Annotated in this window: 46 protein-coding genes and 1 pseudogene (1 of these 47 only partly in view); 26 read left to right on the top strand and 21 right to left on the bottom strand. The window is 66.5% G+C overall.

What is annotated here, in order from left to right:
* Positions 1–341: 341 nt before the first annotated feature.
* Both CR918_RS14190 and gshB read right to left on the bottom strand, forming a co-directional pair.
* Complete coding sequence (locus CR918_RS14190; protein WP_025877745.1) at positions 342–1,226, bottom strand: energy transducer TonB family protein; 885 nt, start codon at positions 1,224–1,226, stop codon at positions 342–344.
* Entirely contained in the window at positions 1,226–2,173 is a 948-nt protein-coding gene (gene gshB / locus CR918_RS14185; protein ID WP_049466293.1) for a glutathione synthase, read from the bottom strand. Before gshB ends, CR918_RS14190 begins: the two co-directional genes overlap by 1 nt.
* Before the next feature lie 240 nt (positions 2,174–2,413).
* Here gshB and pilG point away from each other — a divergent pair, with 240 nt between their 5' ends.
* The 7 genes from pilG to CR918_RS14150 all read left to right on the top strand — a co-directional run bounded on the left by pilG (position 2,414) and on the right by CR918_RS14150 (position 14,367).
* Complete coding sequence (gene pilG, locus CR918_RS14180) at positions 2,414–2,815, top strand: twitching motility response regulator PilG (RefSeq protein WP_005418455.1); 402 nt, start codon at positions 2,414–2,416, stop codon at positions 2,813–2,815.
* Positions 2,816–2,833: 18 nt separating this feature from the next.
* On the top strand, positions 2,834–3,196 hold the full coding sequence (locus CR918_RS14175; protein ID WP_025877749.1) for a response regulator: 363 nt from the start codon (positions 2,834–2,836) through the stop codon (positions 3,194–3,196).
* Positions 3,196–3,726, top strand: a complete 531-nt coding sequence (locus CR918_RS14170) for a chemotaxis protein CheW (RefSeq protein WP_025877750.1) — start codon at positions 3,196–3,198, stop codon at positions 3,724–3,726. Before CR918_RS14175 ends, CR918_RS14170 begins: the two co-directional genes overlap by 1 nt.
* 41 nt (positions 3,727–3,767) lie before the next feature.
* Positions 3,768–5,804, top strand: coding sequence for a methyl-accepting chemotaxis protein (locus CR918_RS14165; protein ID WP_059064855.1), 2,037 nt, complete (start codon positions 3,768–3,770; stop codon positions 5,802–5,804).
* A 100-nt stretch (positions 5,805–5,904) separates the two neighbouring features.
* Complete coding sequence (locus tag CR918_RS14160; protein ID WP_099843369.1) at positions 5,905–12,588, top strand: Hpt domain-containing protein; 6,684 nt, start codon at positions 5,905–5,907, stop codon at positions 12,586–12,588.
* The gene (locus CR918_RS14155; RefSeq protein WP_099844382.1) at positions 12,575–13,906 is read left to right on the top strand and encodes a chemotaxis protein CheB; all 1,332 of its coding nucleotides are present in this window, start codon (positions 12,575–12,577) and stop codon (positions 13,904–13,906) included. Before CR918_RS14160 ends, CR918_RS14155 begins: the two co-directional genes overlap by 14 nt.
* On the top strand, positions 13,903–14,367 hold the full coding sequence (locus tag CR918_RS14150; protein WP_025877758.1) for a chemotaxis protein CheW: 465 nt from the start codon (positions 13,903–13,905) through the stop codon (positions 14,365–14,367). Before CR918_RS14155 ends, CR918_RS14150 begins: the two co-directional genes overlap by 4 nt.
* Positions 14,368–14,732: 365 nt before the next feature.
* Here CR918_RS14150 and CR918_RS14145 read toward each other — a convergent pair whose 3' ends face one another.
* Complete coding sequence (locus CR918_RS14145) at positions 14,733–15,470, bottom strand: 16S rRNA (uracil(1498)-N(3))-methyltransferase (RefSeq protein ID WP_032974971.1); 738 nt, start codon at positions 15,468–15,470, stop codon at positions 14,733–14,735.
* Positions 15,461–16,852, bottom strand: coding sequence for an adenosylmethionine--8-amino-7-oxononanoate transaminase (gene bioA, locus CR918_RS14140; protein WP_032952037.1), 1,392 nt, complete (start codon positions 16,850–16,852; stop codon positions 15,461–15,463). The genes CR918_RS14145 and bioA overlap by 10 nt, the downstream gene beginning before the upstream one ends.
* 77 nt (positions 16,853–16,929) lie before the next feature.
* On the opposite strand from bioA, the gene nudE reads away from it, so the two are divergent.
* The 5 genes from nudE to CR918_RS14115 all read left to right on the top strand — a co-directional run bounded on the left by nudE (position 16,930) and on the right by CR918_RS14115 (position 19,863).
* Positions 16,930–17,493 (top strand): ADP compounds hydrolase NudE, encoded by a 564-nt coding sequence (gene nudE / locus CR918_RS14135; protein ID WP_025877762.1) that lies wholly within the window; start codon positions 16,930–16,932, stop codon positions 17,491–17,493.
* Positions 17,490–18,293: a 3'(2'),5'-bisphosphate nucleotidase CysQ gene (cysQ, locus tag CR918_RS14130; protein ID WP_025877764.1), complete on the top strand. Its 804-nt coding sequence runs from the start codon at positions 17,490–17,492 to the stop codon at positions 18,291–18,293. The genes nudE and cysQ overlap by 4 nt, the downstream gene beginning before the upstream one ends.
* Before the next feature lie 14 nt (positions 18,294–18,307).
* Positions 18,308–19,144, top strand: coding sequence for a nucleoside triphosphate pyrophosphohydrolase (mazG, locus tag CR918_RS14125; RefSeq protein WP_099843368.1), 837 nt, complete (start codon positions 18,308–18,310; stop codon positions 19,142–19,144).
* Positions 19,141–19,467 (top strand): YnfA family protein, encoded by a 327-nt coding sequence (locus tag CR918_RS14120; RefSeq protein WP_032974968.1) that lies wholly within the window; start codon positions 19,141–19,143, stop codon positions 19,465–19,467. The genes mazG and CR918_RS14120 overlap by 4 nt, the downstream gene beginning before the upstream one ends.
* A 93-nt stretch (positions 19,468–19,560) precedes the next feature.
* Positions 19,561–19,863, top strand: coding sequence for an Mpo1-like protein (locus CR918_RS14115; RefSeq protein WP_032974966.1), 303 nt, complete (start codon positions 19,561–19,563; stop codon positions 19,861–19,863).
* Between the two features lie 14 nt (positions 19,864–19,877).
* Here the strand turns inward: CR918_RS14115 and CR918_RS14110 are convergent, their stop codons facing one another.
* Genes CR918_RS14110 through CR918_RS14090 form a run of 5 tightly spaced genes read right to left on the bottom strand, consistent with a single transcriptional unit; the run spans position 19,878 to position 26,861 of the window.
* Positions 19,878–21,062: a GDSL-type esterase/lipase family protein gene (locus CR918_RS14110; protein ID WP_099843366.1), complete on the bottom strand. Its 1,185-nt coding sequence runs from the start codon at positions 21,060–21,062 to the stop codon at positions 19,878–19,880.
* A 14-nt stretch (positions 21,063–21,076) separates the two neighbouring features.
* Positions 21,077–21,829: an SDR family NAD(P)-dependent oxidoreductase gene (locus CR918_RS14105; RefSeq protein ID WP_025877770.1), complete on the bottom strand. Its 753-nt coding sequence runs from the start codon at positions 21,827–21,829 to the stop codon at positions 21,077–21,079.
* Between the two features lie 45 nt (positions 21,830–21,874).
* Positions 21,875–23,179: an MFS transporter gene (locus tag CR918_RS14100; protein WP_033831792.1), complete on the bottom strand. Its 1,305-nt coding sequence runs from the start codon at positions 23,177–23,179 to the stop codon at positions 21,875–21,877.
* Complete coding sequence (locus CR918_RS14095; RefSeq protein WP_080150480.1) at positions 23,176–25,425, bottom strand: oligoalginate lyase; 2,250 nt, start codon at positions 25,423–25,425, stop codon at positions 23,176–23,178. The genes CR918_RS14100 and CR918_RS14095 overlap by 4 nt, the downstream gene beginning before the upstream one ends.
* Positions 25,422–26,861 carry a polysaccharide lyase 6 family protein gene (locus CR918_RS14090; protein WP_099843364.1) on the bottom strand — a complete coding sequence of 480 codons (1,440 nt, stop codon included), beginning with the start codon at positions 26,859–26,861 and terminating at the stop codon, positions 25,422–25,424. The genes CR918_RS14095 and CR918_RS14090 overlap by 4 nt, the downstream gene beginning before the upstream one ends.
* A gap of 243 nt (positions 26,862–27,104) precedes the next feature.
* Here CR918_RS14090 and CR918_RS14085 point away from each other — a divergent pair, with 243 nt between their 5' ends.
* The 6 genes and pseudogenes from CR918_RS14085 to gcvH all read left to right on the top strand — a co-directional run bounded on the left by CR918_RS14085 (position 27,105) and on the right by gcvH (position 34,596).
* A complete protein-coding gene (locus CR918_RS14085; protein ID WP_099843361.1) occupies positions 27,105–29,996 on the top strand; it encodes a TonB-dependent receptor in 2,892 nt (963 codons plus the stop codon).
* A 102-nt stretch (positions 29,997–30,098) separates the two neighbouring features.
* Entirely contained in the window at positions 30,099–30,842 is a 744-nt protein-coding gene (locus CR918_RS14080) for a FadR/GntR family transcriptional regulator (RefSeq protein WP_025877780.1), read from the top strand.
* Between the two features lie 121 nt (positions 30,843–30,963).
* Complete coding sequence (locus CR918_RS14075; RefSeq protein ID WP_025877782.1) at positions 30,964–31,923, top strand: SPFH domain-containing protein; 960 nt, start codon at positions 30,964–30,966, stop codon at positions 31,921–31,923.
* A 1-nt stretch (position 31,924) separates the two neighbouring features.
* A pseudogene (locus CR918_RS14070) lies at positions 31,925–32,329 on the top strand (NfeD family protein); the annotation flags it as partial.
* A gap of 664 nt (positions 32,330–32,993) precedes the next feature.
* Positions 32,994–34,106 carry a glycine cleavage system aminomethyltransferase GcvT gene (gene gcvT, locus CR918_RS14060; RefSeq protein ID WP_099843359.1) on the top strand — a complete coding sequence of 371 codons (1,113 nt, stop codon included), beginning with the start codon at positions 32,994–32,996 and terminating at the stop codon, positions 34,104–34,106.
* Between the two features lie 94 nt (positions 34,107–34,200).
* Positions 34,201–34,596 carry a glycine cleavage system protein GcvH gene (gene gcvH, locus CR918_RS14055; protein WP_059064838.1) on the top strand — a complete coding sequence of 132 codons (396 nt, stop codon included), beginning with the start codon at positions 34,201–34,203 and terminating at the stop codon, positions 34,594–34,596.
* A 283-nt stretch (positions 34,597–34,879) separates the two neighbouring features.
* Here the strand turns inward: gcvH and CR918_RS21065 are convergent, their stop codons facing one another.
* Positions 34,880–35,260 (bottom strand): hypothetical protein, encoded by a 381-nt coding sequence (locus CR918_RS21065; protein ID WP_133119689.1) that lies wholly within the window; start codon positions 35,258–35,260, stop codon positions 34,880–34,882.
* A gap of 112 nt (positions 35,261–35,372) precedes the next feature.
* On the opposite strand from CR918_RS21065, the gene CR918_RS14050 reads away from it, so the two are divergent.
* Positions 35,373–35,900, top strand: coding sequence for a hypothetical protein (locus tag CR918_RS14050; RefSeq protein ID WP_025877789.1), 528 nt, complete (start codon positions 35,373–35,375; stop codon positions 35,898–35,900).
* 63 nt (positions 35,901–35,963) lie between these two features.
* Here CR918_RS14050 and CR918_RS14045 read toward each other — a convergent pair whose 3' ends face one another.
* The gene (locus CR918_RS14045) at positions 35,964–36,884 is read right to left on the bottom strand and encodes a LysR family transcriptional regulator (RefSeq protein WP_099843357.1); all 921 of its coding nucleotides are present in this window, start codon (positions 36,882–36,884) and stop codon (positions 35,964–35,966) included.
* A gap of 112 nt (positions 36,885–36,996) precedes the next feature.
* On the opposite strand from CR918_RS14045, the gene CR918_RS14040 reads away from it, so the two are divergent.
* Positions 36,997–37,755 (top strand): SDR family NAD(P)-dependent oxidoreductase, encoded by a 759-nt coding sequence (locus CR918_RS14040; RefSeq protein WP_099843355.1) that lies wholly within the window; start codon positions 36,997–36,999, stop codon positions 37,753–37,755.
* Positions 37,756–37,863: 108 nt separating this feature from the next.
* Here CR918_RS14040 and CR918_RS14035 read toward each other — a convergent pair whose 3' ends face one another.
* A complete protein-coding gene (locus tag CR918_RS14035; RefSeq protein WP_099843353.1) occupies positions 37,864–39,264 on the bottom strand; it encodes a serine hydrolase domain-containing protein in 1,401 nt (466 codons plus the stop codon).
* A 287-nt stretch (positions 39,265–39,551) separates the two neighbouring features.
* Here CR918_RS14035 and CR918_RS14030 point away from each other — a divergent pair, with 287 nt between their 5' ends.
* Positions 39,552–40,880: an NTP/NDP exchange transporter gene (locus CR918_RS14030; RefSeq protein ID WP_099843351.1), complete on the top strand. Its 1,329-nt coding sequence runs from the start codon at positions 39,552–39,554 to the stop codon at positions 40,878–40,880.
* A 76-nt stretch (positions 40,881–40,956) separates the two neighbouring features.
* Entirely contained in the window at positions 40,957–41,307 is a 351-nt protein-coding gene (locus CR918_RS14025; protein WP_099843349.1) for a DUF1304 domain-containing protein, read from the top strand.
* A gap of 578 nt (positions 41,308–41,885) precedes the next feature.
* On the opposite strand, the gene CR918_RS14020 is transcribed toward CR918_RS14025, so the two are convergent.
* The 3 genes from CR918_RS14020 to CR918_RS14010 form a co-directional block, all read right to left on the bottom strand.
* Entirely contained in the window at positions 41,886–42,353 is a 468-nt protein-coding gene (locus CR918_RS14020) for a hotdog fold domain-containing protein (RefSeq protein ID WP_025877801.1), read from the bottom strand.
* A gap of 72 nt (positions 42,354–42,425) precedes the next feature.
* Positions 42,426–44,903, bottom strand: coding sequence for an acyl-CoA dehydrogenase (locus CR918_RS14015; RefSeq protein WP_025877803.1), 2,478 nt, complete (start codon positions 44,901–44,903; stop codon positions 42,426–42,428).
* The gene (locus tag CR918_RS14010) at positions 44,900–45,817 is read right to left on the bottom strand and encodes an alpha/beta fold hydrolase (protein ID WP_099843347.1); all 918 of its coding nucleotides are present in this window, start codon (positions 45,815–45,817) and stop codon (positions 44,900–44,902) included. Before CR918_RS14010 ends, CR918_RS14015 begins: the two co-directional genes overlap by 4 nt.
* A 142-nt stretch (positions 45,818–45,959) precedes the next feature.
* On the opposite strand from CR918_RS14010, the gene CR918_RS14005 reads away from it, so the two are divergent.
* Positions 45,960–46,562 (top strand): TetR/AcrR family transcriptional regulator, encoded by a 603-nt coding sequence (locus tag CR918_RS14005; RefSeq protein ID WP_025877807.1) that lies wholly within the window; start codon positions 45,960–45,962, stop codon positions 46,560–46,562.
* Positions 46,563–46,699: 137 nt separating this feature from the next.
* Here the strand turns inward: CR918_RS14005 and CR918_RS14000 are convergent, their stop codons facing one another.
* The 3 genes from CR918_RS14000 to hslO all read right to left on the bottom strand — a co-directional run bounded on the left by CR918_RS14000 (position 46,700) and on the right by hslO (position 51,706).
* Positions 46,700–49,462 (bottom strand): TonB-dependent receptor, encoded by a 2,763-nt coding sequence (locus CR918_RS14000; RefSeq protein WP_025877809.1) that lies wholly within the window; start codon positions 49,460–49,462, stop codon positions 46,700–46,702.
* 375 nt (positions 49,463–49,837) lie between these two features.
* Positions 49,838–50,692, bottom strand: coding sequence for an XOO1806 family protein (locus CR918_RS13995; RefSeq protein WP_099785096.1), 855 nt, complete (start codon positions 50,690–50,692; stop codon positions 49,838–49,840).
* A 120-nt stretch (positions 50,693–50,812) separates the two neighbouring features.
* Positions 50,813–51,706: an Hsp33 family molecular chaperone HslO gene (gene hslO, locus CR918_RS13990; protein ID WP_099843345.1), complete on the bottom strand. Its 894-nt coding sequence runs from the start codon at positions 51,704–51,706 to the stop codon at positions 50,813–50,815.
* 77 nt (positions 51,707–51,783) lie between these two features.
* Here hslO and mtgA point away from each other — a divergent pair, with 77 nt between their 5' ends.
* The 3 genes from mtgA to CR918_RS13975 all read left to right on the top strand — a co-directional run bounded on the left by mtgA (position 51,784) and on the right by CR918_RS13975 (position 54,049).
* A complete protein-coding gene (gene mtgA / locus CR918_RS13985; protein ID WP_099843343.1) occupies positions 51,784–52,533 on the top strand; it encodes a monofunctional biosynthetic peptidoglycan transglycosylase in 750 nt (249 codons plus the stop codon).
* Between the two features lie 105 nt (positions 52,534–52,638).
* Positions 52,639–53,658, top strand: a complete 1,020-nt coding sequence (locus tag CR918_RS13980) for a glycosyltransferase family 2 protein (protein ID WP_025877815.1) — start codon at positions 52,639–52,641, stop codon at positions 53,656–53,658.
* A complete protein-coding gene (locus CR918_RS13975; protein ID WP_025877817.1) occupies positions 53,618–54,049 on the top strand; it encodes a CBS domain-containing protein in 432 nt (143 codons plus the stop codon). The genes CR918_RS13980 and CR918_RS13975 overlap by 41 nt, the downstream gene beginning before the upstream one ends.
* 493 nt (positions 54,050–54,542) lie before the next feature.
* On the opposite strand, the gene CR918_RS13970 is transcribed toward CR918_RS13975, so the two are convergent.
* The 3 genes from CR918_RS13970 to CR918_RS13960 form a co-directional block, all read right to left on the bottom strand.
* Positions 54,543–56,516: an AsmA family protein gene (locus CR918_RS13970; protein WP_099843341.1), complete on the bottom strand. Its 1,974-nt coding sequence runs from the start codon at positions 56,514–56,516 to the stop codon at positions 54,543–54,545.
* Positions 56,517–56,629: 113 nt separating this feature from the next.
* Positions 56,630–57,268, bottom strand: a complete 639-nt coding sequence (gene trhA / locus CR918_RS13965; protein WP_025877819.1) for a PAQR family membrane homeostasis protein TrhA — start codon at positions 57,266–57,268, stop codon at positions 56,630–56,632.
* A 96-nt stretch (positions 57,269–57,364) separates the two neighbouring features.
* Positions 57,365–57,671 carry the 3' portion of a peptide chain release factor 3 gene (locus CR918_RS13960; protein ID WP_025877820.1) on the bottom strand. The gene runs 1,298 nt beyond the window's last position, so only the last 307 of its 1,605 coding nucleotides appear in the window; the start codon falls outside the window, past its right edge; the stop codon is at positions 57,365–57,367.

The raw sequence follows: 57,671 nt of genomic DNA, 5'->3' as shown, positions 1-57,671 counted from the left end.
AGAAAATCAAATTCAAAAGCCGGTCGCTTCGCTCGCATCCACGCATGGCGTGGATCTACCGTGCAGGCATGGCGTGGATGCATCGTGTCGACCAAGGTCGACAGCTACCAACAGCAAAGATGCGCCGCGATCGGTCAGGGGTGGGGCGGTGTGGGCTTGCAGGACCGTTGGCGCCATGGATGGCGCCATCGAGCCCCCATGGATGGGTTTACGGCGTGTCCTGCAAGCCCACACCGCCCCGCCAAACCGAACAGCCCAACCGCCGCTCTTGATCTTGACGTTGCAGTTGCCGTTGCTGTTGCTTGCAGCGGGTCCCGGGCCGCAGGCCCGGGCAGAAAACCTCACCGGTCGTCGCGCAGTTCGCCACCGGGCAGGAACACCCACGTGCGGGTGACCTGCAGGATGTCGATCTGGTCTTCGCTGTCGGGCAACGGCGGGAACGGTTGCGCCAGCTGGATCACCCGCAGCGCGGCCTCGTCCAGCAGCGGCGTGCCGCTGGACTTCAACACCCGGCTGCTTTCCACGCTGCCGTCGCGGCGTACCCCCACGCTGATCACCACCTGGCCACCCAGCCGGCGCTGCCGCGCTTCGTCGGGGTAGTTCAGGTTGCCGACCTGCTCGGCGCGGTCCACCCACGCACGCAGGTAATTGGCGTAGGCGTATTCACGCGTGCTGGCCGAAACGAATTTCCGGTTCGGGCGCTTGGCGTACTGCGCCGAACGCAGGTGCACTTCCGCCGCCAGCCGCGCCATTTCAGCATCGCGCTGTTCGCGCGCGGTCATCGGTGCATCCGGTGTTGGTTGCAGCGGGGTAGGGCGCGACTGCGCCACGGCCACGGTGTCCTGGCCATTGCGGCTGCTGACCACCCGCGCCTGCGGCGGCGGCACCGGTGCTGCCGACTGCTGCTGCTGGGGTACCGGACTGATGCCGGCCTGGGCCTGCGGCACGATGCCGGCCTGGTTGTCGCGGGGGCGCTGCGCACGATCGTGCTCGCCACCGCCTTCCTGGCTGGCGGCGGCCAGGAAATCGGCCTGCTTCGGGGTCAGCGCGGTGCGGGTCTGGCTGAAGATCACTTCCAGGGTCGGCACCAGGGGCGCGTCGCCTTTCACGGCAAAGCCGACCCCGAGGATCAGCAGGGCGTGCACCAGCACCGACAGGGCGATGGTGGCGCCCAGCCGCTGCGCTTCACGCGGCGGCGGGGCGAGGACGGCAGGTGCGGCATCCATCAGCGCAGATCGGCCTCGATCGCGTCGAACAGGGTGCCGGCGATGTTCAGGCCGTACTGCGCGTCCAGCTCGCGCACGCAGGTCGGGCTGGTCACGTTGACCTCGGTCAGGTAGTCGCCGATGACGTCCAAGCCGACGAAACGCATGCCACGACGCTTCATTTCCGGGCCGACCTGGGCGGCGATCCAGCGATCGCGTTCGCTCAGCGGACGGCCTTCGCCACGGCCACCGGCGGCCAGGTTGCCGCGGAACTCATCGCCCTGCGGAATGCGCGCCAGGCAGTAATCGACCGGCTCGCCATCGACCAGCAGGATGCGCTTGTCGCCGGCAGTGATGTCGGGAATGAACTTCTGGGCCAGGGCGAGCTTGCGGCCGCCGTCGGTCAGCGTTTCCAGGATCACGTTCAGGTTGGGGTCGCCCTGTCCGCTGCGGAAGATCGAGCGCCCGCCCATGCCATCCAGCGGCTTCAGTACCGCCTGGCCGTGTTCCAGCGCGAAGGCCTTCAGTGCCTTGGCGTCGCGGCTGACCAGGGTCGGCGGGCAGCACTGCGGGAACAGCAGCGCGGCCAGCTTCTCGTTGTAGTCGCGCAGGCCCTGCGGGTTGTTGACCACGCACGCACCGGCGGCGGCAGCGACATCCAGCACCTGGGTGTCGTAGACATACTCGGCGTCGACCGGCGGGTCCTTGCGCATCAGCACGATCTGGCCGGGACCGAATTCGGTCCGGCTGAATGCGCCCAGCTCGTACCAGCCGGCCGGGTCGTCGCGCACCTGCAGGGGGGCGGTCCAGGCCACCGCCACCCCGCCTTCCAGCGCCAGCCCGCCCGGGCGCACGTAGTGCAGGGCATGGCCGCGGCGCTGGGCTTCCAGCAGCATGGCGAAGGTGGTGTCCTTGGCGATCTTGATGTGGGCGATGGGGTCCATCACCACGATGACGTTCAACGGCATGGGTGCACCTGTCAGGCAAGGCGTTGATGGTAGCGGCAACGCCGGCCGTGCGCCTCCCCGGCGATGTGCAACGCAGCGTCCCTTGCCGGGCTGCGCAGTGATTGCCAATCCGGTCACGTTCAGCCCGGCGCCACGCCCCGCGCCACGGACCGCCCTTGAAGCGGGCGCGGGAAGTGCGATATAGATACGCTTTCGCAGCGGCTCCCGCCAAAGATTGGGCCGTGCGCTTGGGGAATGGCAATGACTGAAAACACGACTGCGGGCGGGGAGCTCGCAGGACTCCGGGTGATGGTCATCGATGACTCGAAGACCATCCGCAGGACTGCGGAAACACTGCTGAAGCGCGAAGGCTGCGAAGTAGTGACCGCGACGGACGGTTTCGAGGCCCTGGCCAAGATTGCCGACCAGCAGCCGCAGATCATCTTCGTCGACATCATGATGCCGCGCCTGGATGGCTACCAGACCTGCGCACTGATCAAGGGTAACCAGCTGTTCAAGGCGACCCCGGTGATCATGCTGTCGTCCAAGGATGGTCTGTTCGACAAGGCGCGGGGGCGCATCGTCGGCTCGGAGCAATACCTGACTAAGCCATTCACGCGCGAAGAACTGCTGGGTGCCATCCGCACGTACGTCAACGCCTGACCAGGGGGGAAAGGCACAATGGCTCGTATCGTCCTGATCGAGGATTCACCGACCGACCGCGCGGTGTTCACCCAATGGCTGCGCCGTGCCGGCCATGAGGTGCTGGAAGCGGACAATGCCGAAGATGGCCTGCAGCTGGTCCGCGACCAGGTGCCGCAGCTGGTCCTGATGGACGTGGTGCTGCCGGGCATGAGCGGTTTCCAGGCGACCCGGGCGATGGCCCGCGACGCAGCGATCAAGCACATCCCGGTCATCATCGTCAGCACCAAGGCGATGGAAACCGACAAGGCCTGGGGGCTGCGCCAAGGCGCCGCCGATTACATCGTCAAGCCGCCGCGCGAGGAAGAACTCATCGCCCGGATCAACGAGCTGGTGGCCTGATGCGCTCGCCCTTCGACATTCTTGAAGCCTACGAACGGCGCAGCCTTGCCCACGCGGTGCAGCTGCCCGGGCGGCAGTTCGCCCAGGACCTGTGGCGTGGCGTCGGTTTCCGTGTTGGCCAGCGTCGGCTGGTGTCCGATTTCCGCGAAGTGGTGGAGATCGTGCCGATGCCGCCGGTGACCCCGGTGCCATGCGCGCAGCCGTGGCTGCTGGGCGTGGGCAACCTGCGCGGCAACCTGTTCCCGGTGGTCGACCTGAAGTACTTCCTGGAAGGAGCGCGCACCGTCCAGCAGGAAGGCCAGCGCGTTCTGATCATGCGCCAGGCCGGTGGCGACGTCGCCCTGACCATCGATGAACTGTTCGGCCAGCGCAGCTTCGAGCTGACCCAGCAGATCGAGGCCGGTTCACTGGCCGAGGGACGCTACGGCCACTTCGTCGATCGCGCTTTCCATGCCGATGGCAACGATTGGGGCGTGTTCTCGCTCTCGCTGCTGTCGCGTACCCCTGAATTCCGGCAAGCCGCGGCCTGAGGCCGGGCATCGCCCCCTGCATTGAAAATCGAGGTTGAACGATGAGTACTGCTTCGGATGCCACCAAGTCCGGCAAGCTGCGGCTGGGCGGCAGCAACCTCTGGCTGGCGCTGCTGGCCCTGTCGATGATCCTGTTCGGTGTGAACACCGGCGTGTCCACCTGGCAGGGCAGCCGCCTGGCCGATGCCGGTTCCAAGGCCGCGGACCTGCAGGTGCTGTCGCAGCAGCTGGCCAACCAGGGCCGTGACGCGGTCGGCGGCAACGCGCAGGCCTTCACCGCCTTCAAGGCCACCCGCAACGCGATCGAACAGAACGTGTCGACCCTGCAGGGCCGCTACGGCAACGAGCCGGGCGTGTCCGGGGCGATCTCGACCCTGGCCGACACCTGGGCGCCGCTGGGCAAGCAGGCAGGCCAGCTGGTGGCCAGTGAACCGGCAGTGCTGGCCTTGGCCGGCAACGCCAACAACTTCTCCGGTGCGGTGCCGGGCCTGCAGGCCCAGTTGAACGAACTGGTGCGTGCGATGTCCGCCTCCGGCGCCCCGGCGTCGCAGGTCTACAGCGCCCTGCAGCAGGTGGTGGTCGCCGGTTCGATGGCGCGTCGCGTGACTGAAATCCGCGCCGGCGGCACGGCTGCGGCCGCTGCCGGTGACGCGCTGGCCCGCGACATCACCGTGTTCTCGCAGGTGCTCGACGCGCTGCGCAATGGCAACGAGGACCTGGGCATCACCGCCGTGCGCGGCGCTGCCGCCGTCGCTGCGCTGGAGCAGTCGCAGCAGAAGTGGCAGGCGATGAAGCAGGACGCCGACGCGATCCTGGCCAGCTCGCGCCAGCTGTTCGCCGCGCAGTCCGCTGCCTCCGCACTGGGCCAGGGTTCGGCGAAGATGCTGACCGACAGCCGCAAGCTGTTCGAAGCCTTCTCCTCGTTCGGTTCGGTGTCCGACACCCGCCTGTTCCCGAATTTCTGGATCGGCGTGGTGTCCGGTGCGCTGTCGCTGATCGCGATCATCGGTTTCGTCTCCACCAACGTGCGCAGCCGCTCGCGCGAGCAGGAACTGCGCTACCAGACCCAGGTGGAGTTCAACAGCCGCAACCAGCAGGCGATCATGCGGCTGCTGGACGAAATCTCCTCGCTCGGTGAGGGCGATCTGACCGTGAAAGCCTCGGTGACCGAGGACATGACCGGCGCGATCGCGGACGCCATCAACTACGCGGTGGATGAACTGCGCCACCTGGTGACCACCATCAACGACACCTCGGCCAAGGTCGCGCTGTCGACCCAGGAAACGCAGGCCACCGCGATGCAGCTGGCCGAAGCGGCCGGCCACCAGGCCAACCAGATCACCTCGGCGTCGGACCGGATCGGCGAAATCGCCGCCAGCATCGAACAGGTATCGCGCAACTCGGCCGAGTCGGCCGACGTGGCACAGCGTTCGGTGGTGATCGCCGCCGAAGGTGCCGGCGTGGTCCGCGAGACCATCCAGGGCATGGACCAGATCCGCGACCAGATCCAGGAGACCTCCAAGCGCATCAAGCGCCTGGGCGAATCTTCGCAGGAGATCGGCTCGATCGTGGAACTGATCAACGACATTTCCGAGCAGACCAACATCCTGGCATTGAACGCGGCCGTGCAGGCGGCTTCGGCCGGTGAAGCCGGTCGTGGTTTCGCGGTCGTGGCCGACGAAGTGCAGCGCCTGGCAGAGCGCACCTCCGGTGCGACCCGACGTATCGAGAACCTGGTGCAGGCCATCCAGGCCGACACCAACGAAGCGGTCACCTCGATGGAACAGACCACCGCCGAAGTGGTGTCCGGTGCACGCCTGGCCGAGGACGCCGGCACCGCGCTGACCGAAATCGAGCGCGTGTCCAACGCACTCAATACCCTCATCAAGAACATCTCCATCGCCGCCCAGCAGCAGTCGTCGGCGGCGTCGGACATCACCCGCACGATGGGCGTGATCCGCCAGATCACCGGCCAGACCTCGCAGGGTGCCGGGCAGACCGCCGAGTCGATCGGTCACCTGGCGCAGCTGGCGGCCGACCTGCGTCGTTCGGTCGCCGACTTCAAGCTGCCGGCGTGACACGGGCAGGGCGGCGAGCAAGGAACCAGTCGATGAAGCATTTCCATTCCCCACGCCAGGATCCGCGCGACCGTCGCGCGGCGGCGACCGGAGCGCATCCATGAGCAGCCTGCGCGATGCGATGAGCCACGCAGCCCTGGGCTGGGTCAAGCCCGAGCTGGACGAGACCCTGCGCCTGGTGCGCAACGAGGTCGAGTACTTCGCCGAAGATCCGGCCGACAGCAGCCGCATGCGCATCTGCGCCGGCTACCTGCACCAGGTGCAGGGCACGCTGCGCATGGTCGAACTGTATGCACCGGCGATGGTGGCCGAGGAACTGGAACAGCTCGCCATCGCCGTCGGCAAGGGCGAGGTCGCCGAGCGCGACGAGGCCTGTGCCACCCTGATGCGCGGCAGCGTGCTGCTGCCCGATTACCTGGAGCGCCTGCAGAACGGACACCGTGACATCCCGATCGTGCTGCAGCCGCTGCTCAACGAGATCCGCGCCGCCCGTGGCGAAGCGCTGATCAACGACAGCGTGCTGTTCGCGTTCGCGCCCGATTCGGTGACCGCCACCGAAGCGGAACTGGACCATGCACGCGGCAGCCTCAGCGGCCGCAACCGCGAGCTGCTGGACACCGTTGGCAACGCGGTCAAGGAAGAACTGCTGCAGGTCAAGGACGCGCTGGACCTGCACCTGCGTACCGACGGTTCGCCGCAGCAGCTGCAGGAGCAGGTGACCAAGCTGGGTTCGGTGGCCGATACGCTGGGCATGCTCGGCCTGGGCGCTGCGCGGGGCGTGGTCGTGCAGCAGCGCGACGCGCTGCGCGGGGTTGTCGAGGGCCGCCAGCAGATCGACGAAGACATGCTGCTGGATATCGCCGGTGCGCTGCTCTATGTCGATGCATCGCTGGATGACCAGGTCGCACACCTCGGTGCCAGTGGCAGTGGCCAGGATGATCCGAGCGCGGTGGAGAACCGGCGCACGGTGGAGGTGCTGGCGCACGAGGCGATCGCCAATTTCGCCGCCGCCCGCGAACATTTCGTCGCTTTCATCGAAACCAGCTGGAACCACGCCGAACTGCAGGACGTGCCACGCCTGCTCGGCGATGTCTCCGGCGCATTGCGCATGCTCGACCTGGGCACCGCGGCAGACTATCTGCGTGGCGTGCAGCAGTACATCGAAGCCGAACTGATCGGTCGTCAGCGGGTGCCCAGTGGTCGCCAGCTGGACACCCTGGCCGACGCCATGGCCAGCCTGGAGTACTACCTGGAAGCCCTGCGTGACCGCCGTCCGGGTCGCGAGGACATCCTCGACATCACCCGCAGCAGCCTGGAAGCGCTGCGCTACTGGCCGCTGCCCGAGCGCGGCGTGGTCGCTGCCGAAGACGTGCAGCCGGTCATGCGCGAAGCTGTGGTCGTGCCAGCCGAGCCGCTGCAGATCGAACCGCTGGATATCGACGTGCAGGCCTCCGCGCCGGCACCGGGTGACGTGCCGGCGCCGCTGCCCGATTTCACCTTCGACCCGCTGCCGGAGGCTACGCCCGCCGACAACGGCCTGATGTTCGGATCGCTGGGTACGCCAGCGTTGTCGGCCGAACCGCACGGCACCCCGCCGCCCCTGTTGTTCGCTGCCTCCAGCGCCCCCGCGCCGGAAGTGCCGCAGTGGGAACTGGGTGGATTCGACGCGCCGGCAGGGAGTGCTGCCGAACGCAGCGACGAGCGTGCGCCGACGTTCGACAGCTTCGATCCGGTCAGTTTCGATCCCGTCTCCGCCGAACAATCCGACGCTGTTGCCTGGACGTTGTCCGAAGCGCCGGTGCCGGAAGAGGGCGACACGCAGGCAAGCGCCGTAGACGGCAATGATGACGCCTTCCTGGCGACGTCGTTGGACGAGGCGTCGTCTGCCGCGTCGCTGGACGTGGTCATTTCGCCGGCCTTCGATCCGGTTGCCGCCGAGCAGGACGGCCACACGTCGCTGAGCGACGATGTGGTGTTCCGTTTCGACAGCAGCCTGCTGCACAACGCCGATGACGTGTTGTCGCTGGAGGCAATGGAAACGTTGTCGTTGGACGACGAGCAGGCCTCGCCTGCGACGCTGGAGTTCATTGACGCAGGTGCGGTGGCGCAGGCCGACGATGGCCTGGCCATCACCGAACGGCTCGACTCCACCGTTGACGGCGACGCCGCGATCGATGCCGCAGTCTACGTCGCACCGGCCGTTGATCTGCCCGCATCCGAAGACCTGCCGGCAGTGCCTGCTGCGCCGACCGTGGCACTGGTCGATGTGGATACCATCGCGCCGATCGACTTCAGCGAAGCCGATGCGCAGTTCTTCGCAGAGCTGAATGCCGCTGCCGCCGGCTTCAATCCCCAGGCCATGCCGGCCGCCGTCGTGCCGACCGAAACCGTGCCGCCGGTCGTGGCCGAGGGCGGGTTCGATGCGGGTTTCGACGACGATGCCGAGAACATCGACCAGGACATCCGCGAGGTGTTCCTGGAAGAATTCGACGACGAGCTGGGCAATCTCGGCACGCTGCTGCCGGCATGGCGCATGCAACCGGACAACATGGACCGGCTGCGGCCGATCCGCCGCATTTTCCACACACTGAAGGGCAGTGGCCGCCTGGTCGGCGCACGTACCCTGGGTGAGTTCGCGTGGAAGATCGAGGGCATGCTCAACCGCGTGCTCGATGGCACCCGTGCCCCCACGCCGGCGGTACTGGCGATGGTCGATCACGCATACACGGCACTGCCGCAGTTGAACGCGGCACTGCGCGATGGCCAGCGGGTCAGCGTCGACCTGCAGGCGATGCAGGCCATCGCCGATCGCGTGGGTGCAGGCGAAGAAACGTTCTACGTTGCGCTGCCGGGCGCCACCGCGCCGACGGCCGAGGCGCCAACCGATGCTGCCGCGCCGCTGGACAGCGCCGTGCAGGATGGCGATGCCCCCGCACAGAGCGCTGTTGAAGCGCCGGGTACCCCGGCCAACATCGACAGCGTGCTGCGTGAGATCCTGGAGGCCGAGGTGGAACTCCACCAGGCCACGCTGCAGGGCTGGTTGCGCTCGGCGCAGCAGGCGCCACAGCCGGTCAGCGATGCGTTGCTGCGCGCGGTGCACACCATGAACGGCGCCTTCGCGATGACCGAGGTGCCGGAAATCACCGCCGTCACTGGCGGTGCCGAGTCGTACATCAAGCGTGCACTGGCTGCAGAAGTGGTGCCGGGTGATGACGCCGTGGCGGCCCTGGACGAAACCGCGCAGGCGATCAACGCGACCATGGACGCGCTGCAGGCCGAGCAGCCGCGGATTGCGCCGCAGGCCGAACTGGCGCAGCGCCTGCAGGCGCTGGCCGGCGAGCTGCCGGAAGCACGCTGGCCGATGGCCGGGCTGGACGTCGAGGATGAAGACGAAGACCAACTGCTTCCGCTGGTCGCAGAAGCGGATGCCGCCGACGCCGACATGGTCGAGCCGGTGCATGCGGTGGAGAGCGAGCCGGAGGTCGAACGCGACACCGGTGCCGAGGTGCCGGAGGCGTTGCAGGTCAGCGAGGACGCGTTGAGCGATGCGGGCCTGGAGTCCGCCGAATTGACCGGCAGCGATGATCTGTCGCGCTACTTCGATGCAGGGTGGCCGTCGATGCCGGACGGCCCGGCGCCGGAGTCGACGCTGGAAGTGGCTGCTTCCACGCTCGTTGCCGCGGAAATTGAAGCCGGACAGGCAGTGGCGACATCGGAAGACACCGTATTGGAAGACACCGCGCTGACTGCGGCGGATGATCTGTCGCCGTATCTGGATGCCAGTGCGCTGCCGGTTGACGACCGCGATCCGGATGTCCTGGATGTCGCAAACGACCTGAATACGCCGCTGCCATCCACACCTGAAACGGCGGTGGATGAAGATGCTGCTGCGCTGCCGCTCGACAGCGAGCTGTCCAGCCTGCAGGATGAAATGGCTGTGCCGGGCTTCGCAGACCCGGTCACGCTGGAAGCCGCGCTCGAGGCCGGCCTGCACGTGATCGACGAGGAGCAGGGCCAGGACGAAGACGGGCAATGGCCCGTGCTCGGCCTGCAGGCCAGCGAACTCGCGCCTGGCGAGGCGGAAGCCTTTGCCGAGGATGCGGACGTCGGCGGGGAGGCGGCGGTCGGTGAAGGAGAGAGCACCGACCAGCCGTCCCCGGCGACGGTGGAAGACGTAGGGGCCGCGGAGACGGCGCAGGACGCCATTTCGCCCTCGCGTTTCTTCGAGCTGGAAGATGCTCCGGGCCAGGCTGCCGCGGCAGACAGCGGCATGATCGTGGTGCCGGTTGCGGCAGAGGCTGCGGCGGTCGAGGTCGAACCTGTCGCCTTCGACAGCGTCGATGCGGCGGTGCCGGCGGATGCGCCCCTGCCCGAAGCCCAGACCGAAGAAGCCCAGACCGACTCCGAAGCCGAAGACAGCGCCGACCTGCTCGACTTCAGCATCTATGATCGCGAGCTGGTCGACATCTTCGTCGAGGAAGGCAAGGACCTGCTGGATCATTGCGATGGGCTGATCAGCGAGCTGCGCGAAGCGCCGCAGGACCGCGAAGCCCTGGCCGGTCTGCAGCGCGATCTGCATACGCTCAAGGGCGGTGCGCGCATGGCGGGCATCAATGCCATCGGTGATCTCGGCCACAGCATCGAATCGCTGCTGGAGGCAGTCGCTGGCGGGCGCACCGAGATCGAACGTCGTGATGTGCAGTTGCTGGAACGCGGTTTCGACCGTCTGCACCAGCTGCTGACCCGTACCGGTGAACATCGCATCGTCGAGCCGGCACAGGATCTGCTCGACGCCTTTGAAGCACGCACCACCACCGACATCACCGCCGCTGCCAGCGCAGCTGCAGCCAGTGCTGTCGTCGTGGCGGAGCAGGCCCCGCAGGCGGCTCCGGCCGTGGCCGTGGTCGATGCCCCGTTGTCGGCACCGTTGCCGGTGGAAGGTTCCAGCGAGGAAGACCCGCTGGCCCGTCCGCAGCAGGAACAGGTGCGTGTGCGCGCCGACCTGCTCGACCGCCTGGTCAACCACGCCGGTGAAGTGGCGATCTATCGTTCGCGCCTGGAACAGCAGCTCGGCGCCTTCCGTGGCGCGATGGGCGAACTGGAACGCACCAATGCGCGTCTGCGCGACCAGCTGCGTCGCCTGGACCTGGAAACCGAAGCGCAGATCGTGGCCCGCTACCAGCGCGAGCAGGACCAGGCCGACCAGAAGTTCGATCCACTGGAACTGGACCGTTTCTCCACCCTGCAGCAGCTCAGCCGCGCGCTGAACGAGTCGGCCGCCGATCTGGGTGGCCTGCAGGGCGTGCTGGATGATCTGTCGCGCCAGTACGATTCGCTCCTGCAGCAGCAGTCGCGTGTCAGTTCGGAACTGCAGGATGGCCTGATGCGCGCGCGCATGGTGCCGTTCGACGGCCTGGTGCCGCGCCTGCGCCGTGTGGTCCGCCAGGCCGGCATGGATACCGGCAAGCAGGTTCACCTGACCCTGGAAGGCACCCACGGCGAGCTCGACCGCAACGTGCTCGATCGCATGGTCGCGCCGCTGGAGCACATGCTGCGCAACTCGGTTGCCCATGGCCTGGAAGCGCCGGAACAACGTCGTGCCGCCGGCAAGCCGGAAGAAGGCGAAATCGCCATCCGCCTGCACCGCGAGGGCTCGGAAATCGTACTGGACGTGGCCGATGATGGCGCTGGCCTGGATCGTGAAGCGATCCGCCGTCGCGCCATCGACCGCGGCCTGCTGCCTGCCGATGCACAGCCGAGCGAACAGGAACTGGACAACCTGATCTTCGCGTCGGGCTTCTCCACCGCCGACCAGGTCAGCCAGCTGGCGGGCCGTGGCGTCGGCATGGACGTGGTCGGCAACGAAGTGCGCCAGCTCGGCGGCTCGGTCGACATCCAGTCGGTGCGTGGCCAAGGCGTGCGTTTCACCCTGCGCCTGCCGCAGACGCTGGCGGTCACCCAGGCGGTGTTCGTGCAGATCGGCGAAACCACCTTCGCGGTGCCGGTCGCCTCGGTCAGTGGTATTGGCCGGCTGTCGCACGAGCGCTTCGAAGCAGCCGACAGCAGCTACCGGTACGGTGGCGAAGACTATCCGCTGTACGACCTCGGCAGTCTGGTCGGCCAGGCCCCGGCACGCGCCGACGGCCAGGCCCAGGTGCCGCTGCTGCTGGTCCGCGCCGGCGACCTGCGCGCCGCCGTTGCGATCGATCAGGTGCTGGGCAACCGCGAAGTCGTGGTCAAGCCGGTGGGCCTGCAGATCGCCTCGGTGCCGGGCATCTACGGCGCCACCATCACCGGCGATGGCCGCGTGGTGGTGATCCTGGACGTGGCCCCGCTGGTGCGTCGTTTCCTGGCCAACCCGACCGCGCCGGTGCTGGTCAACGCACCCCGCCAGGAACGCCAGGTGCCGTTGGTGATGGTGGTGGACGATTCGCTGACCATGCGCAAGGTCACCGGCCGCATCCTGGAGCGTCACAACTTCGAGGTGAGCGTCGCCCGCGATGGCGTCGAAGCCCTGGAACAGCTGGAAGAGCGCGTGCCGGACCTGATGCTGCTGGACATCGAAATGCCGCGGATGGACGGTTACGAGCTGGCCACCGCGATGCGTGCCGACCCGCGCTACAAGGACGTGCCGATCGTGATGATCACCTCGCGCAGCGGCGACAAGCACCGCCAGCGCGCCTTCGAAATCGGTGTGCAGCGCTACCTGGGCAAGCCGTACCAGGAGCTGGACCTGATGCGTAACGTGTACGACTTGCTGGGGATTGCCCGTGTCCGTGAGTGACCTCGATCCGGTTCCGGCCGTAGCCCTGCTGGCCCGCCCGGGTGCGGCGCGTGAGCGCCTGCGCGAGGCGTTGGCCCATGCCGACGTGCAGATCGTGCTGGAAGACGATCCCATGACGCTGGAACCGCAGGCGCTGCATGATGCGCGCCCGCAGTTCGTGGTGATCGCGCTGGAAGCGGCCATTGAAGACGCGCTGGAGCGCCTGGAACCGGCGCTGTCAGCACCCGGCTTGACCCTGGTGTTCGACGAGGCTGAACTGGCCGCGCGTCGCGATGGTTGGGAAGCGCAGCGCTGGGGCCGTCATCTTGCCGCCAAGCTGCACGGCCACCAGCAGGTGCTGCCGCCCGGCGCCGAGGACGAACCGGCACTGCAGCTGGAGCCGGGCCTGCCGTCGACGCCGCCGGTGCCGAAGGAAACCGCGCTGCAGCCGCACCTGGAACAGGCCCGTTCGTGGGCCGACGACGTGCCGGCTGATGGTCTCTATTCGCCGCCGGCACATCTGCACGAGCCGATCGCGCTGGAGCAGGCGCTGGCTGCGCTGCAGCCGGTGCTGCCGGAAACGGCAGCGCCCGTGCAAGCCGCACCGGAACCACCGCCGGTACCGGCAGCTGCGCCGTCGGTATTCACCGACCACACGGCCTGGTCGCTGGTTGACGAGGCCAGCGACGCGCCGGCAGTTGCATCGGCTGCCACCTCGACCGGATCGGCGGAACCTGCATTCGATACCGGACATCTTTCACTGGTCGACCTGGACGCTGCCGCGCCTGCAGGCAGTCGCTCCGGCGCACTGCTGGTACTGGCCGGTATCGGCGGTCCCGATGCGTTGCGTCGCCTGCTCGCTGCACTGCCCAGCGGGCTGGCCGTGCCGGTGCTGGTGCACATGCGCCTGGACGGCGGCCGCTACGGCAACCTGGTCAAGCAGATGGCGCGCGTATCGCCGCTGCCGGTGCAGCTGGCCGAAGCCGGCCAGCGCGCCACCGCTGGCGAAGTGCACGTGCTGGCCGATGACATCGGCGTGCACGCTGCTGCCGATGGCCTGTATTTCCAGAGCGAAGCGCAGGGCATCTCGATTGCCGCGTTGTCGGCCGAGCACAGCGCGCTGGTGCTGCTCAGCGGTGCCGATCTGGCCCATGTGGGCCCGGCGTTGGACCTCGCCGCCGCCGGTGCCTGGGTGGCCGGGCAGGTGGGCGAAGGCTGCTACGACCCGGCTGCGGCGACGGCGGTGGTCGCCGCCGGCATGGTGGCCGGTGAACCGCAGGAACTGGCGCAGGTGATCGCCGCGCGCTGGGGCCTGGATGACGACGGAGATGCCGCATGAGCTACGCCAGCAATGATGAGATCCGTGGCGTCCTGATCTCGGCCGGTGCCGAACGGGTTCTGCTGCCCAATGCCACCGTGGCCGAGATGATGTCGCGGGTGCCGGTGCAGGCGGTAGCCGACGCGCCGCGCTGGCTGGTGGGTGAGATCGGCTGGCACGGCTGGCAGGTGCCCCTGGTGTCGTTCGCACGGCTCTCCGGGTTGGGCGAAGAGACAGTGGCCGGCCACAACAAGGTGGTGGTGCTCAAGACCCTCAACGGCAACCCGCAGCGCCCCTACTACGCGCTGTTGACGCAGAGCTTCCCGCAGCTGATTTCGGTACCGCGCGATGGCCTGCTGGCCGACGCGTCCGAGGAAAACCTGCCTGACATCGTGCACATGCGCGTGCTGCTGGGCGAACAGAGCGCGTTGTTGCCGAATCTCGACGCGCTGGAAGCTGCGCTGGATTCGCTGACGGCCTGACCGGAATCCGCCGGGCATGGCCCGGCGCTACCGCAGGCGTTCCGGATATCGGGTGGCGCCGGGCCATGCCCGGCGAGCGCAGCGGCCACCGGACCGGTAACGCCGAGCCATGCCCAGCGAGCGCAGCGGCCACCGGACCGGTAGCGCCGGGCCATGCCCGGCGAGCACAGCGGCCATCGGACCGGTAGCGCCGGTCCATGCCCGGCGAGCGCAGCGGCCATCGGACCGGTAGCGCCGGTCCATGCCCGGCGAGCGCAGCGGCCACCGGACCGGTAGCGCCGGTCCATGCCCGGCGAGCGCAGCGGCCACCGGACCGGTAGCGCCGGGCCATGCCCGGCGGGCGCAGCGGCCTCCGGACCGGAGCCTTACCCCAGATCGCCCAGCCGTGCCTGCAACGCTGCGATCGCGGCCAGGCCTGCGGTTTCCGTGCGCAGGATGCGAGGGCCCAACTGCAGGCCCTGGAAGCCTGCGGCGGCGAGCTGCTCACGGTCACGCGGCGACCAGCCACCTTCCGGGCCGATGGCGATCACCACGCCGCCGGCCGGCGCTGCCTGCAGTGTCGACAGCCGGTGCGCTCCCAGCGGGTCCAGGGTCAACCGCAACGTATCGGCGGGCAATGCCGCGCTGGCCTGTGCCAGCGACTGCGGCGGTCCTACCTGCGGAATGCGCGCACGACCGGACTGCCCGCAGGCCGACTGCACGACGTTGTTCCAGTGCGCCACGCGTTTTTCCGCGCGAGCTGCATCCAGCTTCACTTCGGTGCGCTCGGCATTCACCGGCACGATGGCGCTCACCCCCAGTTCGGTGGCCTTCTGCAGGATCAGGTCCATCTTCTCGCCGCGTGCAATGCCCTGCAGCAGGGTGATGGTCAGCGGCGACTCGTTGGCGATCACCTGCACCGCGTCGATGCGTACCTGTACCTCGCGTTTGCCGGCCATGGTCAGCGTCGCGGTGTAGTCATGGCCATCGCCGTTGAACAGCACGCAGGTGTCACCCTCGCGCAGGCGCATCACCCGTACCAGGTGGTTGGCCGTCTCTTCCGGCAGGGTCACGGTCTGGCCGCTGTGCAGCGCCAGGTCGATGGGGCAGCGGGTCACGCGCATGCAATCGCCTCGTCGATGGCGGCCAGCGTGGTATGCGCCAGCAGCTCCAGTTGTTCGTCGTCCACGCAGTACGGTGGCATCCAGTACAGCACGTTGCCCAGCGGGCGCAGCACCACGCCGCGCTTCAGCGCCGCCTTGTAGGCGTGCAGCCCCAGCCGCAGCGCCGGATCGAAGGGCGTGCGCTTGTCACCGTTGCGGGTCAGTTCGAAGGCCACCACCATTCCGGCCTGGCGCACATCGGCCACATGCGGATGGTCGGCAAACGGCGCAGCCAAGGTGCCCATCACCGAGGCGATGCCGCGATTGCGCGCGATCACATCGTCCTCGCCGAAGATGTCCAGCGTGGCCAGCGCCGCCGCACAGGCCAGCGGGTTGCCGGTATAGCTGTGGGAATGCAGGAAGGCACGTTCGCGCGAATCATCAAGGAAGGCGTCGTACAGCGCCTGCGTGGCCAGCACCGCAGCCAAGGGCAGGAAACCACCGGTCAGGCCCTTGGACAGGCACAGCAGGTCCGGCATCACCCCGGCCTGCTCGCAGGCGAACATCGTGCCGGTGCGGCCGAAGCCGGTGGCGATTTCGTCGGCGATCAGGAACGCTCCATGGGCATCACACAGTTCACGCACGCGCTGCAGATAGGCCGGATCGTGCATGCGCATGCCACCGGCACACTGCAGCCGTGGCTCCAGGATCACCGCGCAGATCTCGCCCGGATGCTGGTCGAACAGCGTGGCCAGGCCATCGGCGGCCTGGCGTGCGCGGTCGGCCGCACTCTGCCCGGGTTCGGCAAGGTAGGCGTCGGGCGAGGGCGCAAACAGGCCCTCGGCCAGCAGCGGCGCATAGACCCGGCGGTACAGCGGAATGTCGGCCAGTGCGAGGGCGCCCAGCGTCTCGCCGTGGTAGCCGTTTTCCAGCGAGACGAAGCGCGTGCGCCGGGTCTCACCGCGGTTCTGGAAATACTGGAAGGCCATCTTCAGCGCCACTTCGACGCCGGCCGAACCGTTGTCGGCGTAGAACACCTTGGCCAGTGGCGCGCGGCCGGGCTGGCGCGGCGCGAGGGCCAGCAGGCGCTCAGCCAGGGTGATCGCGGGCTCGTGGCCGAACCCGGCCAGCATCACCTGTTCCAGCTGTCCAGCCTGGGCGGCGATGGCAGCGCCGATGCGCGGCTCGGCATGGCCGAACAGGTTGGTCCACCAGCTGCTGACCGCATCCAGGTAGCGGTTGCCGTCGTGATCGATCAGCCAGGCGCCTTCGCCGCGGGCGATCGGCACCAGCGGCAACGTGTCCGGATGCTCGCGCATCTGCGTGCACGGGTGCCACAGGACCTTGAGGTCGCGTTGCCGCCAGTGCTGGACCAGCGGAGAGGGGGTTGGGTCTGCTAGCATTTCGGGCTCATGAACATGTTGCTGCCTGCACATTCTATCGGCCTCGGCGCACGCGCCGTCTGCCCCGGAGATTCCGCGTGAACGATGACCGCGCAAGGCGTCCTCTGCCGATCATCCATCGGATCACCGACGAGGAGAACGGGCCCTTCCAGCGCCAGCACCTGGACCTGGAGTTCTCCAACGGCGAACGCCGCCGCTTCGAACGCCTGGTCAGCCGTGGCCATGGCGCGGTGGTGGTGGTGCCGATGCTGGATGAAGAAACGGTGCTGCTGGTACGTGAATACGCGGCCGGCATGCACCGCTACGAGCTTGGCCTGGTGAAGGGCCGGATCGATGCCGGCGAAACGCCGGAGCAGGCCGCCGACCGTGAGCTGAAGGAAGAGGCCGGCTATGGCGCTCGGCGGGTTGACGTGCTGCGCGCGATGACCCTGGCGCCGACCTACATGAGCCATCAGTCCTGGCTGGTGGTCGCGCGCGACCTGTATCCGGAGAAGCTGGCCGGCGACGAGCCGGAGGAACTGGAAGTGGTGCCGTGGAAGCTGGCCGATCTGGACCAGTTGATGCTGCGCGAGGACTTTTCCGAAGGGCGTTCGCTGGCGGCGCTGTTCATTGCCCGCCAGTGGCTGCAGGGAGCACGATGATCAAGCTGACCACGGAACTGCGCGAAACCGCGATCGCCATCGCCCAGGAAGCCGGGCAGGCGATCATGCAGGTCTACAGCAACGGTTTCGATGTGACACTCAAGGACGACGACAGCCCGGTCACCGCTGCCGACCTTGCCGCCGACCGGGTGATCCAGCAGGGGCTGCGCCAGCTGACACCGGACCTGCCGATCCTGTCGGAGGAGTCGCCGCTGGTGCCCTGGGAGCAGCGTCAGCACTGGGGCGCGTACTGGCTGGTCGACCCGCTTGATGGCACCCGCGATTTCGTCAAGCGCAATGGCGAGTTCAGCGTCAACATCGCGCTGATCTACCAGGGCGCGCCGGCCTTCGGCGTGGTCCAGTCGCCGGTCACCGGCATTGTCTGGCACGCGATGCGAGGCGAGCTGGCGTATCGCCGGCAGGGTGTGCATGACACCGTGCTGCGTACCCGTACACCCGCGACTGCGCCCCTTCGCGTCGCCGCCAGCCGCTCGCATCGTTCAGCGGAGACGAATGCCTTGCTGGCCCGCATGGGCGACATCGAGACCGTGGTGCAGGGCTCTTCGCTGAAATTCTGCCGGATCGCCGAAGGCGGACTGGATGTCTATCCGCGGCTGGGCCCGACCTCCGAATGGGATACCGCTGCTGGCCAGTGCGTGCTGCACGCGGCCGGTGGCGCGGTGCTCTCGGTCGGGACCGGCAAGCCGTTCCGCTACAACCGCCGGCCGACGCTGTTGAACGGTGATTTCATGGCGCTGGGCGATACCAGCCTGCCGTGGCGGGACTGGTTGTCCGATTGATCCAGGAGAAACGCATGAGCACGCACGAAACCCCTGCCACCGGCAACGCCAGCGCGGAGCTGGAGCGCCTGCTGGCCATCATGGCGCGCCTGCGCGACCCGAAAGGTGGCTGTCCCTGGGACCTGGAACAGAACTTCGCCACCATCGCCCCCTATACGATTGAAGAAGCCTACGAAGTGGCCGACGCGATCGATCGGGGCGACCTCGACGACCTCTGCGATGAACTGGGTGACCTGCTGCTGCAGGTCGTGTTCCATGCGCGCATGGCTGAAGAACAGGGTGCGTTTGCCTTCGCCGAGGTCGCGCGCGCGATCAGCGACAAGATGCAGCGGCGGCACCCGCATGTGTTTGCCGATGTCAGCGTCGACGATGCCGACGGCGTGATGCGCAACTGGGACGCGATCAAGCGTGCCGAGCGCGCGGCAAAGGGCGATCAGGACACCTCGGCGCTGGCCGGGATCTCCCGTGGCCTGCCGGAATGGCAGCGGGCGGTGAAGCTGCAGTCGCGCGCGGCCAAGGTGGGGTTCGACTGGCCCGGTCCGCTGCCGGTACTGGACAAGGCGGCCGAGGAACTGCAGGAACTGCGCGAAGAGTTCGAACGCGGTGACATCGTGGGCAACAAGGCGCGCCTGCAGGAGGAACTGGGTGACCTGCTGTTCGTGTGCGCCAACCTGGCGCGCCATGCGGACGTCGATCTGGGTGCCGCGCTGCGTGGGGCCAACCACAAGTTCGAACGTCGCTTTCGTTCGATGGAGGCGCAGGCCGAGGCACAAGGCGATTCGCTGGCCGCACTCGATCTGGATGCGCAGGAAGCGCTCTGGCAGCACGCCAAGGCCACCGAAAAAGCGTGAAAACGCTCGGTCTGTTCCTGCTGACCGCGCTGGCCGAGATCATCGGCTGCTACCTGCCGTGGCTGTGGCTGCGCAAGGGTGGCAGTATCTGGCTGCTGTTGCCGGCGGCGGCCAGCCTGGCGTTGTTCGCCTGGCTGCTGACCCTGCACCCGACCGCCAGCGGACGCGTGTACGCAGCGTACGGTGGCGTGTACATCGGCACGGCGCTGTTCTGGCTGTGGCTGGTCGACGGCATCCGTCCCAGCCGTTGGGACATGCTGGGGGCTGCGCTTTGCCTGGCCGGCATGGCGGTGATCATGTTCGGGCCGCGGCAACCGGGGTAAGCCGGGCAGGTGTAGAGTCGAGCAATGCTCGACCGTTGTTGTGGCAACAACAGCCGGGCATGGCCCGGCACCTTCAACGAACGGAGCACGCGCATGTCCCGCTTCGCCAGCTTCCGCGAGTTCTATCCGTTCTACCTCAGCGAGCACCGCAACACGACATCACGACGCCTGCACTTCATCGGCAGCTGCGGCGTACTGCTGCTGGTCGCCATCGCCGCACTGCGCGGACAGCCGCTGCTGCTGTTGGCGGCATTGGCCTGCGGCTACGGCTTTGCCTGGGTCGGTCACTTCTTCTTCGAGAAGAACCGCCCTGCAACATTTCGTCATCCACTGTATTCGTTCATCGGTGACTGGGTGATGTTCGCCGACATCCTGCGTGGCAGGGTGAAGTGGTGATCTCGCCGTACGCCTCAACGCGCGTTGCAGCCCAGCGCCGCCAGGTTGATCGCGTCGGCCATGCGCCGGTAGCCCTCGTCGTTCGGGTGCAGATGATCGCGGGTGATGTCCGCCGGCAATGATTCCGGCTGTTTCGGATCACGCAGGGCCGCATCGAAATCCACCACGCCATCGAAGCCGGTGTCCTGGCCACGCGCCCACTGGTTGATCGCGGTGCGGGTGGTGGCCGATACCGGCTCGTAGCGCTCCGAATCGCCGAAAGGCGTCAATGTGCCGAGATGAGCGCGGATGCCATGCGCATGCAGCCGCGCGGCCACCTGACGGTACCCCAGCAGCATGTCCGTCGCGCTGCGTCCCGGCAGAGGCTGTGCACCGCCACCGTGGCGGATGTCATTGATGCCTTCGAACAGGATCACCTGGTCGGCGTCGGCCACTGCGATCACGTCGCGATCCAGCCGCGACAGCGCGCTGTGGCTGCGGCCGTGGTCCAGCAGCTTGTTGCCGCTGATGCCCTGGTTGAGCACCACGAAGCGGTCAGGGCACGCCTGCTGCAGGCGCTGGCCCAAGCGCTCGGGCCATTGGTTGAACGAGCCACGTGACGCCGTTGCGCCCTCGGTGATGGAATCACCCAGGGCCACGATCACCTGCGGCCGGTCCGCGCGCTGCACCAGTACCGCAGAGAACACGTTCTGCTGGTAGCCCACGCGCACGCTGTCGGCCACCGCGTCCTGCTTTCCGTTGGCCACCCGCACCACCGTACGGCGCACCGCGGGGCGGGTGGGCTGCGGGAAGTACGCGGTCACGCTGATCTCCTGCAGGGCGGCAACCCGCAAGGGCAGTGCATCACTGAGCAGCGCTGCGCCCACCGGTACGTCGATGGACGTGCGTCCATCGACGGTGACCGGCAGCGCTGCGGCCTTGCCATCCTTCAGGCGCACCCGTACGTCTTCCACATGCAGCGGCGTGGTGCCCAGTTCGTTGCTGATGCGCAGCCGCAGCGCATCGCCCCTGCTACCCAGGCGCATGTCCTGGCGCACGGTCTGCGCTGCGAACTGCACGGGGGCGTCAGCGCTGCCATCCTTGCGGTCAGGCGCGGGCGAAGCGGTCCAGGCGGTGACCCAGACCGGTGCGGCCAGCGCCACGGGGGCGGCCACGGCGGTGCCGATGGCCAGGGAAAGCAGGGTGATCCAGCGCTGCATGGGCTTCGGTCCGGTCAGGAGAAGTAGGTGCCGCCGTTGACGTCCAGATTGGCACCGGTGATGAACGCTGCCGCTGCCGACGCCAGGTAGACCGCCGCATCGGCGGCTTCGTCCGGCAGGCCCTGGCGACGCAGCGGCGTCGCGCCGGCCACCGCCGTACGCACTTCCGGTTTGGTGAATTCGTCATGGAAGCGGGTGGCGATCATGCCGCAGCACAGTGCGTTGACGCGGATACCCTTCGGCCCCAGCTCCTTGGCCATGGCCCGGGTGAAGGTCATCACAGCCGCCTTGGCAGTGGCATAGATCGCCGCACCAGGGCCTCCGCCATCACGACCGGCCTGCGAGGCGAAGTTCACGATCGCCGCGCCTTCGCCCATGTGCGGTACCACGGCGTGGGTGGTCAGGTAGGTGGAGGTCAGGTTGAGGTCGATGACCTTGTGGAAGAACGCCGGGTCGATGTCGGCCAGCGGACGACGCTCGACCATGCCGCCGGCCACGTTCACCAACACGTCGATGCGCTGGCCGAATGCAGCCTGCGTTGCTGCGACCAGGCCGGCCACGGCGGCGGGATCGGTGACGTCGGCGCGGTGGGCGATGGCCTGGCCGCCGGCCGCCTTGATCAGCGCCAGCGTCTCCTGCGCGCTGGCTTCGTCGTTGGCGTAGTTGAGGCAGACGCGTGCACCGGCCGCAGCCAGCTTGATCGAGACGGCACGGCCGATATCACGGCCACCACCGGTGACGATGGCCACCTTGTCCTGGAACGACATGCGGGAAACTCCTTGGTTTGCGGGGGAATGCGAGGGAATGGGGGCTCAACCGTCGGTGCGGTCGAGCTTGTGGATCGGTCCGGTCCACCACCACAGTGCGGCCAGCGACAGCGGCACCAGTGCGGCGACGAGGATGAAGATCGGTGCATAGGAATGGCGGGTCAGCACCGGCACCAGCCAGGTGGTGATCAACGTTCCGGCCACCGCGGCCAGGCCGCCGAGACCGGCCAGCGTGCCCACCGAGCGGCCATCGAACAGATCGCCGGGCAGGGTCTGGATGTTGCCGATGGCGATCTGGAAACCGAACAGCACTGCTGCAATCGCCAGCACCGCAAACAGCGGCTGGTTGGCCAGTACCGCGCCCAGCAGGGCCGGTGCCATGATCACGCAGCCCAGCGAAATCGACAGCTTGCGCGCACGGTCCACGCTCTGGCCGGCATTGATCAGGCGCCCCGACAGCCAGCCGCCGCTCAGGCTGCCGAGCATGGCGCCGACGAAGGGCACCCAGGCGAACAGGCCGATCTGCTTGATGTCGAAGCCGAAGGTCTCGGCCAGATAGATCGGCAGCCACGACACGAACAGCCACCAGATCGGATCCAGCAGGAAACGGCAGGCGAGCATGCCCCAGCTCTGCCGGTGGGCCAGCAGCGAACGCACGCTGACCTTCGGTGCATCCACGCGTTGCTGGCCAGCCTGGTCTTCCATGATCAGGCGCCGCTCGGCGTCACTCACCCACGGATGCTTGTCCGGGCCGGCGCGATAGACGAACAGCCATGGCAGCAGCCACAGGAAGCCAAGTGCACCGACCAGCACGAAGGTGCCGCGCCAGCCAAGCCACAGGTACAGGCCGGCGATGGCCGGTGCCGAAACGATGGCACCGATGGACGCGCCCGCGTTGAAGATGCCCTGTGCGAGGGCACGCTCACGCGCGGGGAACCACTCGGCATTGGCTTTCACCGCGCCGGGCCAGGCACCGGCTTCGCTGATGCCCAGCATCGCCCGCACCACGCTGAAGGAGAGCATGGAGTGGGTGACCGAATGCAGCGCGATCGAGATCGACCACACACTGATCGACAACGCGAACCCCAGCCGCGTCCCGATCATGTCGAACAGGCGCCCGAACAGGAACTGGCCGGCGGCATAGAACAGCATGAACACGGTCACCAGCAGTGCGTAATCGTCCTTGGTCGCGCCGACTTCCCTGGCGATCTCCGGCCACATCACCGCCAGTGCATTGCGGTCGATGTAGTTGATCACCGTGGCCACCGCGATCAGGCCGACGATCAGCCAGCGCACGGCCGAGCGCACCGGCACCTTGCGCAGCGTGGCCACGGCCGAGGGGCCGTTCATCGTGCCTCACCCTTGCTGCGGTCCATGCGCGCATGGCTGCCGCTCCAGCGGTAGGCATGGCCATCCACCGTCACGCTGTGTTCGCCCTTCGCGTCGCTGTCGTCGGCCACGCCGAGTGCGATGCGGGCGCCGCTGGCCAGGCGCAGCTCGAGCACCTCGGCATCATTGCCGCGGGTGCGGATGATCTGCTTGATGCGGCTGTCGGCACCGTGCACGTACTCGGCGGTGCCGTTGTACTCGCCATGCGGCTCCAGAACGCTGAAGAAGGTCACATCCTTCTGTCCTTCCACGCGCTGCAGCAGCGCCGGTTCGCGGCGCAGGTTGAACTCGGGATCATTGGCACCGCTCTCCACCAGCAACGCCTGCGCCGGCGCGCTGCTGCCGAAGCGGTAGGTGTAGAAGCGTCCGTCGAGCAGCCACGCCAGCGTGCGCGGCTCACTGCCGGCCTTGCTGCGTGCGTCCAGCCACAGGTGCTGGTAGCCGTTGTCGCTGCCGAGCACCGGGCGCTGGGCGGGGAAATGCTCGGCCTCGAAACCGGTGGTGACGATATGGCCGTTGAAGTGCAGCGGCAGGTCGTAGCGTGCAGCCTTGTCGCCGTGCACCTGCAGCAGGTCCAGCACCACCGGCAGGCCCAGTTCGGGGTGGCGCAGCAGTGCCTGGGTGCGGGTGAACACCACGCCCGGATAGGCATCGCGCATCGTCGCCGAGGCGATCTGGGTATCTGCGTCGGCCTGGAAGAAGCGCACCTGCGGGGCGAGTTCCTCACCGCGCTTCCAGTCGCCCTTGAAGTGGCTCTGCTCGTTCACCACCAGCGTGTTGTGGGCCACGGTCTGCTTGGCCCAGCTGCGGTTCTCGGCCAGATAGATGCCACCGCGCTTGGCTTCCACGTTGAGGAAGCGCGCCGCGCCGTAGTCGGTCACCACGGCGTTGCCATTGTCGTAGAACAGCCAGTTGAGCTTGTCGAAGTGGCCGTGGCCCATGCCCTGCATGGTGTCCTTCTGCACCAGCGCCTGGCCGCGTTCGCCGCCCATGCGCAGGATCGCCAGGCCGCCGCGTTCACCGTCCGGGCCGTCGCGCAGCAGCATCGGCCGGTAGTCGAACGGTTTGGCTTTGTTGGCTGCCAACGCCTGCGCCACCTGCAGCCCTTCCGGCGACAGCAGCAGGCGTTTCTGCTGCTGGGCGACCGACAGCAGACGGTCATCGCCGGCCTGCGCATAGGCGATGCCGATGCCAGCCACCAGCTCTTCGGTATCGATGCCCTTGTCCAGGATCGCATCGTTGATCGGGAAGAACAGGCCGTCGTAGCTGGTCTGCACCAGCACGTCCACCGCCTTCAGCAGCACGCCGTCGCGGCGCGCGAAGATCTTCCGCTGCGGCTCGTTGCGTTCGATCGCGTTGGCAAACAGCAGGAACGGCGCCAGCGCATAGCGCTGGTAGTAGGGGCCTTCCTCGTAATAGCCATCGGGCGAGAACAGCAGGTCGATCTGCCGCAGGAAACCGAACTGGTCATCCTTGCGGCTGCCGCGCAGCGATTTCTCCACCAGTTCGCGATCACGCAGCACGTAGCCGGTCATGCCGGTGGCAGCCACCGCCCAGGTCGCGTGGTTGTGGATCTGGTCGTAGTTCTTCGGCTCGCTGGCCAGGAACTCGGCCATCGGCCGGAACACCTGCGATTCGATGGTCTGCCGATCCTGCGGCGACAGCGCATCGCGGATCGCGTCGTAGCCCTGGATGGCATTGACCAGCCAGACCGAATCGTTGAGCACCTGCCAGAACACCCGGCCGGGAATCTGCCCGCGTCCTTCCGGATGCGGGCCGAGGGTCGGGTAGAGCTTGGCGTACTGCAGCAGCATGTCGCGCGAATAGGCGACATAGGCCTTGTCGCCGGTCAGCCGGTACAGGGTGCCGGCGGCCAGCAGGGCCTGGTAGTTGCGCTTGTGCTGCTCATGGGTGCGACCGCCGCCCTTGTCCTTCGGCACCGGCACGTCGATGCCGGCCTTCATCATCTTCTGCAGCGATTTCTGCGTACGCGCCTGTTCCTTGGCGAACCACGGATAGCGGCTGCCTTCGCTGGCCATCTGCTGCCACTGCGCGGCGGTCACCAGTACCGGCGCGGTATCGCCTTGTCGCGCGGCTGCGGCAGGTGCCGCATGCAGCGGTGCCGTCGGCAACAGGGTGAAGGGAGCGGCCAGGGCGAGGGCGAGCGCCAGACGGTGGGAACAAAGGGACAGCGGCTGCAACCTCATCGATCAACTCCGGTGCTGGTGCGTGACAGGGCAACCTCGCCCACCTTGGGATACCAGTCCACCCCCGTCTGTTCGCGCGGGGTCATTGCCAGCGCCGGATCGGCGCCGAGGGTGGGCAGGGGCGTTGCCGGCACCCACAGGCTGCTGGCGGCCTGCTGCAGGGTAATGCTGGCGCTGCTCACCCCGCCCGGGAACACGCTGCTGGCCTGCGGCGACTGCACGTTGTTGCTGAAGGCGATACCGGCCAGCGAACTGGCCGCATTCGGTGGATTCTTGCTGGTGCGGTTGACGATCAGGTTGCCGCTGAAGTGGCTGTTGCTGGCGGCGACCACGATGCCCTTGGTTTCGTCATGGCCCACACCGAAGCTGATCTTCGCCACGTCGACGAAGGTGTTGCGGCTGATGGTCGCGTTGACCACCGGCGCGTAGCCGGACAACGGCGGATTGGCCTGTGCATCCATCACCGCCAGTGCCGAGCGGTTGCTGGAGCCGGCCAGCCGTTCGAAGTAGTTGTTGCTGACGGTCTGGTCGGCATTGATGATGCGCACGCCGCCGGTGCCGGCCTTGTCGTCGCCGAGGAAGAGGTTGTCGACCACCCGGTTGCCGTTGCCATGGCGCAGGGTCAGCGCGCCGGCCGAACGATAGAACACGTTGCCGCGGAAGGTATTGCCGCCGGACTTGTTGGAGACGATCTCGGTCTCGCCATCGCAGCCCTCGAACCAGTTGTTCTCCACCGTGCTGTTGGAATCGCTCAGCGAGGTGTCGCTGGTGCCTACACGGATCGTCTCTCCGCCATTGACGCCCAGCGCTGGCCGCGGGCCGAACCAGTTGTGGTCGATGCGGTGCTGGTTGTCCAGGCCCTGGGTGGCATCGCGCACCACCACCACCGTCGGGCCAGCGTTGGTCTTGCCGCGCAGCTGGCTGTGGTCGAGGCGGTTGTTGCTGCCATACAGCGACACCCAGTAGTCCTGGTCGCTGCCATCGGGGTTGCTGTAGTCATCGATGACCAGGCCGGTGACGCGGCTGTGGCTGGCCACTGCCTTGCTCGACTCGCGGAACGCCACCACGGCGTCGCCCGGGGTGTAGCCGTTGCGGAATACCAGGTTGGAGACCTGCAGGTAGCTGCCGGCCAGGCGCAGGTCCGACCCCCCGCTGAGGATCACCTTGCCCGGCGTCTGCGCGCGCAGCACGATCGGTGCGGCGGTGGTGCCCTGGCCCTTCAGCAGCAGGCGCGCATCGGTCCAGGTGCCATCGGCCAGCACGATTTCATCGCCGGGTTGCAGTGCGGCAGCGGCGGTGGCGAACTCGGCGGCATCATGGACCAGCCAGCTTGCAGCATTCGCCGGAAAACTGGTCAGGCAGGTTGCCAGTCCAATCGCCAGGCAATATCCAAGGGTGGGTTTCGAAAGGCGGTGCGAAGTCGGTTGAATGCGCATGAAGTCCTTCCAGAGACGGCGATGCCGCGGTTTCGGAGTGGGTGTGCATACCACTTGGTAGGTGTGTTGTAAGCCACGTTGCGCGCAAAGTCATGCTGCATCAGCACATGAAATGCTGGGCAACCGGTCTGAATCAAAGGTATTACGAAAAATCCAGTCCAGTTGGTTGACATTTCTGTGTCGGCGTGTCGAAGCTGCGTCCCACGCCTACCGTCCGGGCGATCCTTTGGGAGGAGGAAAACCATGCGGCAACCAGCCGGAGTTGTACGTCGTACATCGTTGTCACCCACACCGCTGATCGTGGCACTGCTCGCTGCGTTGGCGGCTTCACCGGCCGTGCAGGCGCAGTCTGCCGGCAGCGGTTCCGGGCAGGACGCCACCACCCTGGACCAGGTCCAGGTCACCGGTATCCGCGAATCGATGCAGAGCTCGATCAACAAGAAGCGCGAAGACACGGTGATCGCCGATGTGTTGTCGGCCGATGACATCGGCGACCTGCCCGCGCCATCGCTGGCCGATGCGATCGAAACGCTGACCGGTGCCGCCTCGACCCGCGACAAGACCGGCGCGTCGGAAATCTCGATCCGTGGTCTCGGCGCCTTCCTCAGCAGCACCAACTTCAACGGCCGCGAGATCACCAACGGCAGCGGCGACCGTTCGGTGAACTTCAACATGTTCCCGGCCGAGCTGATCAATACGGTGGCGATCTACAAGACCCAGCGTGCCGACATCATCGAAGGCGGTGTCGCCGGCACCATCGGGCTGGAAACGGTCAAGCCGCTGGAGTACGGCAAGCGCTCGGCGCAGATCGATCTGCGCGGCAGCTGGGCCGAGTATGACAAGAAGTACCGCGACGACGATGGCATCGGCTATCGCGGTACCGCCAGCTACATCGACCAGTTCGAATTCGGCAACGGCCAGAAGCTCGGCATCTCGCTGGGCATCCAGCGGCTGGAGGGCACCGATCCGGAGGAGAGCATCACCAGCGGCTCCACCTGGTATGCCTGCGATGGCAGGCAGAACGTGGCCAATGCCAACTGCAATGAAGTCAGCGCCCAGGCCATCGCCAACGGCGCGCCGTACTACCTGGTGCCGAGCAGCCGCATCTATCGCCTGAAGCAGGAACGCAATGACCGCCAGAGCGAATTCGCGGCGATCCAATGGCGGCCCAACGACGTGGTCGAGGTCAACCTCGATTTCGAACATACCGAGCGCAACTGGGACGAGGACCGCAGCGACCTGAGCCTGTCCAACGCACGTCGCGGCATCACCCAGCGTGACGTGGACGAGGACGGCATCGTCCGTCACCTGCATGGCAGCACCTCCATCGATTCAACCTCCAACCGCTATTGGCGCGGCGAGGAGTACACCGGTGGTGGCCTGAACCTGATCCTGCGTCCGAGCCCGGCCTGGGAGCTGTCCACCGATCTTTCCTATTCGCATACCAACCGCCTGGACAGCGAGCGCATGACCCGACTGCGCGCCAACCAGCGCGACGTCAACAACGCCATCGTGCCGGGCATCAGCAGCGGCGCCACCGGCTATGTCGACTACGACTGGGACTGGCATGGCGAGGTGCCGAGCGTGGCGCTGGCGCCGAACTTCGACCCGAACAACTGGGATGCCTACACCGGTGCAGCGCGGGTGACCTCCAGCGCGACCGAGAACGACCACAAGATCAAGGCCGGCCGCTTCGATGCCAGCTTCATGCCCGAGTCCGGTTTCTTCACCCGCATCAAGGGCGGCGTGCGCGCCAGCCAGGCCGACTACCGCCTGCGCGACAACACCCTGGTGACCGACTACGACCAGCGCGTAGCAGCCGACAAGGCGAAGATCATTGCCGCCAACCGTGCCTGCCGTGCACCGTTCCCGCAGGACGACTTCATGGATGCGGCCAGCGGCAATACGATCTCCTCGTGGGCGTACTTCGATCCCAGCTGCCTCTACGAGTCCTTCCGCGGCACCAGCGACAGTGGCCTGGACCCGGACTTCCAGGACCCGAACAACGTCGATGTGACCGAGAAAACCCGCGCGCTGTACCTGATGGGTGAATTCAGCAGCACGCTGTTCGGCCTGCCGGTCACCGGCAATGTCGGCCTGCGCTGGGTCAAGACCGACGTGCGTTCGGAAGGCGTGCGCACCGACCTGGCGGTCATCGACAACGGCGACGGCACGATCCGCCTGCAACCCACTGGTGATTTCACCACCCAGGTGTTCAAGGCGGGCAACGACAAGCTGCTGCCAAGCCTGAATGCCGCGTTCGAGCTGAAGCCGGACCTGTTGCTGCGGGTGGGCGCGTATCGGGCGATGTCACGCCCGGACATCGCCGCACTCGGTGCCGGGCGAACCATCAATGTCAGCAGCGATGCCACCTATACCGGCCTGGCCGACGCGCTGGACGACATCAGTGCCAGCGGCAATCCGGCTGCGCAGCCGCTGATGTCCTGGAACGGCGATGTCTCGCTTGAGTGGTATGCGAACCCGGATACGCTGCTGGCCGGTGCGGTGTACTGGAAGCAGTTCAACGGCGGCACCGCTACCGCGCTGGTGCCGGAGACCTACACCCTCAACGGACAGACGGTGACCGTGCCGGTGCGCCAGCAGGTGACCACCGATGAAGACAGCACCCTGACCGGTATCGAGCTCAGTGCCACCCACCGGTTCTCGTACCTGCCCAAGCCGTTCGATGGCCTCGGCTTCAAGGTCAGCTACAACTATGCCGACGCCGACTACCAGACGCAGGATTCGCGGTTGGGCGAGCAGTTGGCCGCCGATGGATCGATCATTCCGGCCATCGTTCCGCCGGCCGGCCTGAGCGGCTTCTCGCGGCATGTGCTGTCCGGTTCCCTCTACTGGGATGTGGGCCGCTTCAACATCCAGGCCATCGGCAAGTTCCGTTCGCACTATTACCAGGACTTCACCGGCAACACGGCGCAGCAGAACCGCTACTACGATGACAACACCAGCGTCGACCTGCGCTTGCGTTACCGGGTGAACAAGCAGCTGTCGCTGTCGCTGGAACTGATGAACCTGACCGACGAGCCACGCGTGGCGTACCAGCCGCTTTACGGGAATTTCCGCGAGGTGGTGAGCTACGGGCGGCGCGCGTATTTCGGTGTACGATACAAGTTCTGAACAGGGCGGCGCGGCCAATGGTCGCGCCGTCGCTCCAACCGGACCCGCACCGTGCCCGGTGGCCGGGGACGGGCCCGGAGGGAACCGCCAAGGGTCAGCCGCATGTCCGCCAACCGTCTCTACCAGACCATCGCCGCCAAGCTCCGCAAGCTGATCGAGGATGGCGAATATCCGTCGGGTTCGCGCCTGCCGGGCGAACGTGAACTTGCCGAACGCTTCGGCGTCAGCCGGGTCACCATCCGTGAGGCGGAAATCGCCCTGGAAGCGCAGGGCTGGATCGCGATCCGTATCGGTTCGGGCGTCTATGTGAAGCCGCGCCCGGCCCAGGCTGCCGGCGGGCTGCCCGATATCAGCGCCTTCGACCTGACCGCGGCGCGTGCCGTGTTCGAAGCGGAAGCTGCAGCGCTGGCGGCAAGCAATATCGATGAGGCCGGCATCGCCGAGCTGCAGGTGCTGGCTGAAGCGCTGTGCCGTCGTGACCTTACCGATGAAGAGGCCGGCGACTACGACCGCCGCTTCCACCTGGCCATCGCCCGCCTGTCGGGCAACCCGGTGGTCGAGTATTTCGTGCAGCAGATCTGGCGCATGCGCAGCGAGCTGCCGCGGGTGACCGAGGTCTACGCACGGGTGTGCCATGACGATGGTGCCAGCCGCGCCGACGAGCACATGGCGATCTTCGAGGGGCTGCGCGCGCGCGATCCCGTCGCTGCACGCAATGCGATGCGCCATCACTTCCAGCGCCTGTTCGAGGCGATGCTGGAGGCGACCGAAAGCCAGGCGCTGGCCGAGATCCGCCGGCAGACCCAGCAGGACCGCGAGCGCTTCCTGGCCACGACCCGGATCTGACCGGGTTTATCCTGCAGCGCCGGGCCACGCCCGGCTGCTTTCGGCTGGAACGTGCGGTACCCGCATCGCCTGCATCCACGCGCTATGCTGGGCTCCGGACGTCTCCCATAAGGAAAGCGCGATGTTCCCGACCATGTTCTTCAGCGCGGTGCTGGCCTTCGTGGCCGTGGTCATCCTGTTCAAGGCAGTGCGGATGGTGCCACAGGGCTATGAATGGACCGTCGAGCGGTTCGGCCGTTACACCCACACCATGTCGCCCGGCCTGCATTTCCTGATCCCGATCGTCTACGGGGTGGGGCGCAAGGTGAACATGATGGAACAGGTGCTGGACGTGCCCGGCCAGGAAGTGATCACCAAGGACAACGCCGCCGTGCGCGTCGATGGCGTGGTGTTCTTCCAGGTACTGGACGCGGCCAAGGCCGCCTACGAGGTATCGGTGCTGGAAGTGGCGATGATCGCCCTGGTGCAGACCAACATCCGTACCGTGATCGGCTCGATGGACCTGGATGAATCGCTCAGCCAGCGCGAGGTGATCAACGCCAAGCTGCTCAGCGTGGTCGATCATGCGACCAACCCGTGGGGCGTGAAGGTCAACCGCATCGAGATCCGCGACATCCAGCCGCCGCGCGACCTGCTCGATGCGATGGCACGGCAGATGAAGGCCGAGCGCGAGAAGCGCGCGCAGATCCTCGAGGCGGAAGGTTCGCGGCAGTCCGAGATCCTGCGTGCCGAAGGCGAGAAGCAGGCCACGGTGCTGGAAGCGGAGGGGCGGCGCGAGGCCGCATTCCGCGACGCCGAAGCGCGCGAGCGCCTGGCCGAAGCCGAAGCCAAGGCGACCCAGGTGGTGTCGGCGGCGATCGCCGACGGCGACGTCCAGGCCATCAACTACTTCATCGCCCAGAAGTATGTGGAAGCGTTCAAGGAACTGGCCACGTCGCCGAACCAGAAGCTGGTGCTGATGCCGATGGAGGCCAGCGGAGTGATTGGTTCGATCGCCGGCGTGGCCGAGCTGGCCAAGCAGGCCCTGTCCAACCAGGAAACCCGGCCGCCGGCAAAGCGGCCGCCACCGATCGGAGGCTGACATGCGCTGGGAAGTCGTTGCCTGGGGTGCGTTGGCCTTGCTGCTGTTCGCCGCCGAAGCGCTGGCGCCCGGCGCGTTCATGCTGTGGATCGGCATCGGTGCGGCGGCGGTGTTCGCGCTGGTAGCGGTGTTCGCCGATATCCCGGTGCTGTGGCAGGTGGTCGCTTTAGTGGTGCTGAGCGTGCTGTCGATCCAGTGCTACCGGCACTGGGGCAAGCCGCGTGCGCGGCAGAGCGACGCGCCGCTGCTGAACCGCCGCGCTGAACAACTGGTCGGGCGGGTGGTGCCCTTGCAGCAGGCCATCGTTGCCGGACAGGGCAGGGTCAGCATCGACGACGCGTCGTGGCAGGTGGGTGGGCCGGAGTTGCCGGCCGGCACGCTGGTTCGGGTGGTGGCGGTGCAGGGGGGGGCGGGGGGGGGGGGGGGGGGGCGGGGGGCGGCGGGGGGGGGGGCGGCCGGGGGGGGGGGGGGGGGGGGGGGGGGGGGGGGGGGGGGGGGGGGGGGGGGGGGGGGCGGGGGGGCGCCGCAAGTACGTCCTTGTAGGCTTGGCCGCGGCATCCATGCCGCGGACACCCCTGCCCAGCCCACCCGCCCGACCCCCGACAGTTTCCGTGCGCGTCCAGACCACGGAAAAGAAATCAAAAGCGGGAAGCAAACGCCGGTCGCTGCGCTCTGTGTGCCCGGGGTCGGATCCCTTTCCGCAGGAAAGGCTCCGACCCTTCTCTCCATATATGTATCGACATCCACAACCGCTCTTGCCTTCCGTCCCGTCACCGGGAACTCCGGAAGGGAGGGGCAGCGTGGGCGCGCGGGGGTGTCCGCCGCATGGATGCGGCGGCCAAGCCCCCAGGGATGGGTTTACGGCGTCCCCCGCGTGCCCACGCTGCTCCGACCAAGCCGAGAGAACCCAGAGCCGACGCGCTTCGGCTTTGCGCTTTGCGCCCTGGCTTGTAGAAAGCGCCCGCCGGCCGCAGGCCGGCCAACATCCCCCCGCTGCGCTGCGGCGCGACCTGCGGCCGACCGATCTGGGATAATGCGCGTTCTTGTTTCCTCTGCTGCCGGACCCGGTCATGACCCAGAAGACGCTGCTCAACGATACCCACCGCGCCCTTGGCGCCAAGATGGTCGATTTCGGGGGTTGGGACATGCCCATCCACTACGGCTCGCAGCTGGACGAGCACCACCTGGTGCGTCGTGAGTCGGGCGTGTTCGACGTCAGCCACATGACCGTGGTCGACCTGCGCGGCGACCAGGTCAAGCCGTTCCTGCGCCGCCTGCTGGCCAACTCGGTCGACAAGCTCAAGGCCACCGGCAAGGCGTTGTACTCGTGCATGCTGAATCCGCAGGGCGGCGTCATCGACGACCTGATCGTCTATTACCTGGGCGAGGACTTCTTCCGCATGGTGGTCAACGCCTCCACCCGCGAGAAGGATCTGGCGTGGCTGCGCGAGCAGGCTGCGCCGTTCAACGTCTCGGTCGAACAGCGTCCGGACCTGGCGATCCTCGCCGTGCAGGGGCCGCAGGCGCGCGACATCGTCATCGGCCTGGCCCGCGAATCCGACCGTGAGTCGCTGGGCAAGCTCGGCCGTTTCGCCGCGCTGCAGGTGCAGTCCGACGACGGCGTTGAACTGTTCGTTGCCCGCACCGGCTACACCGGCGAAGACGGTTTCGAGATCCTGCTGCCGCAGGATGCCGTGGTCGCGTTCTGGAACCGCCTGCTTGCTGCCGGCGTGAAGCCGGCCGGTCTTGGCGCGCGCGATACCCTGCGCCTGGAAGCCGGCATGAATCTGTACGGCCAGGACATGGACGAAGCAATCAGCCCCTACGAAGCGGCGCTGGCCTGGACGGTGTCGCTGGACGAGGGCCGCGACTTCATCGGCCGCGACGTGCTGGAGGCGCAGAAGGCGGCTGGCAACGCACGTCAGATGATCGGCCTTGTGATGGATGAGAAGGGCGTGCTGCGCCATGGCCAGGCGGTCACCACTGCCGGCGGCCAGGGCGAGATCCTGTCCGGCACCTTCTCGCCGACCCTGGCCAAGGGCATCGCATTCGCACGCGTGCCGGGCGGTGAACTCGGCCAGGTCACCGTCGACATCCGCGGCCGTCAGGTGCCGGTGCGGGTGGTCAAGTTCCCGTTCGTGCGCGAAGGCCAGGCCCAGCCCGGCGTGCTTGGCGACGCCTGATCCAAACATGCCGGTCGTCACTGCCAGCAGTGGCGGCCGGTTGGTTACACTAGCCCCGTTTTTTCCACCCCCTGCATATCTCTGGAGCAGTCCCATGAGCGAGATCCCCGGCGACCTCAAGTTCCTCAAGTCCCATGAGTGGGCCCGTGTCGAAGGCAATGGCCGCGTGACCGTCGGTATTTCCGACCACGCCCAGGGCCTGCTGGGTGACCTGGTCTACGTCGAGCTGCCCGAAGTCGGCGCGACCGCCAAGGCCAACGAGCAGATCGCGGTCGTCGAGTCGGTGAAGGCCGCCTCCGACGTCTACAGCCCGATCAGCGGCACCATCGTCGAGGTCAACTCGGCACTGGCCGACAAGCCGGAAACCATCAACGAAGACGCCTACGGCGATGGCTGGATGTTCGTCGTCGAAGTGTCCAACAGCGACGAGCTCAACGAGCTGCTGGACCCGGACGCGTACGCCGAAGGCCTGGAAGACGACGAGCACTGAGTCGTCGTTTCCCCGGTACGAAAACGGCCACCCTCGGGTGGCCGTTTTCGTTTTGGAGGAGGCTTCGAACTTATGCCGGCCGGTTCGCCGCATGCCATCGCCATGGCATCAGTCGGTGTTGAGCGCGGGCAAAAGGCGTGCGCAGTTTTGCGCAAATCCGCGTTTCCACCCCCGCGGCGGCGCGCCCGGATGTGAAAAGTTTTTGGCCTTGTTGCAGGTCCGTTGTGCTGGCGTTGGCGCGTGCGTTGCCATGCATGGCCGCGCCGCCGCGTAGCGTTCCGCTTCAGGCCCCTACATGACGCAGAGTGCTTATTTCAAGTGTTTTTTCTTCGCTGTTCGTGCCCAGTTGATGGCAGCGACGATGCGCGATGCGGTGTTTGCCGGCGCTCGCGGAGGAACATCGGCAGGCGCGGGAAGGGCTTCCGGGACGCGGCGGATGTGAAAATTTTTCGCGGGGGTTGTTGACAGTAAAAAAAACCGTGATTAGGTTTCGCCTCAGCAGACCTTGCCTGCCAAACCGAGTGCGCAGAATCAATCGTCCGATGCGAAGCAGCCCCTCGAAGACCACCGCGATCCTCAAGACGGTGGACATGGCTCCGCTTCCCCCGGAGAAATGCAAGGCGACCCCTGTTCCGATGCCTGCTCCGCCGATCGTGGCGGGCATCACCGCATCCGTAACGGCGCGCCCGACGCGCCGGCGGTCCCCGCACGCAGCATGGGCGGGTTTGATCCACCTGGGCGTTTCAACTCCCTATCACTGACGAGGAGCCATCACCATGGCAACCAAGAAAGCTGCGAAGAAAAAGCCCGCCGCCAAGAAAGCGGTGAAGAAGGTCGCCAAGAAGGCCGCTGCCAAGAAGGCAGTGAAGAAGGTCGCGAAGAAGGCGACTGCCAAGAAGGCAGTGAAGAAGGCTGCCAAGAAGGTCGCCAAGAAGGCCACGGCGAAGAAGACAGTGAAGAAGGCGGCCAAGAAGGTAGCCAAGAAGTCCGCTGCCAAGAAGGCCGTAAAGAAGACCGCGAAGAAGGCCGTCAAGAAGGTAGCCAAGAAGGCCACCAAGAAGACTGCCAAGAAAGCCGCCAAGAAGACCACTGCCCGCAAGCCGGCCAAGAAGGTCGCCAAGAAGGCAGTGAAGAAGGCGACAAAGAAGACCGCCAAGAAGGCAGTGAAGAAGACTGCGAAGAAGGCGACCAAGAAGGCTGCCCCGAAGAAGGCTGCCAAGAAGGTTGCTAAGCGCAAGCCGGCCGCCCGCAAGAAGAAGGCCGCTCCGGTGGCCCTTCCGGCAACTCCGGCACCGCTGATCTAAGTACTTCCCGATAGCCGTACCCTGAGACCCCTTCCCCGACTGCCCAGCGGGGAGGGGGTTTTTTTATGGGCTGCCTGCGCCTGGCCAGCTGCGTTCACCCGGTGCGTCGCAGGGAAACCGCTCGACCAGGAAATCCACGAAGCTGCGCAGCCGGGTCGAGTGATAACGGTCGTGCGGATAGACCACGTGCATGGGACGACCGCGCCGGCCATGTTCCGGCAGCAACGGGACCAGGCCACCCGCATCGATGTCCGCTGCCAGCAGCAGGCTCGACTGCAGGATGATGCCCAGGCCCTGCAGCGCGGCCAGTCGCAACGCTTCGCCGTTGTTGATCTGCAACCGTCCCGAAGGCGGCGCTGGCAATGCCACTTCGTTGCCCAGCCAGTGCGACAGCGCAGCCGGATCCAGCGACAGGCATTGATGCTGCTGCAGCTCCTGCGCGTTGTGCGGCGTGCCATGCCGTGCGAGATAGGCCGGTGATGCACACAGGGTCAGCCGGTAGGGGCTGAGCGGGCGCGCCACCAGATGCGTGGCGTCGGCAAGCGTGCCGATGCGGATGGCGGCCTCGAATCCCTCATCGGCCAGTTCGACCACGCGATCGGTCAGGACCAGTTCGACACTGACCTCGGGGTAGCGGTCCATGTAGGTCGACAGTGCCGGCACCAGCGCATGCGTGCCGAAGATCACCGGTGCACTGATCCGCAGCGTGCCCGCCGGTGCCAGATGGTGATGCTGGGCCTGCGCATCGGTTTCCTCCACCAGGCGCAGGATCTCTTTGCAGCGGCCGTAGTAGGCCTCACCGAAAGCGGTCATGTGCTGCCGACGGGTCGTGCGGTTCAACAGCTGCATGCCCAGCCGTTCTTCCAGGGCGCGCAGGTGCTTGCCGGCCATCGTCGCGGAGATGTCCAGTGCCGATGCCGCGGCACTGAGGCTGCCCTTTTCCACGGCCAGCACATAGACCTGCATGCTCTCCAACAGGTTCATCTGACACCCCGGGTTCTGAATGTTGAAACCTCGCCGGAGTTTATCAATCGAGGGTGTTCAAAGAGCATGTCCGCACGGCCAGATGGGCCGGCAGAACCTGACAGGGCAACACATGAAATTGGATCTTGAAGGACGTACCGCGCTGGTCACCGGCGCAGGCAGTGGCATCGGCGCAGGTGTTGCGCGGGTACTGGCGACGCAGGGTGTGCGCGTGGCGATCACCGCGCGGCAGCAGGCGCCGTTGCAATCTGTGGCGGCCGCAATCGAGGCGGCGGGTGTACCGGTACCCGTCGTGTTGGTGGGCGATCTGACCGACGCCGACGATGTGCAGCGCATCGCCAGCGCTTCGCTGCAGGCGCTGCAGCACGTGGACATCCTGGTCAACGCGGCCGGTGGCGCACGGTTGGCCGGGGTGGCCGCAGCAGACGAGGTGTGGGACGAGGCGATGGCACTGAACTTCTCGGCGGCACGACGGCTGACGCAGGCGTTGCTGCCGTCGATGCGGGCCAATGGCTGGGGGCGTGTGATCAACCTCAGCGGGTCGATGGAGCCGCGTGCGGTGAATGCCGCGAGCCCGGCGAAGGCGGCGCTGCATCTGTGGAGCAAGGGGCTGTCCTGCGATGTGGCGGGCGAGGGCATCACCATCAACTCGATCGCGCCGGGGCGGATCAACAGCGCGCAGATCCTGGATCGGCTGCATCCCACGGAAGAGAGCCGGCGTGAGTTCATCGCCCGCAACATCCCGATGGGGCGTTTCGGCGAACCAGAGGAGGTCGCGCACCTGGTTGCGTTCCTGGCGTCGCCGTTGGCGGGGTACATCACCGGGGCGGTGATTCCGGTGGATGGCGGAATGCACTACTTCGCCCACTAACCTCCGGCACGAACGGCAAGGGCTTGGCGTCACGTGGAAGACGCGCAAGCGCATACGAAAAAGGGCGACCCGAGGGCCGCCCTTCTGCTTAACGTCGAGCTCGCCAGCTCAGCGCGGCGAGGCCACCGCGCGGTTGCCCGAGGCACCCTTGCCCTTGCGCTTGTCCTGCTGTGCCGGGGTGGCGCCCTCGGCCATCAGGTTGTCGCTGCCGAAGTCGGTGTCCACGTCCAGCCAACGCTGCGACGGCAGGCCGAGGGCTGCGTCGAGCACGGTCGGCAGCAGACCGCTGGGCAGGCCGCTTTCACCGTTCCACATGATGGCGATGCCGAGGTCGCGCTCGGGCACCAGTGCAACAAGGCCGCGGTAGCCCTGCACCGCGCCGGCATGGAACACGACATCGTGACCTGCGTAGTCGAAGGTGCGCCAGCCCAGCGCGTAGCCGGCCGAGTGCAGGCGTTCGCGGCGCCAGCCCGAACGCATCTCGCCCGGTGTGTTGATCAGGCTGGAGTGCAGCGTGGCCAGCAGCGGCGCCGGCAGCACGTCCGGACGGTGGCCGGTATGGGCCAGCAACCACTGCGCCATGTCACTGGCGCTGGCGTTGACGCCGGCAGCAGGGGCGACGCGGTAATAGGTCGGCTTCGGCGTCAGCGATACCCAGCCATTGCGGCTGCGCACGTGCGGGCGCGCCCAGCGCGAGCTGGCCTGGATGCCGGCCAGGCCGAGGCTGGCATCGTTCATGCCCAGCGGCTTGAAGATGCGGCGTTCGACCGACTGCTCGTAGAAGCTGCCGGAGGCCGCATACACGACGTCGCCGATCAGGCTGAAGGCCACGTTCTGGTAGGCGTAGCAGTCGCCCGGCAGGCACTTCAGGCTGGTGTTGGCCAGCTTCTGGGTCAGCGCGTAGTACTCGGCATTGCCTTCGATGTCGCGGTCATAGGCGTTGTACGGCAGGCCGACGCGGTGGCTGAGTACATCGGCCACGGTCAGGCGGTCGGTGGCCTCCGGCGAGTTCAGGCGGAAGCCCGGCACGTAGTCGGTGACCTTGCTGTCCCAGCGCAGGGTGCCATCGTTGACCAGCAGGCCGGCCATGGTGCCGGCGAAGGCCTTGGACAGCGACGCCAGACGGAACACGGTGTGGGCGTCGACCGGCAACGGGTTGTTGACGTCGGTGACGCCGTAGCCGCGCGCGCTGAGCACGCGGCCGCCCTGCACGATAGCCACTGCCATGCCGGGCACGCGCTCGCCATAGGTGAGCTGCTGCGCCATCGATTCGATGTTGGCGACGTTGAAACCGGCAGCGGGCAACTGCACCTGCGGCACCAGCCCGGTGCGGTAGGCCGCAGGCTGGGTGTGAGCGACGGCGCCACCGGTGGCGGTTTCGATGTTGGTCGGCATCGGCGGCAACGCCGGCGGGGTCTGCGCGGTGGTGGACAAGGCAAGGGGCATCAACATGCCCAGCAAACCGGTGGCCGCCGAACGGATCGGACGACGCAGGCTGTTCTTTTTCATCGGTTGGAACCCGTGCGCGACTGCTGGGGATGATTCTAGCGCCGCTTTTCGCCTGTGCACAAACAAAGCGAAGATGAATGCGCATCTCGTTGAAAAAGTTGGATTTTTGACGCCAGAAAAGCGTGTATCACAAGGTGTCCGCCGGGCCAGTCCGTGACACTGCGTTGCAGCCATCGGCGCCGCCTGCGCTGGCGATGTTGCAGTGCATTGGATAACGTACGCGCTTCACTGCCCCCGGAGCCTGCCATGCCGCTGTCCAACCGCCGTTTGCGGGCGAGGGGAGCCGCGTGAGCGCGGCGCGGGAGAGCGGGGCACTGAAGGGCCTGCTGGCCGCGCTGCGCGAGTCGCCGGCGCTGTGGTGGTCGTTCCTGTACTTCTTCTGCCTGCTCAGCGGCTACTACGTGCTGCGGCCGGTACGCGAGGCGATGGCCGCTTCGGCCGACCTGGAGACGGTGTTCCCGGCGGCGTTGATCGCCTGGTTCGCCAGCCATGGCATCGCCCTGAAGGACTTCGTCCTGCAGTTCCTGTTCTCCTGCGTATTCGTGATCATGCTGGTGCTGCAGCCGGTCTATGGCTGGCTGGTCAGCCGCTTCCCGCGGCGGGTGTTCCTGCCGGCGGTGTACGGCTTCTTCATCGCCACCCTGCTGGGCTTCTACGCACTGTTCGACAGCGGCGTACCCGGGCGGGGCATGGCGTTCTTCTTCTGGATCACCGTGTTCAACCTGTTTGCGGTCGCGGTGTTCTGGAGCTTCATGGCCGATGTGTTCTCCAATGCGCAGGCGCGGGCCTACTACGGCTACATCGGTGCGGCCGGCACTGTTGGCGCCTTCCTCGGCCCGATCATCACCAGTGCGCTGGTGCAGCGGGTGGGCATCGCCAACCTGATGCTGGTTTCGGCCGGCTTCCTGGTCGTATGCCTGTTGTGCATCTGGCGCCTGCGCCACTGGGCGGTGCTGCGCGAGCGTGAGCAGCAGTTGGTGTCGGGTGAGCAGCCGATGGGCGGCAGCGTGCTCGATGGCCTGAAGCTGATCGTGCGCGAGCCCCTGCTGCGCTGGCTGGCGATCATGGTGGTGTTCGGCGTGGGTGTCGGCACCTTGCTGTACAACCAGCAGGCCAGCATCGTACGTGCCTCGTTCAACGATGCAGGCGCTGCCACCGCCTTCTTCTCGCGCATCGACCTGGCGGTGAACGCGCTGGCGCTGTTGATGCAGCTCGGGCTGACCCGCTGGTTGCTGTCGCGCCACGGCATCGCCCCGGCGTTGCTGATTCCCGGTTTTGCGATCCTGATCGGCTTCTCGGTGCTGGCCGCATCGCCGATGCCGCTGATGGTGGCGGTGGTGCAGGTGATGACCCGCGCCAGCGAGTTCGCCCTGGCCAAGCCGGCCCGCGAAACCATCTACACCCGCGTGGACCGGCAGTGGCGCTACAAGGCCGGCGCAGCGATCGACACGGTGGTGTACCGCGGCGCCGACCTGACCTTCGCCTGGCTGCACAAGGGGCTGTCGCTGTTCGGTTCGCACGTGGTGTTCGTCGGTGGCGTGGTCGTCGCCGGCTTGATGACCCTGGCGGCGTTCGGTGTGCTGCGCGAAGAGAAGAAGCTGCCGCGCGACCGTTGATTTTCCGGGGTCGGATCCCTTTCCCACAGGGTAAGGGATCCGACCCCATTCTCCATCCCTGTCCAAGGAACTGCCCATGTACTGGATCGCGCTCGCCCTGACCCTGCTGGTCGCTCTGCTGCACGTTTATTTCCTGGTGCTGGAGATGTTCCTGTGGACCCGGCCGCTGGGCCTGAAGACGTTCCGCAATTCACCGGAGAAGGCGGAGACCACGCGCGTGCTGGCGGCCAACCAGGGCCTGTACAACGGCTTCCTGGCGGCGGGCATCGTGGTGGGGCTGGTGCTGGCGCAGCCGGTGCTGGTGACGTTCTCGCTGATGTGCGTGGTGGTGGCGGGGTGCTATGGCGCCTACAGCGTGAGCCGACGCATCTTCATGATCCAGGCGGTGCCGGCGATCCTGGCGTTGGTGTTTCGCGCACTGGCGTGATTTCCGGCCAACGGCACAGCCCCTCGTGGGTTGGTCGCGTAGAGCTGTCATGGGGTTGGTCGGGCGGGTTGGGTTCGCGGGGGACGCCGCAAGTACCCCTCCGGGGCCCGGCCCAGCCGCTGGCGGCTGTGCGTTCGGTCGCTCGCGAAGCAATGCTTCGCAAGCAAAGCGCCCTCACCCCTGTAGGCTCGTTGGCGCCATCCATGGCGCCAACGCCCCTGCACCGCCCACCCGCCCGACCCCTGACAGGTTCCGTGCGCGGCCAGCCCACGGAGAAGAAAAGAAGATCAAGAGCAACAGCAGGTCGCTGCGCTCGTGGGTTCTGTGCGCATGAAAAAAGCGGCCGCCGGGCCGCTTTTTTGCTTTTGCTCTTCTTTTTCTCTTGCGTGGGTGGACGCCGCAGAGATCTGTCAGAGGCCGGAGGGGTGGGATGCGCAGGGGCGTAAGCGCCATGGATGGCGCGCCCGAGCCTACAGGGACGTATTCACGGCGTCCCCTGGGCATCCCACCCCTCCGGCCCAACCGATGAACCGCTTTTCAGCATCCACCCACGAGGGGCTGCGCCGTTCGCGGCAACATCACTTCGCCGGCGACACCCACATGTCGATGACCGCGCTGAACACCTCCGTTCCCGCGCGGTCGCGCACACTCACCGTCACCGGCAACGCATAGCCTTCGGTCGCCACCACGATCGGCTGCGCCGGCAATGCCGTCGCCTGCAGCGTGCCGCGCGCCTTGGCCAGGTACTGCACCTGCATGCCCTTCGGGATCCAGCGCATGCCCTTGGGCAGCGACGCATCGACCATCAGCCCGGCGGTCAGTTCGGCCAGGTTGCACATTGCGATCGCGTGCACCGTGCCGATGTGGTTGCGCACCTTGCGGCGGTCGGCCAGCGTGCCCTCGCAGCGGCCGTTCTCCAGGCGCGTGATGCGCGGGGCGATGCTGGCGAAATAGGGCGCCTTGAAGCACACCGCGCGCGAGAACAGCCAGGTACCGGCAGGCCAGCGCTGCAGGCGGTGGTAGAGCGAAAGCAGGGGCGTGGACATGGCGGTTTCCGGTCGGCGGACAAAGCGACGGCGGGCCAGGCCCGCCGTCGAGGCAACGCGTGTCGCGGGCGATCAGGCCGCCTGCGAGTGCGGGTCCTTGTTCTGGCGGTCGTAGTAGCTGGCCGCACGCAGTTCGTGGGTGTCGAAGTCATCCACGGTGATGGTGTCCAGGGTCAGCGTACGCAGCTCTTCCAGCAGGCTGCGCTCGTCCTGGGTGATCACGCCTTCGGCCACGGCCTCGTCGAGCTGGCTGTTGAAGTCCAGCGCCTCGATGCCCTTGCTCTTCAGCGCCTTCAGGAACTTGCGCTCCACCGGCTCGGCCATGATCGCCTTGCTCAGGTAGCTGTTGATGCGGCCACCCGGGTTGTTCTCGCACGGGGTCAGGAACACGCCGCTGGCGAGGCGGTCGCGGGCTTCGTTCGGGGCCATCAGCAGCGCAGCCACGCGACGGCTCAGGCGGTCGCCCGGGGCCTCGGCACGACGGCCCAGCGGGAAGATCAGTGCCCACATCAACCAGCCGATCGGACGGATCGGGAAGTTGCGCAGGGCAGCCGACAGCGATTCCTCGATCTTGTGCACGCTGTCATGGAAGGCCCAGGCCAGCAGCGGCTGGTCCGCCTGCGGCGCGCCTTCGTCGTGGTAACGCTTGAGCATGGCGCTGGTCATGTAGACATGGCTCAGCACGTCGCCCAGGCGGCCGGACAGCGATTCCTTGAACTTCAGCTTGCCGCCGAGCGTCATCATCGAGATGTCGGCCATCAGCGCCAGGTTGGCCGAGTAACGGTCCAGCTTGCGGAAGTAGCGGCGGGTGTAGGCGTCGCCCGGGGCAGCGCCGAAGCGTGCGCCGGTCAGGCCGAACCAGAACGAACGAACGGCGTTGGAGATGCCGTAGCGGATGTGGCCGAACAGGCTGCGGTCGAAGTCCTGCAGGCCCGCACGGGTGTCGGGGTCCTGCGCGGCCTTCATTTCCTTCAGCACCCACGGGTGGCAGAGGATCGCACCCTGGCCGAAGATCAGCAGGCTGCGGGTCATGATGTTGGCGCCTTCCACCGTGATGGCGATCGGCGCGGCCTGCCAGCTGCGGCCGGCGAAGTTGCGCGGCCCCAGGATGATGCCCTTGCCGCCGATCACGTCCATCATGTCCGAGATGACTTCGCGGCTCATGTTGGTGCAGTGGTACTTGGCGATCGCCGACGGCACCGACGGCACGTCACCGCGGTCCACAGCAGCGGCGGTGGCCTGCGACAGCGCGCTGATCTTGTACGCCTTGCCACCGATGCGGGCCAGCGCTTCTTCCACGCCTTCGAAGCGGCCGACCGACAGGCCGAACTGCTTGCGGATGCGCGCATAGGCGCCGGTGACTGCGGCACCGGCCTTGGCACCGCCGCTGGCGGTGGAAGGCAGGGTGATCGAACGACCCACGGCCAGGCACTCGTTGAGCATGTTCCAGCCCTTGCCGGCCATCGCAGCGCCACCGATCAGCTGGGTCAGCGGAATGAACACGTCCTTGCCGCGGATCGGGCCGTTCTGGAACGTCGAGTTCAGCGGGAAGTGGCGACGGCCGATCTCGACGCCGGCGGTCTCGCGCGGCAGCAGGCCCAGGGTGATGCCGATGTCGCGGGTCTGGCCGATCAGGCCATCCGGATCGTACATGCGGAAGGCGAGGCCGATCAGCGAGGCGACCGGCGCCAGGGTGATGTAGCGCTTGTCGAAGGTCAGCTTGACGCCGAGCACCTGCTCGCCGTTCCACTCGCCCTTGCAGACGATGCCATAGTCGGGAATCGAGGTCGCGTCGGAGCCGGCGAACGGACCGGTCAGGCCGAAGCAGGGCACTTCACGGCCATCGGCCAGACGCGGCAGGTACTGGTCCTTCTGTTCCTGGGTGCCGTAATGCACCAGCAGTTCACCCGGGCCCAGCGAGTTGGGCACGCCGACGGTCGAACTGACCACCGAAGACACCGAGGCCAGCTTCTGGATCACCTTGTGGTGGGCCAGCGCGGAGAAGCCCAGGCCGCCGTATTCCTTCGGAATGATCATGCCGAAGAACTTGTTCTTCTTGATGAAGGCCCACAGTTCCGGCGGCAGGTCGGCATGGACGTGGGTGATTTCCCAGTCGTTGACCATCGTGCACAGCTGTTCGACCGGGCCATCGAGGAAGGCCTGTTCTTCAGCGGTCAGCTGCGGCTTGGGGTAGTTCAGCAGGATGTTCCAGTCCGGATCACCGGTGAACAGTTCGCCTTCGAAGCCGACCGAGCCGGTTTCAAGGGCGATGCGCTCGGTCTGCGACAGCGGCGGCAGCACCTTGCGGAACACCTTCATCATCGGGCCGGTCAGCAGCGGCTTGCGGATGAACGGCAGCAGCAGCGGCACGACGATCACGGCCAGTATCGCGGCAGCGACGATCGTGGCGGTCTGGTTGACGTAGGGGATGAACCAGCAGGCCACCAGCAGGGCCACGCTGATCAGCGTCCAGGTCAGCAGGCGCATGCGGTGGTAGGCGACGAACGCGCCTGCCAGCAGCAGGGCGAGGAAGGGAATGACGAGGCTCATGAGCGTGCTCCGGTGACGTGCTCGTTTATGGCGGACGAAGCTGCAGCATCCGCTGCGGGCAACACGTCCAGATAGTCCAACACAGTAGCGGTAAAGGCGTCGTTGTCATCACCGGCGACCATGTGCGTGGCCTGCGGCAACTGTACGTGGCGCGCGTGTGGCGCCAATGCCAGGAATTCGGCCACCGTCTGCGGGGTGACCAGATCGCTGCGGCCACCGCTGACCAGCAGCAGGGGGCACTTCACCTGGCGCGCGGCTTCGGCCAGTGCGTCTTGGTGCTGCTCGCTGTCACGGGCCAGTTCGGCCACCAGGCGCGGGTCCCAGTGCCAGCGCCAGCGACCGTGGCCATCTTCGCGCAGCAGGGCGCGCAGCGAGTCTTCGGACTTGCGCGGGCGATGCGGCACATAGGCCGAAATCACATCGGCAGCCTGCGACAGCGAGGCGAATCCTTCCGGATGCGCGGTCATGAAGGCAAGGATGCGCTCGACGCCAGCGGTATCCCAGCGCGGGGTGATATCCACCAGCACCATGGCCGAGAACAGGCCTGGCCAGCGTGATTCGGCCAGCAGGCCGAACAGGCCGCCCATCGAGGCAGCCACCAGCACCGGCGGTCGCGGTTGTTCGCCGGCCAGCACGATCAGGTCATCGGCGAACTGCTCACCGTGGTACGCCAGATCGGCCGCATTCCAGTCGGAATCGCCGTGACCCCGGGCGTCGTAAGCCAGGGTCTGCAGGCCGGCAGCCGACAATGCCTTGGCCGTCGTCGTCCAGGCATGGCGGGTCTGGCCAAATCCATGCGCGAACAATACGCGCCCGCGACGGCCGGAGGTGCTGGCGGTTGCCGCCAGCGAGGCACCGTGGGCCGCCTCCAGGCGCAGGTCATGGAATGCAGCGGGAGTAGGGGACGTAACCATACTCGCTAGTATGGATGGGTTCGGCGGGATGTCAATACTGCAGGGTATGGTTTGCTGCGGAAATGCCTCTCGGCCCGGCTGCCGACGGTTTCGGCCGCAACCGCGTACTGCAACGAACCCCGGCGTATGGTTAAATCAGCACATGAATCAACCTGACGCTTCCGCCGGCGAACCGCGTGCCGGCCGCAACAGCCGCCTGAGTGCCGAAGACTGGGCCCAGGCGGCCCTCGATCTGATTGCCGAGCAAGGTGTGAGCGCCGTCGCGGTGGAGCCGCTGGCGCGCCGCCTTGGCGTGACCAAGGGCAGTTTCTACTGGCATTTCCCCTCGCGTGATGCACTGCTGCAGGCCGCGCTGGAACGCTGGGAACTGTTCGAGCAGGAACAGGTGTTCGGCAGCCTGGAAGACGTGCCGGATCCGCGCGTGCGCCTGCGCCAGCTGTTCCAGATGGTGGCGCACGAAGTGCAGCCGCACATCATCTACAGCGAGCTGCTGAAAGCGTTGGACCATCCGATGGTGCGGCCGGTGATCGACCGAGTGTCGCAGCGACGGCTCGATTACCTGATCGCCTCATTCCGCCAGGCGGGCCTGAGCTCGACCGATGCACGCCATCGCGCACGCCTTGCGTATGCAGCGTATGTGGGCTTCCTGCAGTTGTCGCTGCAGCTGCAGCAGCCCAAGCAGGCGCGCGAGGATTTCGAAGCGTATGTCGAACACCTGATCGACACGCTGATTCCGAACGGCTGAGCGTTCTTCATCGCTGGACGCAGAAAGGTCGCGGCAGTGCCGCGGCCTTTTTCGTTGGTGTTGACGCCAGCAACGAGCGCACAAAAAACAACGGCCCCTTGCGGGGCCGTTGCTGCATCAGCTGATCAGTGGAGCGATCAGAACTTCTGCTTGTACTGCATGTACATGTAGCGGCCCGGCAGGTCGTACTGCGGGTCGAACATGTTGTACGAGGTCGAGTAAGAGACCGGCGGCTGCTTGTCCCATGCGTTGTTCAGACCCAGCATGATCGTGCCCTTCCACGGGGTGTTGTAGCGCACCTGGATGTCGTGGTAAGTGGTCGAGCCCATGTGGTTCTTGCGGCCATCCGGATCGGAGCAGTAGCTGCGCAGTGCGCCGCCCAGCAGGCAGTCTTCGGTCATGCCGGACTTGTAACGCAGGCCGTAATTGACGCCGAAGTCGCCGAAGGACCAGTCGACGTACAGGTTGGAGCGGATGCGCCAGTACGGATCCTGGTCGAGATAGCGACCCTGGCGGCCTTCCACCTCGGAATCTTCGGTGGCCTTGGTTTCCCACTTGGAAAGGTAGGTGCTGTCCCAGCTGACGGTGAACTGGCCGAACGAGGTTTCCGGCAGGCGGTACAGCACGCCCAGATCCCAGCCTTCCACCTTGTACGACGCCAGATTCTGCAGCGGCATGTCGACGTTGGTGATGGTGTAGCGTTCTTCGATGGTGCCGTAGGCTGGATCACGGGTGATCAGACCGCAGTACGCGGCCTGTTCTGCCGGGGAACCACCGTAGCAGTAGTTCATGATGTCCTGGATCGCCGGACGGGTGATGGCGTCTTCGATCTTGATCTGCCACCAGTCCAGGGTCACGTTCAGGCCGCTGACAAAGCTCGGGCTCCACACCAGGCCCAGCGTCTTGCTGGTCGAGGTTTCCGGCTTCAGGTTCGGGTTCGACTTCCAGGTGAACGGCTCGGCAGTCTGGGCCGCGCCCGACTGCGGAACGCCATCGTCGTCCTTGGTGTTGGGCTGGACGAAGCCAGCCGGAACGCCCTGGGCGATACACTGGGCCAGCACCGCACCGGTCGGGCCGTTGGCAGCCGCGCACGGATCGGCGTAGGTTTCGAACGAGTCGCCGTCACCGCCATACAGGTTGCTGATGCTCGGCGCGCGGAAGCCTTCCGAGTAGTTGCCGCGGATCATCAGGTCGTCGATCGGCTTCCAGCGGAAACCGAACTTGTTGTTGGTGGTATTGCCGAAGTTGCTGTACTTCGAGTAGCGGGTCGCCGCGCTGAAGTCGAGCAGCTTGGCGCCCGGCAGGTCGGCCAGCACCGGGATCGACAGTTCCAGGAAGACTTCATCCAGGTCGTAGCCGCCCTTGGTCGGCTTTGCGCCGTTGCCGGTGCTCAGGCCTGCAGCGATGAAGGCGTCCGGATCGAACTGACCGGTCTCCTTGCGGTACTCGTAACCGGCAGCGAAGGCCAGAGCGCCGGCCGGCAGCTGCACGATTTCACCGGAGATGTTGGCGTAGTAGCCCTTGGACACCAGGCTGGCCGAATCGTGTGCGGTGAACGAAGTGTAGTCGAGCGCGGCCTGGCTGATCGAGCCTTCCGGGCCCAGAGCGTTGACCGGCACGCACTCCGGAATGATGTCGCCGCCCGGGGCGGTGACGCAGACCGGCACGCCGCCACGCATTTCGGACGGGCCGTAAGCGTTGCGCAGGTTGGCCAGATTGAACAGGCCGTAGGTCAGGTCGTTCTGGTCGGTCTTGTCGTAGCGGTAGCCGACATCCCAGTCGAAGTTACGGTCCGCGAATTCGAAGAAGCCTTCGAAGCCACCGTAGAAGTGCCAGTTCTTGACGTTCTGGTTGAACGAACGGCCGCCGCTTTCATTGAAACGACGGTTGACGCCGGTCAGGTCTTCACCCGTCGGGTTGTACATGCTGTTGGCGCTGAGGCGCATGCTGGTGACCGGCATGGCCGCCAGCAGCTGCTCGGACTTGCGCTCGTTGTACATCGCCTCGGTACGGAAGGTGATGTTGTCGGTAACGTTGTACGAACCAGAAGCGAACAGCGACGTACGTTCCTGCGGGGTCAACAGGTAGTTGTCCGGGGCGGTGTTGTAGCCGTGGACGTTGGCGTTGAACGGCGTCTCCACGCCGTTGATCAGCACATAGCGCTCGTCGTTGCGGATGTAGGAGCCCGGCATGCCGGTGCTGCTCTGGCCGTCGAAGAACGGCGGGCCACCGGCGGAGATCTTGCGATCGCCGGCCATGACCTTGCCTTCCTTGACGTAGGAGACACCCAGCATCAGCGATGCGCGATCGGTGGTGGTGCCGATGGTGAAATCGGCTGCTTCACGCTCGCCGTCACCGTCGCTGTACTGGCCCTTGTAGAAGTTCGCTTCGGCGCCGTCGAAGTTCTGCTTGGTGATGATGTTCACCACGCCGGCGATGGCATCCGAACCATAGATGGTCGAAGCGCCGTCCTTCAGGATGTCGATGCGCTCGATCATCGCGGTCGGGATGGTGTTCAGGTCGACGCTGCCGTCCAGACCAGTGGTCCAGCGACGGCCATTGACCAGCACCAGGGTACGGTCCGAGCCGAGGTTGCGCAGGCTGATCCCGGCCGAGCCGTCACCGCCGTTGTTGAAGGTGCGGTTCAGGGCGGCACCGTTGGCGGCAACGCGCTGCAGGATGTCGGCGACCGAGGTCACACCCTGCTTTTCGATGTCGGCGCGGGTCAGGCTCAGGACCGGCTGCGAGGTTTCGATGTCGGTGCTCTTGATGCGCGAACCGGTCACCGAGATGCGATCCAGGTTGGTCGCTTCCTGCGCCTGGGCCGTTACGGACGTCGCCGCACCGGCGATCAGCGCGACGACGACAGCGTCACGCAGCTTGTTGGACTGGAAATTCATTGGCTCTCTCTCTCCAAGAAATCTTGGCTGGGGTAGTGCCTGCGCGGCGGTGCCAAAAAAGAAGGCTCCAAAATCGCGAGGCTGAATCGATAGTAACGGCCCCCAGCCAAAAATTAAAGCTGCGTTAATTCACGCTGTGGTTACACATGAATGCGCTCTGATTTCTTTTAGTTCAAGGAGTTATCTGGATGTGGGAAGGGACGCAACCGCGCCTGCCTGCCCTCAACGCACAAAAAAGTTTCAGTTGATGCATGTCGTGATGTATCCGTTTGTAACGGATGGGTGCTTTTCGCACTTGACAGATGTGTCCAGAAACAATTCGGGCGCCCCTGGGCGCCCGATGTTCAACACAGCTTGTTCGCAGTCGATGAGCGACTACAGATCCTGCTCGTAGCGCACGTACGGCACGGTGCCGTCATCGTTGCTTTCGTTGCGCGGGGAGAACGGGTTCTTGCCGCGGCTGATGACGTTTTCCGCGCCGACGGTGAGCTGGCCGGACCACGGGGTGCGCCAGGTCAGGCCGATGCCCAGGCCTTCCCACTTGCCGGGCTTGCCGGGAACGTCAACCACGCGGCCGATGATGCTGCCGCTGAAATTGCCGTAGCCGGCGCCCAGGCTCAGGCTCTTGCTGTCCCAGCGGTCAACGATGGCCGGTGAGGCGTCAGCCAGGGGTACCAGGCGTGCCTTGGCATAGGTGCCGGCGATGGAGACAAAGCCTTCGCGACCGATGTTCTTCTGTGCGAACACGGTCAGGTCATTCTGTTCGGCGCGCAGCGATGGGGTCTTGCTGGGCGCGGCCAGCCAGGCGGGCAGGGTCTCGCGGCCGGTGCCGGCAGTGATTCCCAGGCGGCCGGTGCCACGGTTGAGCGCGGCGGTGCCGGTCAGACGCCGGTTGGAGCCGATGGCATCGTCGTCGTCGCCCAGGCTGGCCAGCATGCAATGGCTGGCCAAGCCGCTGATGCTGGAGCCGCTGCTGCTGTTGCACAGCAGGCCCAGCGAGTCGCCTGAAGACAGGCCGAACGCAGCATCGAGCGAATTGCGGCCGAAATGCCAGCGTGCGCCCACGGCCTGCTCGCCGGTCGGTTCCAGGTACAGCAGGGCCTCGACCTTGCCACTGCCCTTGTTCCAGACCGGAATGACAGTGCGGGTGTCCTTGCTCTGCGCATGCACGCCCGTGATCGCGCCAAGGGCGATCAGCAGGGCCAGCGGTAGACGCAGGAAGGTACGCATCGGACCAGTTCAGACAGGGACGGGCAGTGAAAGTTCCCGCTGGGGCGGGAACTCGATCCTAGGGTGTTTATGAATTCTTAACAAGCCTTGTTCCTCCCCAGATACAAGACTCATTGGGTATTACTGAAGGCGTTCAGGTGCCGGCACAGCCCCCTGGGCACCGTGGAACAGTATGCCGAACTCCGTCAACGGAAAGTGATACTCCTGTCCGCAGAATTCGCAACGCACGTCCACGGCGCCGGTGTCTTCGGCAGCCGCACGGGCCTCTTCCTCGCCCAGCGAGACCAGCATCGAGGCAACCCGTTCACGCGAGCAGGAGCAGGCGAAGGACAGGGCCTTGTCACCCACCAGTTCCGCCTTCTCCTCGTGGAACAACCGGTGCAGCAGTTCCTCGGCCGGGGTGGCCAGCAGCTCCGCCTTGCCCAGGGTGTCGAACAGCGCGCTGGCGCGGGCCCAGCCGTCGTCGTCGCCCTCGTCGCCCGGCAGCTTCTGCAGCAGCAGGCCGGCAGTGCCGTCGCGGCCGGCGGCCAGCAGCAGTCGCGTCGGCAGCTGCTCGGACTGGCGGAAGTAGTCTTCGAATGCTTCATCCAGTTCCGGCGCGGTCAGTGCGACCAGGCTCTGGTAGCGCTGCGGTTCGCGCGGGTCCAGGCCGGGATTCTCGATGGTGATGGCCAGCAGGGCGTCCCGGCCCAGGTCGGTCAGGTCACGGGGGGCGTCACCGCCCTCGGCAATCTGGACGATGCCGCGCAGGGTGCCGGCGGCGGTGCATTCGGCGAACAGGGTACGCAGAGCGGTATTGCTGCGCAGCTGGATCGACAGGCGGCCGTCCACCTTGGTGTGGCCGGTGAACAGGGCCGATGCCACGCAGGCTTCGCCGAGCAGTTCGGTGGCGCTGTCCGGATACTCGCCGTGGGACTGGATGTCCTGCCAGGTGGCCTGCAGGCGCACGTGGACGCCACGGACACCGGCGTCGGGGAGCAGGAAACGGATAAGGGAATCGGATTGGGCGGTCATCGGCTCACATCGCGCGGAAACGGGGATGGTTGCCGGATAATGCGCCGACAACCAGGCATAAGAAGGATGCACCAGTAATGGGGGCAGGGGGAGAGCAGGACAAGGTAGTGGCCGCCGCCGACGCGGCACCGCGCAGGCGCTGGCGCTGGAAGCGGCTGCTGTGGCTGCCGGTGCTGTTCGTGGCCTTCAGCTGCCTGCAGGTGCTGGTGCTGCGTTTCATCGATCCGCCGCTGTCCACGGTGATGGTCTGGCGTTTCGGTGAGGCACTGGGTGAAGGCGACTGGTCCTACCGGCTGCACTACCAGTGGCGGGACCTTGACCAGATGGCGCCGAGCCTGCCGATTTCGCTGGTGGCCGCAGAAGACCAGCGCTTCCCCGACCACAGCGGGTTCGACCTGCAGGCCATTGAAAAGGCGCGCGACCACAACGCGCGGGGCGGGCGCCTGCGCGGGGCCAGCACGATCAGCCAGCAGGTGGCCAAGAACCTGTTCCTGTGGCAGGGCCGCAGCTGGATCCGCAAGGGCCTGGAGGTCTGGTACACGGTGCTGATCGAAGCCTTCTGGCCGAAGCAGCGGATCCTGGAGATGTACGCCAACATCGCCGAGTTCGGCGACGGTGTGTATGGCGCCCAGGCAGCGGCGCAAACATTCTGGGGCAAGGACGCCGCGCGGCTGAGCCCTGCCGAGAGCGCGCGTCTGGCGGCAGTGCTGCCGGCGCCGCGCCGCTACAACGCGTCCAAGCCAGGCCCCTACGTGCAGCGTCGTGCGGCGTGGATCCAGCGGCAGGCACGGCAGCTGGGTGGAGCGGGGTACCTGGCGGAGGACTGAGGGGCCACGACACCAGGTGTCCGTGGTGCCTTCCGATGCGGGAAGCGGGTATTTCGAACGCTGGACTGACGGGCTGCATCCCCGTCAACGACGTACAATCCGGCGATGACTCGTGAGCGTCTTACCTTCGTCATCGCCGCACACAACGAAGAGCTGGTGCTGCCCCAGCTGCATCCGCGATTGTGCGCGGTACTGGACGGCCTGGCCGGAATCGATGGTCACATCCTGTACGTGGATGACGGCAGCAGTGACACGACCTGGTCGTTGATCGCCTCGCTGGCCCAGGCCGACCCGCGGGTATCGGCGCTGAAGCTGTCGCGCAACTTCGGCAAGGAGGCGGCGCTGACCGCCGGCCTGGACCATGTGCGCGAAGGCGCGGCGATGATCCTCGACGCTGATGGCCAGGACCCGCCGGAACTGGTGCCGCACTTTGTCGAACGTTGGCGGCAGGGCTACGACAACGTCTACGGTACGCGCCTGGTCCGTGACGGTGAGAGCTGGAGCAAGCGCGCTGCCGCATCGGTGTTCTACCGGGTGATTGGTCGCCTCTCGCGGACGCCCATTCCGGCCGATACCGGCGATTTCCGCTTGTTGTCGCCGCGCGCGCTGAGCGCCCTGCGCGAGATGCGCGAACGGCACCGGTTCATGAAGGGGCTCTTCAGCTGGGTCGGTTTCCGCCGCGTGGCGGTGCCGTATCACCGGCATGCCCGTTTGGCCGGCAGCAGCAAGTTCAGCCTGTGGCGGCTGTGGAACTTCGCACTGGAAGGGATCACCGGCTTCTCGACGGTCCCGCTGCGGGCGGCCACCTACATGGGGCTGGCCACCGCAGGCGTGGCCTTCGTGTTTGCCATCTGGGTGATTGCGAAGGCAGCGTTGTACGGCGACCGGGTGGCCGGGTGGCCGACCATGATGGCGGTGATCCTGTTCCTCGGGGGCGTGCAGTTGATCGCGCTGGGGCTTATCGGCGAGTACCTGGGACGCCTGTACGAGGAGTCCAAGCAACGGCCGTTGTACCTGGTTGACGCATGGTTGGCCCCTTCCGTGGCAGACTCGGAGCTGCAACCCACCCTGGGAGGGCAGGCAGATGACGTCGGTACGGCAACTGTTGGACGGCAAGTCCCCTGAAGTGCATGCGGTCGCGCCAGGCGCGGCGGTGATCGATGCGATCCGGTTGATGGCGCAGAAGGGCATCGGCGCGGTGCTGGTGATGGATGGCCCGCGACTGGTCGGGATCCTCTCCGAGCGTGATTACGCACGCAAGATCGTGCTCCACGATCGTTCGTCGCGTGACACCGCAGTGTCGGAAATCATGACCGCGAAAGTAGTGACGGTGAGTCCCGGTGAGCAGGTGGAACACTGCCTGCAGCTGGTGACCGATTACCGCATCCGCCATCTGCCGGTGGTCGAGGGCGGGCAGGTACTGGGGGTGATTTCCATCGGTGACCTGGTGAAGTCGGTGATCGATGCGCAGCGGCGCGAGCTGGATCAGCTGCAGCAGTACATCGTGGCGGGGTGAGTTCTGTCGCTGGCGGGCCTGCGGCCCGCCGGCCCGCTTTTTCAAGCAGCTGCCAAAGCCAAAGCCAGGGCAGCGCCTGCCTGGCATGCCGGGGAGGCGGAGGGCATGGCCGTGCAGGACACGCCGTAAACCCGTCCATGGGGGCTCGATGGCGCCATCCATGGCGCCAACGGTCCTGCACGGCCATGCCCTCCGCCTCAGGACACGTTCCTGCGAGCGCGGCGGCCTTCACCCTGACTATCTGCCGTTGGTAGATGCCAACCTTGGTTGGCACTGCTTTTGATTCTGCTTTCTTCTTTTGATTTTGAATTCCTGCTCCTGTTCCGCGCGCGCAGGGAACTGTCCGAAGCCGGAGCAAGGCGGCAGGCAGGACCGTGAGGCGCATGGATGCGCCGACCGAGCCTACAGGGACGTATTTACGGCGTGTCCTGCCTGTCGCCTTGCTCCGGCTCTACGCGCGGGAGAACGAGGCGCTGCGAACAACGCTGTAAACCTACTTCGCATACTGCCCACCGCAGTCGGCATCCTTGCCCGGACCCAGTTCGATGGTGGCCAGCAGTGCCGCCGGCGGCGCGATGCTGCCCAGCGTCAACGCCACCGCACCCCGGATACCCAGCGCCTTGAAGTCCGGGCGGAACGACGGGTCCTTGAAGGTGCCGCCGATGCGCAGCGGCGAGCGCAGCACCAGGATGCTCCTGTCCTTCGGTCGTGGCTTCAGCAGCAGGTCCAGCGTTTCATCGCGCAGGCTGACATCTCCCTCGCCGAGGATGATCGTATCGGTGGTGTCCACTGCCATCGACCGGGTATGCATCAGGCCCTCGCGCACGCCGAAGTCGGCGAAGGCGCAGCGCAGCGGAATCTGTTTGTCGCCGGTGAACAGGAATTTCAACGATTCGGTGATGTCCAGTCCCGCTACTTCCATCAGCAGGTTGCCGACGTGGCCGCGGCCCATGCCCAGCGCCACGTTGCCGCTGCTGCTGCCGAGCATCGCTGCGATCGAGTTGCCGTTGCCGGTCAGGTCAATGGCGCCGCTGATACCCCCCTTGGCCTGTTCGGCCAGCTTGGCGTCGGGGAACAACTGGCCCAGCTGCACACCGCGCACGCTGGCCTTCAACGAGGTTGCAATCTGCGGGCGACGTGCGTCCATGCGGATCGTGCTGCGGATGTCGCCGCCGGCAACGCCGAAGTTCAGCGGGTCCAACCGCAGTACACCATCGTCCAGCAGCAGGTGTGCATCCATGTCGTCCAGCGGCAGCTTGGGTGCATTGATGCGCTGGGCCTTCCAGCGCACGTCGGCATCCATCGCGCGCAGCTTGCCCAGGTTGTACGGCGTGGCCGGCAGCACTTTGGCGCTGGCGGCTACGCGCGCAGCCTCGGCCCGCTGTTCTGCATTGGCGGTCTCGCCGCCACCGGTCTTCGGGGGGGCACCGACGAAGCCGGCAAGGTCATCGAAATCGAGGCGGCGCGACACCAGGTTCGCGGTCATCCGAGGGCGTTCCCTGGAGACATCGAACTGCACATCACCGCCCAGGTCGCTGTCGCCGACTTTGCCGGTGAAGCGCTCGTAACGCCACACCTGGTGATCGCGCTTCAGGCGGCCATCCAGTGCGTAGGGCGGGGAAGGCGGAATGGCGATGCCCAGCAATGGATACAGGTCGGCCAGGTCTTGACCGCTCAGCGCGAACTGCAGATCGAATACCTGCAGCTGGAACGGGTTGGTCAAGGTGCCGCTGGCAACGGCATGGGTGGCCCCGGCGCGGCCATCCAGATGGATGCGGAAGGGGTGTGCGCTGTCGGTCAGTTCCAGCGGCGATTCGGTGCCGCCGCTCAGGGTAAAGGGATTGCCCTGCCAGCGGCCCTTGCCGGCCACCAGCAACGGTGGTGCGGCGTCGGCCTGTTTCGGTTGCCCGCTGCGCACGTTCACCAGGATGTCGGTGCGGCCGAGTGCGTCGAGGAACTGCAGGCGACCGTCGTCGATGAGCAGGCGCTTGAGCTGCGGCGTGGCGCCCCCCTTGCTGTCGCCGAGAAAGTCCCAATTGCCGGGGTCACCTTTGCGCGGGGCGGTTTCCAGCAGTACGTCCGGACGGGTCAGGCGCACTTCGGGCAATTGCACGCTGCCACGCAGCAGCGGCCACACCCGTACGTCGATCTCGACCCGGTCGGCGCTGACCATGGTGGGCTGCTTCGCCCAGGGCGCATTGGCAAAGGTGAGGGTATCGGCGCGCACGGTGCTGGTGCGGCCGAGGTCGACATCCAGGTTGCCGATGTGCAGGGCGCGGCCGGTGCGCGCCTGTACCGAACGTTCGACCGGGCCCTTGAACCAGTTCCAGTCCCACAGGGCGATGAGGACCAGCAGTGCCGCGAACAGGAACACCAGCACGGCGAGCCAGCGCTGCCCGCGGCGACCGGGGCGACGCAGGCGCCAGCGCGACGCCTTGGGAGCAGCAGGAGCAGAGGCAGCATTCACACCGCCATGGTTGCCCCGTCGGGGTGGACGGGGCGCGAAGCGATCATGTGCATCGTGTGCAGAGCCGGTGCCTGCTCGCCGGCCAGGGGCCTGGCGTTACCCTCAATACGGGGTCACAGCACCTGTCGAGTCACGGCGACGAAGTGGCAGACGCTGCCACCGATCACGAACAGATGCCAGATCGCATGCGAATAGGGGATGGATTCGCGGTGGTAGAAGTACGTGCCCAGCGTATAGGACAGGCCACCGCCGAACAGCCAGGCAAGCGTCCCACCATCGATCGAGGCCCACATCGGCTTGATCGCCACCACCACCAGCCAGCCCATGGCGATGTAGATCACCGTGGACAGCAGCTTGAAGCGGCCGGTGTAGAACAGCTTGAACACCACGCCGCCGAGCGCCAGCGCCCAGATCGCGGTGAACATGCCCCAGCCCCAGGGGCCGCGCAGGCCGATCAGGGTGAACGGGGTATAGGTACCGGCGATCAGCACATAGATCGCGCAATGGTCGAACACCTTCAGGCGGCCCTTGGCCTGCGGGTGCTGGATGGCGTGGTACAGCGTGGAGGCGGTGTACAGCAGCAGCAGGGCGATGCCGAACACGATCGCACTGGCCAGCTGCCAGCCATCGCCGTAGATCGCGGCCAGGGTGATCAACACCGCGCTGGCGGCCAGGGCAAGCACCGCACCCAGCCCGTGGGTCAGGGCGCTGGCAATTTCTTCGCGGATCGAATCAACGGAAGTCGTGGACATGGCATGGGCATCGTCTGCAGGGAGGGGGACCTGCACCCCCCTATCATCGCCGCGATGGCGGGCGCGTGCACCCCCGCCACCGTATGGTCGCTGGAATCAGTTGCCGGTGACCGTATGCGCGGCTTCACGGGTTGCCGAGAAACGCACGTCCGGCGCACGTTCCTGCGCCAGCTGGAGGTTGACCCGGGTCGGCGCCAGGTAGACCAGGTGGCCGGCGGCGTCGAGGGCCAGGTTCAGCGCGTTCTTCTCGCGGAACTCCTCCAGCTTCTTCTCGTTGCTGCAGTGGACCCAGCGCGCCGTGGTCACGCTGACCTGCTCGAAGGTGGCTTCCACGCCGTATTCGTCCTTCAGCCGGTAGGCAGCCACATCGAACTGCAGCACGCCCACCGCACCCAGGATCAGG

The sequence above is a fragment of the Stenotrophomonas indicatrix genome, assembly GCF_002750975.1.
Taxonomy (GTDB): Bacteria; Pseudomonadota; Gammaproteobacteria; order Xanthomonadales; family Xanthomonadaceae; genus Stenotrophomonas; species Stenotrophomonas indicatrix.
This window is presented reverse-complemented; position numbering and strand designations above follow the sequence as displayed.

Excerpts from the sequence above, each read along its gene's own strand:
- CR918_RS14035 (WP_099843353.1), bottom strand. The coding sequence starts at position 39,264 with ATGAAAAAGAACAGCCTGCGTCGTCCGATCCGTTCGGCGGCCACCGGT.
- bioA (WP_032952037.1), bottom strand. The coding sequence starts at position 16,852 with ATGCTAGCAGACCCAACCCCCTCTCCGCTGGTCCAGCACTGGCGGCAA.
- CR918_RS14085 (WP_099843361.1), top strand. The coding sequence starts at position 27,105 with ATGCGGCAACCAGCCGGAGTTGTACGTCGTACATCGTTGTCACCCACA.
- CR918_RS14095 (WP_080150480.1), bottom strand. The coding sequence starts at position 25,425 with ATGAGGTTGCAGCCGCTGTCCCTTTGTTCCCACCGTCTGGCGCTCGCC.
- gcvT (WP_099843359.1), top strand. The coding sequence starts at position 32,994 with ATGACCCAGAAGACGCTGCTCAACGATACCCACCGCGCCCTTGGCGCC.
- CR918_RS14045 (WP_099843357.1), bottom strand. The coding sequence starts at position 36,884 with ATGAACCTGTTGGAGAGCATGCAGGTCTATGTGCTGGCCGTGGAAAAG.
- CR918_RS14050 (WP_025877789.1), top strand. The coding sequence starts at position 35,373 with ATGGCAACCAAGAAAGCTGCGAAGAAAAAGCCCGCCGCCAAGAAAGCG.
- CR918_RS13975 (WP_025877817.1), top strand. The coding sequence starts at position 53,618 with ATGACGTCGGTACGGCAACTGTTGGACGGCAAGTCCCCTGAAGTGCAT.
- CR918_RS13980 (WP_025877815.1), top strand. The coding sequence starts at position 52,639 with ATGACTCGTGAGCGTCTTACCTTCGTCATCGCCGCACACAACGAAGAG.
- CR918_RS14160 (WP_099843369.1), top strand. The coding sequence starts at position 5,905 with ATGAGCAGCCTGCGCGATGCGATGAGCCACGCAGCCCTGGGCTGGGTC.
- CR918_RS14190 (WP_025877745.1), bottom strand. The coding sequence starts at position 1,226 with ATGGATGCCGCACCTGCCGTCCTCGCCCCGCCGCCGCGTGAAGCGCAG.
- CR918_RS14075 (WP_025877782.1), top strand. The coding sequence starts at position 30,964 with ATGTTCCCGACCATGTTCTTCAGCGCGGTGCTGGCCTTCGTGGCCGTG.
- mtgA (WP_099843343.1), top strand. The coding sequence starts at position 51,784 with ATGGGGGCAGGGGGAGAGCAGGACAAGGTAGTGGCCGCCGCCGACGCG.
- CR918_RS14000 (WP_025877809.1), bottom strand. The coding sequence starts at position 49,462 with ATGAATTTCCAGTCCAACAAGCTGCGTGACGCTGTCGTCGTCGCGCTG.
- pilG (WP_005418455.1), top strand. The coding sequence starts at position 2,414 with ATGACTGAAAACACGACTGCGGGCGGGGAGCTCGCAGGACTCCGGGTG.
- CR918_RS14100 (WP_033831792.1), bottom strand. The coding sequence starts at position 23,179 with ATGAACGGCCCCTCGGCCGTGGCCACGCTGCGCAAGGTGCCGGTGCGC.
- hslO (WP_099843345.1), bottom strand. The coding sequence starts at position 51,706 with ATGACCGCCCAATCCGATTCCCTTATCCGTTTCCTGCTCCCCGACGCC.
- CR918_RS14145 (WP_032974971.1), bottom strand. The coding sequence starts at position 15,470 with ATGCGCGTGACCCGCTGCCCCATCGACCTGGCGCTGCACAGCGGCCAG.
- CR918_RS14110 (WP_099843366.1), bottom strand. The coding sequence starts at position 21,062 with ATGCAGCGCTGGATCACCCTGCTTTCCCTGGCCATCGGCACCGCCGTG.
- mazG (WP_099843368.1), top strand. The coding sequence starts at position 18,308 with ATGAGCACGCACGAAACCCCTGCCACCGGCAACGCCAGCGCGGAGCTG.
- CR918_RS14170 (WP_025877750.1), top strand. The coding sequence starts at position 3,196 with ATGCGCTCGCCCTTCGACATTCTTGAAGCCTACGAACGGCGCAGCCTT.
- CR918_RS14115 (WP_032974966.1), top strand. The coding sequence starts at position 19,561 with ATGTCCCGCTTCGCCAGCTTCCGCGAGTTCTATCCGTTCTACCTCAGC.
- CR918_RS14005 (WP_025877807.1), top strand. The coding sequence starts at position 45,960 with ATGAATCAACCTGACGCTTCCGCCGGCGAACCGCGTGCCGGCCGCAAC.
- CR918_RS14015 (WP_025877803.1), bottom strand. The coding sequence starts at position 44,903 with ATGAGCCTCGTCATTCCCTTCCTCGCCCTGCTGCTGGCAGGCGCGTTC.
- CR918_RS21065 (WP_133119689.1), bottom strand. The coding sequence starts at position 35,260 with ATGCCCGCCACGATCGGCGGAGCAGGCATCGGAACAGGGGTCGCCTTG.
- CR918_RS14165 (WP_059064855.1), top strand. The coding sequence starts at position 3,768 with ATGAGTACTGCTTCGGATGCCACCAAGTCCGGCAAGCTGCGGCTGGGC.
- CR918_RS14040 (WP_099843355.1), top strand. The coding sequence starts at position 36,997 with ATGAAATTGGATCTTGAAGGACGTACCGCGCTGGTCACCGGCGCAGGC.
- CR918_RS14080 (WP_025877780.1), top strand. The coding sequence starts at position 30,099 with ATGTCCGCCAACCGTCTCTACCAGACCATCGCCGCCAAGCTCCGCAAG.
- CR918_RS13995 (WP_099785096.1), bottom strand. The coding sequence starts at position 50,692 with ATGCGTACCTTCCTGCGTCTACCGCTGGCCCTGCTGATCGCCCTTGGC.
- CR918_RS14090 (WP_099843364.1), bottom strand. The coding sequence starts at position 26,861 with ATGCGCATTCAACCGACTTCGCACCGCCTTTCGAAACCCACCCTTGGA.
- trhA (WP_025877819.1), bottom strand. The coding sequence starts at position 57,268 with ATGTCCACGACTTCCGTTGATTCGATCCGCGAAGAAATTGCCAGCGCC.
- CR918_RS14105 (WP_025877770.1), bottom strand. The coding sequence starts at position 21,829 with ATGTCGTTCCAGGACAAGGTGGCCATCGTCACCGGTGGTGGCCGTGAT.
- CR918_RS14025 (WP_099843349.1), top strand. The coding sequence starts at position 40,957 with ATGTACTGGATCGCGCTCGCCCTGACCCTGCTGGTCGCTCTGCTGCAC.
- CR918_RS14020 (WP_025877801.1), bottom strand. The coding sequence starts at position 42,353 with ATGTCCACGCCCCTGCTTTCGCTCTACCACCGCCTGCAGCGCTGGCCT.
- cysQ (WP_025877764.1), top strand. The coding sequence starts at position 17,490 with ATGATCAAGCTGACCACGGAACTGCGCGAAACCGCGATCGCCATCGCC.
- CR918_RS14010 (WP_099843347.1), bottom strand. The coding sequence starts at position 45,817 with ATGGTTACGTCCCCTACTCCCGCTGCATTCCATGACCTGCGCCTGGAG.
- CR918_RS14150 (WP_025877758.1), top strand. The coding sequence starts at position 13,903 with ATGAGCTACGCCAGCAATGATGAGATCCGTGGCGTCCTGATCTCGGCC.
- gshB (WP_049466293.1), bottom strand. The coding sequence starts at position 2,173 with ATGCCGTTGAACGTCATCGTGGTGATGGACCCCATCGCCCACATCAAG.
- gcvH (WP_059064838.1), top strand. The coding sequence starts at position 34,201 with ATGAGCGAGATCCCCGGCGACCTCAAGTTCCTCAAGTCCCATGAGTGG.
- CR918_RS14175 (WP_025877749.1), top strand. The coding sequence starts at position 2,834 with ATGGCTCGTATCGTCCTGATCGAGGATTCACCGACCGACCGCGCGGTG.